This window comes from Sphingobacterium sp. UBA3549 (assembly GCF_002376635.1).
In the GTDB taxonomy this organism is placed as follows: Bacteria; Bacteroidota; Bacteroidia; order Sphingobacteriales; family Sphingobacteriaceae; genus Sphingobacterium.
This window is the reverse complement of sequence record NZ_DFOE01000003.1, coordinates 1-57,671: the sequence shown is the minus strand read 5'-3', so window position 1 is coordinate 57,671 and position 57,671 is coordinate 1. Positions and strand designations below refer to the sequence as shown.

Sequence of the window (57,671 nt, the reverse complement as noted above, 5' to 3'; positions counted from 1 at the left end):
TGGAAATGGGATGACGCTGACCATCTACATCTTCATAGTACCATGCTTCTTTGGTCACCGTAATCAGATACACATCGTATTTGTTGTGATCAAGTTGCGAATTGACGAAGGCTGAACTTTTAAAAGAAACTTCAGCTTCTCCTGTATAACCTCCAGTTATTAATGCTATTTTTGCTTTCATAAATTTTAGCGATTCGAATAGCAAATATAATTTGCTATACACGGAAAAACGAATAATTTTGTGACGAATAATTTTATTTAATCTTTCTGCAAACTTGGCTTTAATATTGCGGTTCTATGCAGAATTAATTTTTATTAACAAAGAAATGTCCAAAGTAGTACAATATCTTCAGACCCCCACGTTTAGGAAAAATCTTATTGCCGCTTTCATTGCGATAGTATGCCTATTCCTTTTCGTTTATATTGGTCTGAAAGTATATACCAAACATGATGAATCTATTGCGGTTCCTAAAGTCAAAGGACTTCATATCAGTGCGGCTATTCAGGCGCTGGAAAATGCTGGGCTCGAATATCAAATTGATTCCGTCTATCAGATGGACGCTAAGCCTGGTATGGTCATCGAACAAGATCCTGAACAAGGATTCCATGTAAAATCCGGTCGGACTATTTATTTGACCATTATCACACAGGTGGCACCTGAAGTTGCTTTTCCGAATATAAAAGATAAAACATTGATCGAAGCCACCGCCATCTTGAAAAACCATAACCTCAGAATAGGAGACACATCGTATGTAGCGGACATCGCAAGAGATATCGTTTTGGATGCTCAATTTGCAGGACAGTCCATTCGTAACGGACGTATGATACCTAAAGGTTCGCGTATAGATCTCGTTTTAGGAAATGGACTGGGAGCAAATGAAGTAGAGATACCTAACTTAATTGGACTTCCTTTAAACGAGGCGAAGTTTGCCTTATCTGGAGCTGGACTAGGTCTGGGCACTGTGACGTATGATCCAAATGTAACGGATACCGCTACCGCAGTCATCAGTGTGCAATCGCCAGGAATCGAAAAAGGCCTAACCAGCTTAGGCGCTAAAATTGACGTAACACTTTCAGTTACAGCACCAGCACCTATTACAGATGCTCCAACAGGTGGTACGACAACACCTAAACCACAAGCAAACCAAACACAAGCTAATCCGTCGATCGCTAAGCCTAGTGCCCAATCGAAGCCTGCTGCTCCATCGAAAAGTACGCCCGCAAATACACCAGCACCTAAGCCGGCAAATAACTCCGCGGGGCAGAAAAAAGATAAGGAAAATAAAGGAAATAGCCTGGGCTTCTAAAGCGATCAGCGTAAAATGAAACTGCATTGAATCATCGTTAAAAGATGCTAAAGCTTTAAAGTTTCAAAACTATAAAACATATGAAAAAACTGCGCTTTCATACGCGAGATTTTTCAAACATTGACCGCTAAAGGCTGCATGAATGCCATCAATAGCGAACAACAAATGATTAAAAAATTTTAGAATGGAAAATAAAAAAGGAATACCAAGTTGGTTAAAAATCATTGCTCTGATCGTTCTTGTTGTTGGAGCTTATTTTGCTTGGAAATTTTATAGCACGTTTTATGCTTCGAATGTATCGGGAGATAAAAAGTACCTGTTTATACACGAGGGTGAAAGGTATGAAGATGTGCTGAAATCAATCAGTGATTCAAATCTATTGGACGATATCGCTTCATTTCAGCGTGCAGCACAATATAAAAAATATGAACAGAGTGTAAAACCAGGACGTTACCTGCTGACACCTGGAATGAACAATAGACGTTTAATTGGCAATTTAATGGGTGGCTACCAAGAACCCGTAAAATTCCGATTCGCCAATGTCCGATTAAAAGAAAATATGGCGGCGCTTCTTGGAAAAAGTTTCGAAGCTGATTCTGCACAATTTATCGCTGTGCTGAATGATGAAGCTACGGCGCAGAAGTATGGATTTACAACGGAAAATCTAATCACGATGTTTATTCCTAACACGTACGAAATTTACTGGAACACCAGTCCCGAAAAAGTAATCGCTCGTTTTGATGATGAATGGAAAAAATTCTGGAATACGGATCGCACGGCGAAAGCAAAAGCGCTTAATTTGACACCACAGCAAGTCAGTACGTTAGCTTCTATTGTCAAAGGGGAAGCGCTACATCAAGATGAAATGCCCATGATTGCTGGACTTTATTTAAACCGCCTCAAAAAGGGGATGTTGTTACAGGCAGACCCAACAGTGATCTTTGCTAATAATGATTTTACAATCAGAAGGGTATTGAATAAGCACCTCAGAACAGACAATCCTTACAATACGTATATTTATAGAGGATTGCCTCCAGGCCCGATTTCTATTCCAAGCATCGCTGCTATTGATGCAGTGTTGAACTTCAAGCAGCACGATTACATCTATATGTGTGCGAAAGATGATTTCTCAGGTTACCATAATTTCGCAAAAACAGAAGCAGAGCATTTGATCAACGCACGCAAATTTCAACAGGCTTTGGACGCCAGAAATATTAAAAAATAATGTTTGTATTTGACCATCAGATTCGCGTTCGCTATGCAGAAACAGACCAAATGGGCTATGTCTATTATGGCAATTACGCTGCATTTTATGAAATAGCGCGAACTGAAATGCTGCGGAGCACAGGGATCTCGTACCGAGAACTGGAAGAAATGGGGGTCATGCTCCCTGTCACAGAGATGAAGACCAAATATCTAAAACCAGGCAAATATGATGACCTGATTACAATCCGTGTGACCATCCGAAAGAAACCTGCTGTTCGTATTGTTTTCGAATATGAGCTTTTCAATGAGAATGGAGAGCTACTCAACCAAGGAGAAACGACATTGGTCTTTGTCAATATGGAGAAAAATAGACCTTGTATGCCTCCGCAGGTTTTCTTGGATAAGATGAGTAAATATTTTAATTGAAATGGGGAAAATCCACCAATGGCTATTAAATTTTGAACCTTATTTTAAATTGATCGAATGGAGTAAACGGGTCGTACTACCTGGCTTTGGCTCGCTCCCTCTTTACACCGTCGCTGTATTTTTCTTTCAGGAAATTTCCAGAGACTCCATTATTAGCAAAGCTTCCTCCCTTTCCTACAGCTTTCTATTAGCTATTTTTCCGGGCATCATATTTTTATTTACATTAATCCCATACATTCCAATAAATAATTTTCAAGAGCAATTGTTGGATTTTCTTGCGGTAGTTATTCCTAAAAATGCTTTTCTCGTTGTTGAAACAACTTTGGAAGATATTATCAAAAATCAAAATGGCGGATTGCTATCCTTCGGTTTTGTGTTTGCAGCCTATTTTGCAACCAACGGCATGGCCTCCCTGATGAATGCATTCAATAAAGCATCATTAATGACGGAAAAAAGGCCTTGGATCAAAAAACGATTGCTTGCCTTAGCTTTGGCTTTCTTAATTATCTTTGCCTTGACTGTTGGAATGACGATCTTTACGATTGCTGGCATTACGATAGACTATCTTAAAGAAACGACGGGTATCAAATCAAGCTTCTGGGCGATATTGCTTAAGATAGCCCGATGGTTGATTATATTCGCGATCTATTTTTTTACGGTGAGCTGTATCTACAAATTTGGCCCTTCAACCTCCAATAAATGGAAACTCTTTAGTGCAGGAGCATCGATGGCCACTATACTAGCGATATTGACTTTTTCAATATTTACTTTTTATATCAATCACTTCGGCGCATACAACAAATTGTATGGTTCCATCGGAACATTAATTGTCATTATGCTCTGGATTTATTTAAATACGCTTATTTTATTATTGGGTTATGAACTCAATGCTGCCATTGCACTGTCCAAACAAACCATTGTTATTGCCAAACCACGTATTTTTAATTCGTTTAAGAGAGAAGATTAAGTCATTTTAAGCACGTTAATTTATCCTTTCCAAGAAAAGAATTTCAGCAAATAAAGTCGAGAAATAACAAAGTCAACCTTCAATTAACACCCTTGACAGCTTGACCTATAAAAACATCCCTATAACTGAAAGTATTTCAATAAAATAAGAAAAATAAAATTTTGCATTTAAAGTTTTTTTGTACCTTTGCAACTCCTACAAAGTAGGAAAAAGGAGAAAATTAATTAATGGCAAAAAAACAAGAAGCAGAAAAAGAATTAGCAGCGAAAAACGCAGAGCTACAAGGTGCTGACACTAAAGTAGTGAAAGACACTGAACAAATTGAATCAGAAGCTGATTCAAACTTAATCGACGAAATCAAATCAAACACGTGGATCACACCAGAAGGTGAATTTGACTGGGATGCAAATGATAAAGGTTTCGGAAATTATAGCGAAGCTGAACGCGCTAAACTTGAAGCACAATACGCAGATACTTTCAATCAAGTTAACCAAGGTGAAATTATCGAAGGTACTGTAGTTTCTATCAACAATAAAGACGTCGTCTTAAATGTTGGTTTCAAATCTGACGGTTTAGTTTCTTTATCAGAATTCCGTGACTTACCAGAATTAAAAGTTGGTGACAAAGTTGACGTATTCGTTGAATCTCAAGAAGATGCTAACGGTCAATTAGTACTTTCTCGCAAACGTGCTAAAACTCAAAAATCTTGGGAAGCTATCAATGAAGCATTAGAAAATGATGCAATCATTACTGGTTTCGTTAAGAGCCGTACTAAAGGTGGTCTTATCGTTGACATCAAAGGTGTTGAAGCATTCTTACCTGGATCTCAAATCGATATCAAACCTATCCGTGACTACGATGTATACGTAGGTAAAACAATGGAATTCAAAGTTGTAAAAATCAACCACGAATTCAAAAACGTTGTTGTATCGCACAAAGTGTTAATTGAAAACGACTTAGAAAATCAAAAATCTGAGATCGTAGCTAAATTAGAAAAAGGTCAAGTATTAGAAGGAACTGTTAAAAATATCACTGACTTCGGTGTGTTCATCGACTTAGGTGGTGTTGACGGTTTGTTGCATATCACAGATATCTCTTGGGGTCGTATCGAGCATCCAAAAGAAGTGTTATCTCTAGATCAAACAATCAACGTTGTTGTATTGGATTTTGATGATGAGAAAAAACGTATCGCTTTAGGCTTGAAACAATTATCTGAGCATCCTTGGGAATCTTTAGATACTGCATTAGAAGTTGGATCTAAAGTTAAAGGTAAAATCGTAACAGTTGCTGATTACGGAGCTTTCTTAGAAATTATCCCTGGTGTTGAAGGTTTGATTCACGTTTCTGAAATGTCTTGGTCACAAAACTTACGTTCTCCACAGGAGTTCTTAAAAGTTGGTGACGAGATCGAAGCACAAATCTTGACGCTTGACCGCGATGAGCGTAAAATGAGCTTAGGTATCAAACAATTGACTCCTGATCCTTGGAAAAATATTACTGACCGTTACCCTGTAGGTTCTAAACAAACAGCTGTCGTTAAAAACATGACTAACTTCGGTGTATTTGTTGAATTGGAAGAAGGTATCGACGGTTTGATCCACATCTCTGATTTGTCTTGGTCTAAAAAAATCAACCACCCTAACGAATTCACTAAAGTTGGTGAAACACTAGACGTAGTTGTTTTAGAATTAGATGAAGAAAACCGTAAATTGTCTTTAGGTCACAAACAATTGGAAGAAAATCCTTGGGATACTTTCGAAACGATCTTTACTGAAGGCTCTATCCACGAAGGTACTGTGATCAAAGTTGGTGATAAAGGTGATATCGTAGCTTTACAATATGGTGTTGAAGGTTTCTGTCCTTCTAAACACTCTGTGAAAGAAGACGGTTCTTCATTGAAAGTTGATGAAGTTACTTCATTCAAAATTATCGAGTTCAACAAAGAGAACAAACGTTTAGTAATCTCTCACTCTCGTATCTGGGAAGAAGAGAAAGAAGAAGCTCGCAAAGAAGAGTCTAGCAACCGTAAAAAAGACGCTAAAGCTGAGTCTTCAGCTGTTAAAAAAGTAAAAGATTCTGTTGAAAAATCTACTTTAGGCGATTTAGACGTGTTAGCTCAATTGAAAGAGCAAATGGAAAATGATAAGAACGCTAAGTAATTAGCAATCTACATCCATAAAAAGCGGCTGTTCCAAAAAGAACAGCCGCTTTGTTTTTATACGGATGCTTTGTACTTTTGTATTCAATAAACAGTATTTTATGTCATTCCAATCATCCTTAATTAGCCCTATACAACTTCAGGAATCATTAGGACAAAATGCAAACATCATCCTCCTGGATTGTACAATCGATAAAGTAGGTCAATCGATTAAAGAGGCGAAACTTGAGATACTTCCCCATTCGCAATTTTTTGACATCGAAGGAAAATTATCGGATCCTAATTCGAAATTACCACATACCCTCGTTTCGCCCGAAGTATTCGAGCGCGAAATGCGAAGGTTGGGAATTAATCAGGATAGTATACTTGTGTTGTATGATAGATGGGGTATTTATTCGAGTCCAAGAGCGTGGTGGATGCTTAAGGTTATGGGTTTTAAACAGGTCTTTATTTTAAATGGCGGTGTTCCCGCTTGGAAAAACAACAAGTTTCCCCTCGTAGAAGAGTATAAAACCGCTGTAAAACCCGGTAATTTTAAGGCGCAATTTCAAGAAAACCTGTATGCTGATAAAGAGTATATATTGACTCATTATCGCGATACTAAAGTCAATATTTTCGACGCTAGAAGTAAGGGGCGATTTAGTGGTTTGGTAGCTGAACCTCGTAAAGGCCTACATAGTGGACATATCCCCCATTCCAAAAATCTACCTTTTGAAGAATTACTTGATGGTATCGTTTATAAACCAATTGATGAATTGAAACGACAATTTAATCACTCTAATAAGACCGGAGATGAGTATATCTTCTCCTGTGGATCGGGTATCACAGCCTCTATATTAGCATTTGCTTGCCATCTTGTAGGCCACGGACAAATTCGGGTATACGACGGATCTTGGTCTGAATGGGGGCGCGAAGAACTCAATCTTCCAATCGAAAAATAAGTTAAAATAAAGTATTCCAAGAATAGAGATTATCCTCTAGGCGGATTTTTTCGGCATCCAGCAGATCACGAATGATCTCTATTCTTTTCTTCTCCGTACCTATTGTTAAACTACCTACCAAATCATGGATATTTTTCGCTCCAGCGAGTAAACTGCTTTTTATTTCGGCCTTTATATTTGTCCGCTGCTTTTCTCGGTGATTACGGATCAGGCACAAATCACACACTTCACAGAACCCCGCATTTTTCTCACCAAAATATAATAGCAGCGACTGACTGCGGCAATTGCTTTGTTCAATATAATTAATCATGCCATTGACTTCCTCTTCCTTCACCTGATGGCGATCACGAATAAAAACATGGTCGATATGCAAATGTTTGTAATCGACCCGATTCTGTAAGAATGTCAATTGCGGTGAATCTGTAGAAGGCAAATAAGTCGCTATTTCGAACGTTTCTAACGACTTCAATAGCTCCACGACACGACCGTATGGTATACCTAACTTACCTGCAAATTCGTATTCATTGATTAATATGAAGTTCTCAAATACGCCGCCATAGCTACGTAAAATAGCCTTGATGAGCTTATCATATTTTGCATACTGAACCTGAAATTTATATAACTCAGCACTGTCAATCTCAAATTTAAAACGTGAAGGGATTGTAACAGCCTCCGACAAGACCAGCCAGGTATCCCGCTCCAGAAATTTTAGTGCACTCATCACTGGTACCAAGGGTAGCTGATATTTTTTAGCAAATGTAACGACATCAAAATCTACTGTCACCCCTTCTCCAGAACCATAAGGAATCTGAAAATGATTACAAAGGTAGTGATAGGTTTGTTGAATAAAGGAAATATCTGGAAAACTAGCCTGCAGATTATCCAGTAGTTTCTGCTCATCTGCTTTTTGATAAAGAATAACAGGATAAGCTTTTTTTCCATCCCTACCGGCCCTACCGGCTTCTTGATAATAGGCCTCCAGTGAATCGGGCAGATCCAGATGAATCACAAAGCGCACATCAGGTTTATCGATCCCCATTCCAAAGGCATTTGTAGCAACAATAACACGAACAACATTTGTCATCCACCCATGCTGCTTCTGATCCCGCTCTTGCCCAGAAAGCCCTGCATGGTAATAATCCGCAGAAATCCCATTATTGACCAAAACACGGGCTACTTCTTGTGTTTCGCGCCGGTTTCTTACATAAACAATACCGCATCCGCCCAATTTATGGATGATGCGTACCATACGCCCCATCTTATCCTCCTCTTCAATAGCCATATAAGCCAGATTATCCCGAAGAAAGCTTTTGACAAATACATTTTCCTTCAAAAAACCGAGTTTCTCCTGAATATCGGTTATCACACGGGCCGTTGCGGTGGCTGTAAGAGCCAAAAATGGAACTTTAGGATGTAGTTCGCGTAATTTAGCTAATTCTAAATAAGGCGGTCTAAAATCATATCCCCATTGAGAAATGCAATGTGCTTCATCTATGGCAAATAGATTGACATTCATAAATCGTATACGTTCTCTTACGATATCATTGTACAACCTTTCGGGAGAGAGATAGAGAAATTTTATTTTCCCATAGACGCAATTATCCAGTGTGATATCCACCTCTCTCTTCTTCATACCAGCATAAATTGCGACCGCTTGAATTCCATTTCTTTTCAAATGTTCAACTTGGTCTTTCATCAACGCAATGAGCGGTGTAACCACGATACAAATTCCTTCTAGCATCAATGCAGGTACTTGAAAACAAATCGATTTCCCCCCACCTGTCGGCAATAAAGCCAAGGTATCTTTACCAGAAATGACAGATTGAATAATTTCTTCCTGCAGGGGTCTAAATGAGTCAAACCCCCAGTATTGCCTTAAGATTGATATACTATCTTGCGTCATAAGTTCTCCTTATTCCAAACATACGCAAAATTATCTTTCATGAGATAATTTTGTATCCCCAAACTATCCAACATGTGTTGCATAAGCAGACACTTCTCCATTGAGTTGGATCCATCCAGTACAACAAGTTTTGGTCTGATTTGCTTCAATACATCTGGTAAACCATATAAAAAGTTTTTTCTGATAATGACCAGATCAGCAGGTGACATCGTTCCTTTCGAATGGGACAAAATAGCGACTCTGCCTAAAGGAAGCGTCACAAAATAGTTCTTTCGATCCCGTCCATTTAATGGCACAAATTGAACTTCACCTGCCGATAACAATGCAATTTCCCTTCCACAAGCATATTGTAACCCTTTGGCCTGCAAGGAATCAAAAGTGCTATAAACAATTCCGCGACCAGCTTTGAAATACCCCATCGTCAATTCATGCTTCGTATTGTAAATACGAAACCGTTCTGAATCATTACTTACTAACCATTTTTTCCCATTGATTAGCAATATTCCAATTCCACAATATAGCCCGAGCCATACGTACCTCTTATCTTTCCACTGAAAAGCATATAAAAAAGAGAAAACTGAAAAATAGGCCAAAAATAGAATACTGGGTTCCATAGGGACTATTTTTATAGTCGAAAAAGGTAAATGATCAATAAATTTCAGACAGCATAGTATAAAATCAATGAGATGTTCTAGAAGAAAACCCAAAATCTCATTAAGCCAGTCGACAGGGTTAATGGTCATAATAAAACCAGCATACATCACTAGGGTGGAAGGAATATCGACAAGTAAGTTGGCAATCAGAAAATAAGTAGGAAACTGTCCAAAATAATAAAGACTCAGCGGTGTTGTCAGAATCTGTGCGGCAATAGAAACCGTTAATATATCTCTTAAAAATCGGAGTATAGAACTTTTGACCGGCAGAAGTGCATTCACCAGCGGGGCACATATTATCATACCCAAAACGGCTAAAAAAGACAATTGGAAACCAACGTCATTAATAGCCCGGGGCGCAAATAATAGAATCAATACAGCAGCAATAATAAGCGAATTCAAGCTTGAAAAGCTTCGTTTAAAATATTGTGCACATAGGACAAAACTAATCATGATAGCTGCGCGTGTAATCGGCGCATCAAGCCCTGCTATAAATGCATATATCCAGATCGTGCCCCATAATAAAATTAATGGTAGCCACTTCAGATAAAGTGGCCATGCAATTTGTCTGATAATAAGAGATAAAAAACCAAATAGAACGGCAACATGCATCCCCGATACACTTAAGATATGCACAGTTCCTGTATTGGTGAAGGCCTCCATATTATCATTACTGATCTCGCTTCGAAAACCGTATAACAACGCCGATGCAATCGCAAAATTTTCATCCCCTTTAAGATGGCTGCGGAGCTTAACTAAAAAATATCTCCGCGCTTGCAAAGCGAGTCCAAACACTGAAAAGCCACTTGTTTCTTGCCGACTGATCACCCTATAGTAGCCAGATTTCACAAAAACTTCATGATGTATTAAGTACTTGCTCAAATACTCCCTATAGTCAAACTCCATCGGATTACGCGGCGGAGCTATTCTTTTCACATCCCCTTTTAACCATAAGAAGTCACCGAACTGAAGAAAATTTTTCGCACTCAATTTTAGGGTTATCATCAACCGGCCGGAAGTTGGTACAAACTTACCTTGCCTATGAACACCGATCACTTCTGCAGAAAAACGGATAATATGTTGCTTTATCTTAGGTTCCTCCATTATTTTCACTACATAACTATCCGCTTCTAGATGAGAGAAGTGATTAATGACAACTTGTGGGTCATTGCGCCAAAATTGATAAATTCCAAATAATATAATAGATAGGTAATACCCGCAGGTATAACCGTATTTACGAATTTTACCCCTGAAAAAATAGCAACAAATGGTTAGCAGCGTCATTACTATCAATGCTTGCAGTACATGTTGAAATATCGGGCGAGAAATTGGCAGTGTAGGAGCCAAAAGAAGCGTCAAAATATATAGGGTGGCAATCTTAAGAATAGGAATGTGCTCTAGTCTTTGGAGAAAACTTAACTCTTTCATAATTGCCACCTCAATTGTAACCTAACGTCAGATTTCCTATTACCGTCGATCTGATCCAATCCTGTTCCGATAACCTCTCTCCCCGGATAATAGTATAATGCATATTTGGCCCATACCTGAAGATGGCGGCTTAAGCGATAGTTTAGATTAAGATAAGTTCTCCATCCCTTTGTATTGTACATGCCGAAACCGGCTGCGTACAGTACATCTTGCTCATAAGCATAGATTCTATTATCATAGCTCGCTGCGTCAAAATATGCGACCCGCATATTAGACTGGAACTTTCCGGCTGCCGACTTCCAGAATACATCCTGAAAAAGCATATATCCGAAACTGCTTTCCTGATACTCTTTTTGGAACATATTAGCTTCTGCGCGGGAACGAACAGTCCATCGTGAGTTAAGACGATAATGAAATTCTACCCTTAATTGCTGCTTAACTGTATTGACAAGCCCATGTTCGGTTTGTCCCTCTCCGGTGTAGTTAACTTGTTTTAATCGGTTGCGATAACGCAAGGAAAGTTGCCCCTTTTTATACCACATGTAACTTAGCTGACTGAAGAAATCAGCTCCTGTAGATAGTGTATCAGCCTGATACTTTGCTCCCGGAAAACGGAAGACATCAGCATAATTAGACCAGAGTAATTTTCTTCCAAGCTGGTACGTTAATCCCAAATATACTCCCTGCTCATTCGACGTATCCCCCGATTCACCAAACCCCTGTCCATAAAAAGTATGAAAATTCTTCTTGTAGTCGCGAAGTAAGAGGACCGAAGATAATCGTGGATGTAAACTTATTATGGACCCTGCTAATAAAGCCGAACCACCATCCATGCTGTTGGCATATTCACCGAACAAATAGATATTTCGAATGGTATAGTTTGTATACAAACTTATGTTTCGCAGAAAGTCACCTTCAAAATCAGCTTGTTGTCGTATTCCCTTTCCTTTGATTTTAAAGACATCCAACTGGGTCTGGTTAAAATGAATACCTGCTTTGAGCCGTTTATAGCGCCACAATAAATTCAATCCATAGGCCATTTGAGACGCGGCACCACGATATTTCTGTTCGGTTGGAGTACGATGTAAACCAGTACTTGCAATCGTTGAAATCGTTGCCGGAAAAGTTGTACGGTCAACATTTCCGTCAATCGATCGATAAGAAAAATAGGGTGTAATTTCGATATGTTTAATCTGTAAAGTTCCCGCAATACCACGCATAAAATTAATCTCATTTAACGAAGTGTAGGATTTTACACCAATCCCTTGTCTTGCGGCATTCTGTACCAATCCTCCTTTTCCAAAACTCAAACCATTCCACATACTGAGCCCCTGGCCAAATTGCAAAGCATAGTCGCCGATCACGATATTCCTGAACCGGCTAAAGTTCTTTATGGACAAACTCATACTATAGAAATCAAATCCCATTTTTTGCCCATCTCTAAAAAAGGGTTCCCCGGCATCTTTTTCCATATTAATGGCGAGTTGGATTCTATCGTTCAATTGGGCTCTGTACCTTAGCGCATAGCGATTAGCATCGCCGAGATACCTGGATCTCGTTGTATCAGTGATACGATAGCCCTTCGCTTTCTCGAGTGTCCGAGCATACCGAAACATAATTTCTTGCTTAAACTTTCTTAATTTAAGGACGTTTAATGGTGATTCAGAGCCTACTTTTACAAAAGGTAACAATAGATAGACTATTCGTTCATTAAATCCTTCGATAGCCTGTAATTCCAATACATGGATAAAATTTCCTGAAATAGCCCTATGCGCTAATAGATGCTCAATTAATAAAGGATTTAGAAATTGTAATTCAGCGAGTTCACTACCATCAGTTTTGTTGAGGTCGATGGGGTGTTTGAGATAATGATACCACTTTTCATTCAGTTCGCTCAAATCAGCATCCTCGGGAAGCTCTTCCGATAAGCTTTCAAATAAATCTTGGAGATCGATTTTTTCATTTGTCTGCGCCATACAGGTTCCAATAAAACAACCTATAAAGAGCAAAATTTTGCTACAATATGTCATAATAGGTTTTAATTAATATTGGCTAGATGTTAGGCGATGAACCTTTTATCCCGGCAGAAAAAAGACTCATTAGCATGAAAATAGGAAATATAAATGAATAAAAAAAGCCCGATGAGAAATTTCATCAGGCTTTTTTTATTCATTTATATACAATTCCTTTAGGCTAAACTCACATTAAATATCAATTTTAGCATAACGTGCATTTTTTTCAATAAATTCACGACGCGGAGCAACTTCGTCTCCCATTAACATGGAGAAAATACGGTCACATTCCGCTGCATTCTCAATAGTTACTTGTCTCAAGGTACGCGTTTCAGGATTCATGGTCGTATCCCACAGCTGTTCAGCATTCATCTCACCAAGACCTTTGTAACGCTGTACGTGCACACTATCCTCTTTACCAGTTCCCTTCAAACGCTGAATAGCATTGATACGTTGATCTTCATTCCAAGCATATTCGTGCTCTTTTCCTTTTTTGACCAGGTATAGCGGCGGCGTTGCAATATACACATATCCTCTTTCAATCAATTCTTTCATATATCTGAAATAGAATGTCAAGATTAATGTTGTAATGTGGGACCCATCCACATCGGCATCCGTCATGATGATGATACGGTGGTAACGTAATTTTTCGATATTCAATGCTTTAGCATCCTCGGCAGTACCTACACTCACGCCCAAAGCCGTAAACATATTTTTGATCTCTTCATTTTCGTAGATCTTATGTTCCATTGCTTTCTCAACGTTAAGGATCTTACCACGTAGCGGCATGATCGCCTGATGTTTTCTATCACGGCCAGACTTAGCTGTACCACCCGCAGAATCACCCTCGACAAAATAGATCTCACATTTCGTTGGATCGTTGTCTTGACAGTCGGCCAATTTACCCGGAAGTCCAGAGCCACCCATTACGGTTTTACGTTGTACCAAATCACGGGCTTTACGCGCAGCAGCACGCGCTTGAGCAGCTATGACTACCTTTTGAACGATAGCTTTCGCCTCACGTGGGTTCTCTTCCAGATAAACACCCAAGATCTCCCCAACAGCGACATCTACAGCCCCCATTACCTCGGAATTACCTAGTTTAGTTTTTGTCTGTCCTTCAAATTGAGGTTCTGCAACTTTCACTGAAATTACAGCCGTCAATCCTTCACGGAAGTCATCACCCGTAATTTCAACTTTCAAATTCTTAAGCAAACCTGACTTGTCCGCGTAAGCCTTCAATGTACGTGTCAAACCACGACGGAAACCAGCAACGTGTGAACCACCTTCAATGGTATTAATGTTATTCACATAAGAATGCACATTTTCAGAATACGTATCATTATATTGTAAAGCTAGTTCAACAGGGATACCTTGCTTGATACCTTCCACATAGATCGGATCAGGAATTAACGCCTGACGGTTTCCATCCAAAAACTTAACAAACTCCTTAAGTCCACCTTCAGAATGGAATGTTTCCTTTTTCTCAGAACCGTCCTCATTCGTCTCGCGTTCATCATTCAACGTCAAACTCACCCCTTTATTTAAAAATGCAAGTTCACGAAGACGATTTGCCAAAGTATCGTAATTATACACTGTAGTCTGCGTGAAAATAGTAGGGTCTGGATGAAATGTTACAATTGTACCAGTCTTATCTGATACACCAACTTCTTTTACATCATACAAAGGCTTACCAATTTGATATTCCTGCTGATAAATCTTCCCGTCACGATGAACCTCGGCCTTCAGAAGAGTAGATAATGCATTCACACAGGACACACCTACACCATGCAAACCACCAGAAACCTTATATGTATCTTTATCAAATTTACCACCAGCATGTAATACTGTCATCACAAGCTCCAAGGCCGATTTATTTTCCTTTTTGTTGATTCCTGTAGGAATACCACGACCGTTATCCCGAACAGAAATCGAATTATCTTTATGGATAGTTACAAAAATGTCTGTACAATACCCTGCAACAGCTTCATCGATTGAATTGTCAACTACCTCGTATACCAAATGGTGTAGTCCTTTTACACCGGTATCACCAATATACATGGATGGACGCTTACGAACCGCCTCTAAACCCTCTAATACCTGGATATTATCGGCGGAATAGGTGGATGCATTTTTATTTTCTTCGCTCATTGAAAACCTCTTAAATGTAATATTCAAAAATACGAAATTTTGCCCGATTTATCAAGCCCACAAACAAGTATCGAGCTGATATCTGGAATTGTCAGAACATGGGATAATTTTACTTTTTTATTCTAAAAACTAGAATTTCGATTTTTTTGTGGTAGGTTTGTTTTCAGTAATAATTGCAAAAAAACAAAAAAATGAATACTATATCTTCAATTGTATCGAAAGTATCCTTTGCCCTTTTGTTGGCTGGATCGATTGCATCGTGTAACCAAGGTACAAAAACAGCAAGCGAGCCTGCAAAAAATGATTCCAATACGGTAAACAAGGAAAATCAGGGAAGTAACAAAGATAAAATTGTCTATTTAAACTCCGATTCTCTTTCAGAAAAATACCAATATTTTAAGGATATTAAATCAAAGCTTGAAAATAAAGTAAAGAAAGCACAAACAGACCTACAATCCAAAAGTACTGCATTTCAACGTGAAGTTGCCGAATACCAAAAAAATGCAGCGACGATGTCAGCTGCTGATCGACAGGCTACAGAACAAAAATTAGCACGAAAACAAGATGAGCTTGCACGCTTGGACCAGACAGCTTCTTCCTCGATAGCAAAAGACGAGTCTGAAGAATTCAACAATGTTTATAACAAAATAACCGAATTCCTAAAAAAACATGCGGCAGAAAATGGATATAAGTTAGTATTGACCTATTCAAAAACTAATCCGACAGTCTTATATGCTGATCCTTCTTTGGAAATCACCAATGAAGTAATCAAACAATTAAACGAAGAATATAAATCTTCTAAAAAATAGAAGATTACACTAATTTAGGAAGCCATCAACTGAGTTGATGGCTTTTTTTTATTTTCTTTCTTATCTTGTCTTTCATAAAATTAGATGTATGATCAGAACGATTGTTGAAAAAGAAATCGCAAACTACGAATGGATAGATATAGCTGAGCCAACGTCAGAAGACTTCACTTTTATTAAACAGCGTTTTAATTTAAATGAAGCTTCGATTAAGGACTCCAAAGAACCAGAACATCTGCCTAAAATTGAAGAATTTGAGAATTATACCTTTGTGATCCTCCGCGTCATGTCAGACAATTTCAAAGAGAATTCAGACAGTATCGGAGAAATCACCGACCGCCTCACCATCTTCTACGGAAGTGATTTTGTCGTTACTGTACACAAACGTCGCATCGAATTTCTAGAAAAGCTCAAGAATATTGAATTCACATCCATCAAAACAAAAAACAGCCGTAAACTGGCTGTATTTATCACGACTGCGGCTGTATTTACCTTTAGCCAAACCCTGGAGCAACTTTCAACACGCATCGATGCATACGAAGAATTGATATTCCTGAAACGTATGAGACAACAGCCAGTACTGAAAAATCTTTATTTTATCAAAAGACAGATTGATGTCGCACGTAAAGTGATCTTTCTCTACAAAGAGGTTGTTGAGCATTTTCATTCATCTTCAAAAAAGGATGTATACACACGGGATCTTAAAGATCTACAGATTCGAACAGCGACATTATATGAAAACTTATCCGAAAATGTAGCTCAGCTACTGAATGTATACTTCAATATCTCGTCCAATCACACCAATGAAATCATGCGCATCCTCACAATTTTCTCGGTATTTTTTATGCCCATTACTTTTGTTGCAGGAATTTATGGCATGAATTTCAAGAATATGCCCGAACTCGAATGGTACTATGGATATCCGGTCGCCATAGCGATCATGATCGCCATATCCCTTGCGATTTATCTCTGGTTCAAAAGAAAAGGTTGGTTATGATAAGCCAACCTTTTTCTTTGCAGTAGTCACTACAAAATCTTTAAGATAGAATGGCTCAAAATAAGCAACATCCTCAAATAGCTTTCGTTCAAATTTTTCAAATGCCAATGGTGATAAAAAAGCCGCAGAATCTTTGAAACCACTCAAGATATTGACTCGCTCCGTTGAACTGAACAAAGTTTCGAATTTATCAGCTCCCGAACCAAACAATTGGACACGATCATAGTCTAACAACAATCCATTGAAATATTCTATATCTATAATCTCCGCTGAGGTCGCCCTTACCAAGGTAGCATCATGATTGTAAACAGCTGTATAGACTTCCATACGGCGTGCATCGAGCATCGGAAGATAGGCCTCACCTACTCTTAGACCAAATTGACTTTTATACCCGAGAAATAAAGCCTCCAATGTATTAATAGCAATTAACGGAATATCTAAGGCATAGCAGAGACCCTTGGCGGTAGACACTCCTATACGCAGTCCAGTATAAGAACCCGGCCCCATACTCACCGCCACCGCGCTCAAATCCTGCATCTTTCGACCTGTTTGTTTGAGAATTTCCTCGATCAAAATAGTTAGTTTGGCTGCGTGTGCATTCGGTTCATCGAGATTGATAACGTGTAATGTTTGACCGTTTTCACTCAGGCCAACCGAACATACAGTGGTTGATGTATCTATCTGTAAAATTAAATTATTCATCGTCTTTATAGAAATCAAGGTACAGGATCATGCCCGTGACCACCCCAAGGGTTGCAACGTGCTATTCGTTTCAAAGCCATCCAACCACCTTTAAAAGGACCGTATTTTATAATAGCTTCCTTACCGTACTGAGAACAGGTAGGCGTATATCGACAACTGGCGCCTAAAAATGGCGAAATAAAAACTTGGTAGAAACGAATAATAATTAAGAAAATAAAACTAAACAGGGGGCTAATCCCCTTTTTCCAAATAAGCTTCAGCACATTCATCCTGCAATTTTTTCAGCATTTTATTCATTGCGACACGAAACACATCATATGCTAAGATCTGCTTGCCCACATATTGAATAGCTAAACACAAAGTTACATTATGTTTCAACAAAAATGGAATCAAATCATTCGATTTTTGCAAACGGTAACTTTCACGCATCATCCGCTTAATTGAATTGCGGTCAACTGCTCTTTTAAACCTACGTTTGGATACAGAAATTATAGACTGACAAGAAGGGGTATGGTCAGCTATATTGTTTTTATCAAAAATAAAAACAACTCTAAAGGGATACAAAACAAAAGAAGAACCGCTTTTAAAAAGAGTATCAATACGCCTTTTCGCACATAACCGTTCTTCTTTTGTAAATGTATTTTTCATACGATGACTTAATCTTATTTGAAAAAGTTCTTATAAGTAGCCACCGATCTTGGTCAAAGATTAACCTTTGTGACGGTATTCGTCAGACACTGTAAGACGTTTTCTACCTTTGGCTCTACGTGAAGCTAATACTCTTCTACCGTTTGCAGAGCTCATACGCTCTCTAAAACCGTGTTTGTTTCTTCTTTTTCTTTGCGATGGCTGAAATGTTCTTTTCATGACGCTATTATGCTAATTTGTTCTTACTTCAATTAATACAAAACTCCCCAAGAGGAATGCAAAAGTAAAGTTTATTTTAGACAAAAACAAACAATATTCAGAACATTTAAAGTTAATATGCAGTAAGCAGGCTAATCTATTCAGCTACAGCTAAAAAAAACAACTTTCAATGTTCACAAAATAAAAAAACACCAAGGTCCGAATGCGCTGCTTTTTAGAATACCTGACACTATTTATTTTTTAGAATATCTCTGATCTCTGTCAACAGTGTTTCTTCCTTAGTTGGCGCCGCTGGTGCCGCAGGCTTTGCTTCTTCCTTACGTTTTAACGAATTTAAAGCCTTAACAACACAAAAAATACAGAATGCTACAATTAAAAATTGAATAACTACGTTGATAAAATTTCCGTAATTAATAGATACCTCTGCTTGTTTTGTAGCCTCATCAGCGGCCTTCAAAATCAATTTTTTAGATGAAAAATCAACACCACCTGTTAAGTACCCTATCGGTGGCATGATGATATCGTCGACCAATGAGGTAACGATCTTACCAAAAGCTCCACCTATAATAACACCGACAGCCAAATCGACTACACTGCCGCGCATTGCAAACTCTTTAAACTCTTTTAGAAATCCCATATTCAATTTTTTTAGTGTATAAATATTAACAAAACTAGTAATTGTCACATAAATCTAATTAAAATATGCTAATTTTTTATCGTTAAACTAACATTGACCCGTATTAATTGAGTTTATATCCATTTTTCATAAAAATGCGCTCAACTTGCCGCTACCTAATTTTTATTAACTTAATTTCTTATATTTGCACGTTAACTAGTAAAATATCAAGATATATTGTATATTGTTAGTACTTTATTTCATACGGTAATTAAAGCCCAGCATCAGATAGCAAATCTATGAAAAAGATTCTTATAGCAGACGACCATGGCATTGTACGGTTAGGAGCCTCCGTTATTATTAAAGAAACTCTTCAGAAAGCAGAAATATTCCAAGCCGAAACCTTTGACCAGGTTCTCGACAAGATAAAGGTAGAAGATTTCGACCTACTATTGCTGGATATTAATATGCCTGGAGGAAATAATATACGCGTTGTTGAGGAAATCCTTCAAATTCGTCCAAGCATCAAGATTTTAATTTTTTCGTCTTATGACGAATCGCTATATGCCTTACGCTATATCGAAGCAGGGGCAGTAGGCTATCTCAATAAAACAACAGCAATGGCTGAACTTTCGAATGCTATTTTGGCTATTCAGGATAGAGGAAAGTATATGTCGAGCAACGTACAGGATTTATATATTCAGAAACTGACACAAAGTAAATCTGAACTGACGAAATTAAACCCTTTGGCACGTTTGTCAAATAGAGAAGTAGATGTCGCTAAGCAATTGATCAAAGGGCTTGGTATCATTGAAGTATCTGGTTTATTGGAGTTAAGTCCATCAACCGTAAGTACTTATAAAAGCAGAATATTCGAAAAACTCAATGTCTCCAATATCCCAGAATTGATCGAACTTTTTAGAATACACTCCAACAATTAGTGATGTTGTTGGAGTGCTTTTTTAGTATATTAGCTCAATTTGTCCATCGTAACAACCGGAATATCTTTTACATTCAAATCTTTTAAAGGCTCACATTTCTTGAAAGAATACCCCACTTCCGCTTCTAAATCCCACAACATCGGTGCTAAGAAATTGAGGCAGGTAGTGAATCCTTGAACCGTAGCTGAGAAATCACCCGTATCTTTCGAATTCTTAGCTTCATTTTCTATCTCAAAAGGACCACTGAAACCACGTTCTTGCAATAGGTCGACAAATCCTCGCCAATCCATACTGTCAGAACCGCCAAAGCCAGGTAACATCGCTTCGTAGTGATGTCTATCCCAGTCATGCCCTGGAATACTTACATTGGCTTTTTTAGCCAATTCCATATCAACATGTTGCATTGGATACATACCGCCCCAATCAATACGTGCGGCTGTCTGTAAATTACGTGTGGTCTTCACATGGATACGCTGCAGACGCGCAATATCCGTATTACGGATTACCTCAATTGGATTTGTATTTTGCCAGACATCATGTGAAGGATCATAGATCTCGCCATGAGCCTTACTTGGTATCATCGCATACATTAATTTTCGTGCGGCCAACACAGCTGGCAGATTATTGTAGGTTGAGCTATAACGTGACGATCGCCATCCCTCCATGGGGCAATTCTCGTAAAGAATGGTTACGCCTAAACTCTCTGCATAGTCAACAATGGGAGCAAATACACGCTTGTATTCTTCAAGATTCTTTTGAAATCCATCAATTTGATTACCCAATTCATGATTGTAGCCCACAAATGTTCCCACTTTGATATTATTTTCGTCGCCGCCAAGCAGATGGGCAATACGAATTAATTTTAATAAATGATTTTGATTTTTCACCCGCTGCTCAGGATCCCCACCAATCATATTTTCAAAAGCACCAAGCGAAAGCTTTAAGTCAGCTTGATTGAACAGATCGATAACTTCCCTCGCTTTTGCGGGAGTAAAATCGTCATAATCCAAGTGAGTCGCTGTATGGTCTTCACGGGTACCATCTTTTCTAAAGACACAAAGGTCTATACCACCGGCTCCAATTCTCTTGGTTGTCTGAATCAACTCCGGTAAGGATAATTTATCAAATGCAGAACTCATCACCCATACAGGGTTATTTAATTTTGTCGTCATAGCTTATATAGTTGTCTTTCGATATTTAAAGATACTAAAAAAGCCGTCTTTGTGGACGGCTTTCTATTATTTAATAGCGAATAAATTAATCTACATTATCATGTAGAAAAGAATTATTCGGTCGAATTTCAGTATTTCCATCTTCAAAAGAAAGTGTGAAACGAGACACCTGAGACTGTGAAGAATGTGGTGTATCCTCCAGTGACATTTGCTTTCTTTTATAAGCCGGCTCATTTTCTAACTCATGAAGACCATTAGAAGATTTTAGCTTCATACTTAACTCCTTTAAACGTAGAATTCGTTCTTTAGTGCGCACCAATTGATCTTCAAATGAAACCTGCTCTTCTTCAACCTGAGGAACTTCAACCTGTTCATTTGTCGTACTTGATGAAAATGTCGGCTTCTCCTCATACGCTGACGCTGAAGGGGTAGTATAGGAATCAAAAACTGTTGGCATCTGGAATTGAAAGACAGATGGTGAAGTTTTCAATTGAAAATCCGTATCTCCAAATGACGTCTCTTCTTCATAATCATTATCAAATCCTAAGTCATGACGTATAACCTGTGGTTCTTCAACAGCAACATGCTGTTGTTGTGCCGCATTTCTTGGCGAAGTAAACAAGTCGGATTGCAAATTATTCGGAGTTGTAGTACTTGAAGAAGGCGCCGGTGTATCCACACGTTGAACTGGAGTTACAAAGCTATTCGTAGCTGGAACTTCTCTAGGTGCTACCTGAGAAACAGGCTTGATAAAAGAATTTGAAGGCTCAGATGTTAAAGGCAGAGACACTTTTGTATTTTCACGTTCTTTATCACGTTCCTCTGATGTCTGAAAACCTGTTGCAATAATTGTTACTGACAACTCATCCTCAAAATTTTCATCAATACAGTTACCCCAGATCAAATCAGCTGACAAACCAGCTTTTTCCTGAATATAATCCGTAATGATTGCAACCTCATCCATCGTTACCTCTTTGGTCCCAGAAGTAATATTCAACAAAATATAGCGAGCTCCCTCAATTTCATTATCTTTCAATAGCGGTGACGCCAAAGCACCCTCAACGGCGCGCAATGCACGGTCTTCACCTTCAGCAACAGCATTTCCCATAATGGCAACACCACTATCATTCATTACTGTGCGTACATCTTTAAAATCCACGTTTACATAACCAGGGATTGTGATAATTTCGGCAATACCTTTTGCAGCTGTTGTTAAGATATCATCGGCTTTCGCGAAAGCCGCAGTCATTGTTAAATTACCAAAAATCTCACGAAGGCGATCATTCGAGATGACAAGATAAGAATCGACATACTTACGTAACTCAGACAACCCTTCTTCAGCTTGTGAACGACGACGTTTACCTTCAAAAGTAAATGGTGTAGTGACAATAGCCACAGTTAAAATACCCAACTCTTTAGCTGCTTTGGCCAACACAGGACTAGCGCCTGTACCGGTACCACCACCCATACCAGCTGTAATAAATAACATCTTTGTATTGGTGCCAAGCATACGCTTGATATCCTCAATACTTTCGATCGCCGAATTTTCTCCAACATCAGGATCTGCCCCAGCTCCCATACCTTCGGTTAGACTTATCCCCAATTGAACTTTATTTGGAATCGGGCTCAATTCTAATGCTTGTGCATCAGTATTACACACGATAAAATCCACACCACTAATTCCTTGTTTATACATGTGGTTTACGGCATTGCCGCCACCGCCACCAACCCCAATAACCTTGATTATTGAAGATTGTTCTTTTAACATTTCAAACTGTATTGACATAACTTATCCCTATTTAACTTACAATGAAGATGATATCAAAATGAACCAAACCCACTATATGTAATGTAATAATAATATAATTTCAACAAAAGTTTTCCACATCTGTTAAATTGTGGAAAACTTCGCCTATTGTGGAAAACTTACTTTTTGTCTAAAAAAGTTGCATCATCGATTTCGTTACCATCTTTGATAAAACGTTTAAACCATGATAGCAATCCTTGCTCTTTTTGTTGTTGTTCTGAAACCTCTTTTGTCGTCATCGTAGCTGTCTGCACTTTTTTCGATGGGGCGTGCATTTCTCTACGGCTGTCTTCTTCATCCTCATGGAATTGGATTCCTTTAATCAACAAACCGATACTTGTCGCATATAGCGGGCTTTTCAATTCTTCAAATAGCGGTTTCGGTAAAACCTCATTCTTAGAAAGATATTCATTCGGAAAGCCAATACGACAATCTATTCCGGTAATATATTCAACAAGTTGTACTAAATGCTTTAATTGAGCACCACCACCGGTGATAACAATACCACCAATCAGTTTATTCTCGTATCCGGAAGATTTGATTTCATAGTATACATGTTCAATAATTTCCTCCATTCTAGCCTGAATAATATAAGCCAAATTTTTAACCGAAATCTCTTTGGGTTCACGACCTTTTAATCCTGGCACACAGATCACTTCGTTTTCTTTGTTTTCATCAGCCAAAGCCGATCCGAAACGAGTTTTCAATAATTCAGCCTGCGAGCGCAAAACAGAACATCCCTGACGAATATCTTCCGTCACAATATTACCGCCTAAAGGAATTACAGCAGTATGACGAATAATCCCCTCATGGAAGATGGCAACATCTGTGGTTCCACCACCGATATCTACTAATACAACACCAGCATTTTTTTCGTCTTCATCCAATACAGCTTCAGAAGACGCTAGAGGCTCGAGAATCAATTCTGCAACTTCCAGATTGGAATTATCAATACATTTTTTGATGTTTTTAATATCAGTTACCCGACCCGATATAATATGGAAATTCGCTTCAATACGACGACCAGCCATGCCAATTGGTTCGCGAATACCGGGTTCGTTATCTACCGTAAACTCTTGAGGTAAAACATGTATAATTTCTTCTCCTGGAGGCAGTACCAGTTTATACATATCCGAAATCAATCGTTCAATATCGCGTCGAACGATTTCATCATCACCATCAGTTTTGGTAAATATTCCACGGTGTTGAATACTTTTGATGTGTTGGCCAGCAATTCCCACATTCACTACTTTAATATCCACATTAGACTGTGCTTCGGCTATCTCGACAGCCTCTAAAATACTTCCCACAGTTTTCTGGATATTAGCCACCACTCCACGGCTTACACCAGCAGAATCAGCTTTCCCCACACCTAATAATTCAATTTTGTTTCCTGAGCTACGTCTCCCAACCGTAACACAAATTTTGGTAGTACCAATATCGAGTCCCACGATAATTGGGTTTTCTCTTTCAATTTCTGCTGCCTTTGAGTTCATAATTTCCTGTATTGTTGCTGTATTACTATAATGTATTATTTGCTATTTTTTTTGTTTGATCATCCGAAAAACTCCAGTTCCCACGCTTTTCACAGATAATCTGACCGCTATATTTTACGTTGACAACACCATAAGCGTTTATACCCACCTTTGGCATGATCTGCGTATAAAAGGTCTTTAATAATTCAAATTTTTGTGCTAAAGAATCTGCCGATCCAACAATCAACTGTTGCGTCCCTATGCGTGGTACAAGTTCAATATCTTTATCTCCATTAACATATATCTGCACCACTTGATTAGTCCATAACTCATCGCTTTTTATAAATTCAACAACCTTCACCAAATCCTTAACCAATGGGGTTGAGATGGTATCCAGTGCTTCATTATATCCTTCAGTGATGTTGCCGGTAGCAACCATAATGTGTGGGATATATTTCAATGTTGTCGGTATCTTTAAACCATTAGGATCGACATAAAACTCCTTTCCATTTTTATTGATGACCCGCATTACAGCCTCGCGCTGACTAATGTTAATTCTGATCGTACCATCCATATCAGCATGTATACTGGCATTGGAAACATAAGGTAGTTTACGCAAGGTTTTTTCAACCTTATGAAAAGGGATTCCATTTACTTTCTTTCCAACGAAACTACCGTAGTTCTGTTCGATCAATTTGGAGATATCTGCCTGATCTATAAAAGCCTCGGTTCCTTCAATAACAATTTTTATATCTTTGCAAAGCTGTTGTTCATCACGTTTACCCACAATATTCATAATCACGACGACGACTATTACACCGATAAAAAAAAGCGTAAAGTACAGTACACGATTCCATTGTATGTCACGTAATCTTTTAAGCATGCTCCAAAATTGTCTGTAACGGTTTAACCAATTTGTCAATATCACCCGCCCCCACTGTAACTATCAGCTCTGGCTTTTCATTCCGTGCAAATTCCAAGACCTCTTCGGGAGTCACAATGCGCTTTTTCTCAGCCGTAATTTTATCCAATAACCAACTGGAGTTTATGCCTTCAATCGGAAGCTCCCGTGCTGGATAGATTTCCATTAACAACAGATTGTCTGCCATGGATAACACCTCTGCAAAACCGTCGACAAAGTCGCGCGTACGCGTAAATAAGTGCGGCTGAAAGACCACATTTAACGTTTGAGTCGGATACAATTTTCGCATCGAAGTCAAAAATGCACGCAGTTCTTCTGGATGATGTGCATAGTCATCAATATACACAGCTCCAGGTCGACGAACAATATATTCAAACCTTCTTTTCACGCCTTTAAATGTCGTCAATGCTTTCTTAATAGCCCCGTCTGCAATCCCAAGTAAACGTGCTACTGCAATCGCAGCTACTGCATTTTCAACATTGTGGATACCAGGGATACCCAGATGAATATCATCTATCCGTCCATTGGTATCTTGGTAGTCAAAAAAGAACTCTCCATCGCGTACATGCACATTGGAAGCATATGCATCAGCGACTTCATGGCCTGAATAACTGATTTGCCCCGCAAACTCGAGGCCTTTTTTTATAATACATGTTCCCCCTTCAACGACTTTATTCAAGAACAATTGAAACGATTCAAGCAAATGACTCCGATCGCCATAAATGTCCAAATGATCAGCATCAGAAGAAGTTACGATTGCGATATTGGGGTGAAGTGTCAAAAATGAACGATCAAATTCATCAGCCTCAACCACAACTGTATTGTTATCACCGTAAAGCACATTGGTACCATAGTTAGAACTGATCCCGCCTAAAAATGCAGAACAATCGTAACCCGAATCCTTCAATACGTGTGCCACCATTGTAGAGGTAGTCGTCTTACCATGTGTACCGGCGACGGCTACCGTAAATCGACTTTCGCTGATGATCCCAAGCACCTGAGACCGCTTATAAAGAATGTGTCCCTGCGATTCCATAAAAGCCTTGATCTTCGAATCTTTCGGAATTGCCGGTGTAAAAATGACCAATGTCTCTGTTTTAGGAGCATGAAAAATAGTATCAATCGTATCGACATCATCTTGATATGATATCGCAATACCTTCATTGACCAATGTTTTAGTCAATTCGGTTTCTGTTCGATCATAGCCATTCACCTCACAGCCCAAATGCTTGAAATAGCGCGCAAGACCACTCATCCCTATCCCACCTATTCCAATCAAGTATACTTGTTTTATTGCATCTAGATTCATACGCTTCCTCTATTTTTTATTAATCAATTTATACACCTCCTCGGCAATCTGTACATCAGCATTCAACTTACCGAGTTTTTTTATATTTTCACTTAATCGCGCAACACGATCGGCTTCATTTAATAAATCTAAAGCAGCGGGTATCAAATCCTTTATTGCCTCACTGTCCTTAACCAAAAGTGCTGCTTCTTTATGGACCAATGCCATCGCATTCTTAGTCTGATGATCTTCAGCAACATTGGGAGACGGCACAAGAATAACAGGTTTTCCGACCACACAAAGTTCCGAGATAGTTCCTGCACCGGCCCGACTAATAATTAAATCAGCCGCAGCATAAGCATAATCCATGCGCTGGAGAAAAGCCATCATCCTAACATTTTCTGGAAGTCCCCCTGCAAGGTCCTCCGTTAACTTTTCTACATAGAAACTACCACATTGCCAGATCAGTTGAACTTCTTGTTTCTTTAACTCACTGAGATAGGCCAGCACACTTTCGTTTAATGTTTTAGCGCCCAGACTACCTCCGAGTACCAAAACTGTTTTCTTGTGCGGATCCAACTCAAAGAAGGCCAATGCCTCCTCCCTTTTACCCGCTATCTCAATAGACTCGCGTCTTATCGGATTTCCCGTGATCAATACTTTGTCAGCAGGAAAAAACTGCTCCATCCCTTCATAAGCGACACAGATCTTTGCGGCTTTTGCTCCAACTTTTTTATTTGTCACCCCTGCATAGGAATTTTGTTCCTGCACAACTGTTGGTATACCCAATTTATTAGCCATCATTAACAATGGACCCGAAGCAAAACCTCCTACGCCCACAGCTACATCAGGTCTAAATTCTTTAATTACACTTTTCGCCTTATTCAAACTTTTCATCAGCTTAAACGGCAAAAAAATATTCTTCCACAGTTGCTTTCTATTGATCCCTTGGATATCGAGTCCAACAATACGATATCCCGCAGCTGGTACTTTATCCATTTCCATCCGGCCATTAGCACCCACAAATAATATTTCATTTGAAGGATCCATTGCCTTCAAAGCATTTGCAATCGAAATCGCCGGAAAAATATGTCCGCCGGTCCCCCCTCCACTAATAATTACGCGAATCGCCATGCTCAATTTATTATAATGCTGGAATAGATCCTACCACCACCTTTTTGGGCTTAGGTCTTTCATCCAATTGTTCTTTACCTTTTAACTCTTCAATATTTCTACTCACGCTGAGAATGATTCCCAGCGCCACACTCGTAAATAAAATAGATGTTCCTCCCATACTAACCAATGGAAGCGGAACTCCTGTAACCGGACCTAAACCTACAGCAACAGCCATATTCGCTAAAGCTTGGATAGTCAAACTAAATCCTAAACCAGCAGCTAGAAAGGTACCAAACGCTTTAGGACTCATCGTTACAATACGGATACATCGATACATAAATGCCAAATACAGAAATAGCAGGATTACTCCTCCTACAGTCCCATACTCCTCAATAATGATCGCATAAATAAAATCGGAATAAGGATGTGGCAACACGTTGCGTTGTACACTATTTCCCGGCCCTTTTCCAAAAAGCCCCCCTGTCGCGATCGCAATTTTTGCATTATTTGCCTGATAGTTTTTATCATCCTGGAAGGATACCGTTTTATCAACCTTCTCGGTATGGAAAAATGACTTTACCCGGCTGATATACGTCGCCCTTCGGGGACCAAAGAAGATCACCATCATTAAAAGCACTCCCCCACCACAACACACAATGGCGATTTGCTTAAAACTAATCCGACCGATCAAGAGCAATAAAACACTCACGCCAAACAGCATCAATGCGGTGGATAAATTAGCCAGAGCGATCAGAATAAAAACGCCACATACAGATCCCATAATGGGTAAGAATGATTTTTTTACATCTTTGATCTCTTCCTGTTTCCGCGATAACATCCTTGCCAAAAAGACGATGAGTGACAGCTTCGCCAAATCCGAAGTTTGAAAGGTTAAACCTATACCCGGAATAGTCAACCAACGACTGGCCTCATTAACTTTACTACCAAATAAGAGCGTAAACAACAATAAAGGGATCGTAATACCCATCATTATTTTTGATATCCCGGCATAATACCTATAATCCAGCTTATGAGAAAGATACATTAGAATAAACCCAACAGCGATGATAGAAAAGTGCTTTAGCAAATACATTTCGGTACCCTTTCCCTCTTTGTAAGCCAAGGTACCCACCGAACTATATACAGCCAAAAGTGACCATCCCGATAAGATAATCACAATGATCCATATCCATCGATCACCCTTCAATTTAGACATTATAGTCTGTAGCATATACTTCCTCCTTTTATTGGGTTATACCTTTTATAATTCCATGACAGCAGCCTTAAATTTATCGCCACGGTCTTCATAGTTCTTGAACCAATCAAAACTAGCACATGCGGGAGATAGCAATACCGTATCCCCTTTTTGAGCTAAATGCGACGACAGCACAACCGCATCTTGCATGGATGTACTATTTACGATAATCTCCACATCATGTTCAAATGCCTTATGAATCGCAGCTGTATCTTTTCCCAAACAAACAATAGCGCGTACTTTGTCTTTAACCAAATCAGCGAGCATACCGTAATCATTTCCTTTATCTACCCCACCCAATAACAACACGATTGGTGTAGAGAAACTTTCCAGCGCATACCAGACTGAATTAACATTCGTTGCCTTTGAATCGTTAATGTAATTTATACCGCCGATACAGGCTACATGCTCAAGCCGATGTGGAATGTTCACATACGATCCCATACTCTCCTTCATCACTTGATTTCTCAATTCCTGCACTTTCGCGATTAGCCCGGAAGCCATGCTATTATAAATATTATGCTTCCCCTGCAATGACAATTCCTCAGCTCTCATAGTGAATGTATCGTTATTTGGTGTATTGATAATTATTGTCTTATTGGCATCCAAATAAGCGCCCAATTCGACAAGTTGCTCTTGCGTAAAAGGTAAGTAAGTCCCTTTACTATGATGTCTTTCCAATCCTTTAATAGTTTCCGAATCGTCCAGACAGTATATAAAATAATCTTTCTCTGTTTGATTTTGAATCATCCTGAATTTTGAATCCACATAATTCTCCATTTTATGATCGTATCGATCCAAATGATCGGGTGTAATATTCAGTATAACAGCAACATCAGCCCTAAAGTGGTACATATCGTCCAACATAAAGCTCGATATTTCCAGTACATAGCAATCAAACTGTTCTTTAGCTACTTGTAATGCAAAACTTTTCCCAATGTTACCCGCCAATCCAACATTTAAGCCGCCGCGTTTAAGGATCTCATAGGTTAACATGGTAGTCGTCGATTTCCCATTTGATCCTGTAATACAGATTAACTTTGCATCTGTATATTGTGCTGCAAACTCGATTTCAGCAATTACAGGGGTATTCTTTGCTTTCAATGCGACCACCAAAGGCACATGCTCCGGAATACCAGGACTCTTCACAACTAAAGCAGCTTTCAATATACGCCCCTCATCATGATTACCTTCTTCAAATGCTATTCCCTCAGCTTTCAATTGTTCCTTATAATGATCCGCTATAAGCCCTTTATCTGACACAAATACATCAAATCCCTTTTCTTTTCCGAGAATCGCCGTTCCAACGCCACTTTCGCCTGCGCCTAAAATGACCAAACTTCCAGATTGAGGATAATATGTTGTTGCAATATTTGACATCATTATCTAATTTTCAATGTTACGATAGTAAGAATAGCCAATATAATTCCTACAATGACAAAACGTGTTACTATTTTCGCTTCGTGATAGCCCTTCTTCTGAAAATGGTGATGCAATGGCGACATCAGGAAGATTCTTCTCCCCTCACCATATTTCTTCTTTGTGTATTTGAAATACGACACCTGAAGAATAACCGACACATTCTCTAAAAGAAATACACCGCATAAAATCGGAATCAACAATTCTTTCCGGATCAGGATAGCAAAAGCAGCAATAATACCACCGATCGCCAAACTGCCTGTATCCCCCATAAAAACCTGAGCTGGGTACGTATTATACCACAAGAATCCGACACAGGCCCCTACGAATGCCCCAGCAAAAATGACGAGCTCACCCGAATTGGGGATATACATAATATTGAGGTAATCTGAAAAAATCACATTACCAGACACATACGCTAGAATCGCTAGCGTGACACCAATTATAGCTGAAGTACTAGTGGCCAGACCATCAATGCCATCCGTGATATTTGCACCGTTTGATACTGCCGTTACGATGAAGATTACCACAACTAAAAAAACAAAAAAAGTTAAATAGTCACTTTGCAATCCAAACATCTTAAACACTTTGGCATAATCAAACTCGTTGTTTTTATAAAACGGAATATTTGTCTTCGAAGATTTAACGTTTTCTGCATAGGTCTTCTCCCCAGTGCCTTCGTTGATAACCACCTCAACGGGTTTGGTGGACGTAGGTTTATCTACCCCTTTTCGAACAACAATATCAGGATGAAAGTACATCGTACAAGCAATGATCGCTCCCAATCCAACTTGTCCAACCACCTTAAACTTACCAGCCAGACCTTCTTTATTATTTCTAAAAACCTTGATGTAATCATCCAAAAAACCAATTGCTCCCATCCATAATGTGGTTACTATCATGATAATCACATAGATATTCGTCAATTTTGCAAATAACAAAGTGGGAATAAGAATACCTGCGATAATGATAATTCCCCCCATAGTCGGTGTACCAGCTTTCTTTTTTTCTCCCTCCAGTCCCAAATCACGAATTGTCTCTCCAACTTGCTTATTGTGTAAGAATTGAATCAATTTCCCCCCAAAAACCGTGGTAATGATCAATGAAACAATGACAGCCATAGATGTCCGGAAGGAGATGTACTGAAACAAACCTCCTCCTGGTATATGAATGTATTCACTAAGCCACGTAAAAAGATGGTACAACATATTTCTATTTTTCGTTAAATGTATTCTCTAAAACTTCCTTATCATCGAAATGATACTTCACACCATTTATATCCTGATACTTTTCATGTCCTTTTCCCGCCACCAGGATAATATCGCCCGGGTTCGCCAGCTGATAAGCCACCCTTATCGCTTCCTTACGATCGGCTATGGAGAGCGTCTTCGACTTTTGATCCGCCAGCACGCCCGCTTCAATATCTTTAATAATTTGGTATGGATCCTCGGTGCGCGGATTATCGGATGTAATCAAAAAGCGATCACTGTAACGTAAGGCCGCCTCCGCCATTTCAGGCCTTTTGGTCTTATCCCGATCGCCCCCACACCCTAAGACTGTAATGATTTTTTGTTCTGGCCGTCTCAGAGCGCTGATCGTTTTGAGGACATTTTCCACAGCATCAGGCGTGTGTGCATAGTCTACAATTCCAAAAATGCCCGTAGCTGATTTCAGTGTTTCAAACCTTCCTTCTGCACCTTTCAACGTGCTGAGTGCAGTCAACACTTTCACAGTTTCCTGTTCAAGTAAGATCGCAGCAGTATATACCGCCAAAAGATTGTATGCATTAAAATCACCGGTCAATTTTACCCACACTTCCTGTCCGTCAACACTCATCAGCATACCATCGAAATGGCTTTCAATAACCTTTGCTTTAAAATCTGCCCCCGAACGTAAGCCATAGCTTTTCCGATGTGCCACCGTATTTTGAAGCATGACCTGACCGTTTCGATCGTCCGCATTGGTCAACGCAAAAGCATTTGCATCTAAATCGTCAAAGAACTTCTTTTTTGCCTTAATATAATTATCGAAGGTTCCATGAAAATCCAGGTGATCATGCGTAATATTCGTGAATATAGCTCCTGAAAACAATAAACCTGCGATACGTTCCTGAACTACAGCGTGTGAGCTAACTTCCATAAAGGCATAATCACAGCCATCATTAACCATATCATGCAGCAACTGATTCAGTTGAATAGGATCTGGGGTCGTATGCGTAGCCGGTATAATCTTCGTTCCGATCTGATTTTGCACGGTAGATAACAGCCCCACATGGTACCCCAATTCAGTAAACAACTGAAACAACAATGTAGCAACTGTCGTTTTACCATTCGTTCCTGTAACACCGACCAACTTAAGTTTTTCCGAAGGATTTCCGTAAAAATTAGCTGCGGCTACACCTAGTGCATAAGCAGAATCGGCGACTAAAATATACGCTACAGAGTCCAATATATCTTCTGGCAACTGCTCTACAATAACTGCTCTTGCTCCCGAAGTAATTGCCCTCTCTACAAATAGATGACCATCCGTTTGCACACCTCTCACAGCGATAAACAGACTTCCCAACGTTACTTTTCTGGAATCAAAGCACAAAGAGTGCACATCAACCTCTTCAAGGTTACCCACAACCTGCTGAACAGGGATGGCATGCAATACTTTTTTTAAATCCATCATTACTTAAGTTCTAAATTTATCGCCGTCCCAAAAGGCAGTTTCTGTCCAGCTACGAGTGACTGCATCCCCACTCTCCCTTTTCCAGTCACGCGCGCTTTAAAGCCTGCATTTTCTACCACATATAAGGCATCCATCAATCCCATTCCAACAACATTCGGAACAATTCCTTCTCTATATTTCAAATCTACAAATGGCACTCCCCGCGTAGACGTATCCACTTCTCCCCGTGCAATTGTATCCCAATTGACCGTATTAATCCCCAATCTATCGTACACTTTTTTACTCGCTTCTCTCGACCCCTGTAAAGTCAACGGCATTCTTCCACCTACATTGACCGCTTTAAACGTCTTTTTTCCTTTCATCTCCATATCGTTCGCGTACACCATATCGGCAAGCTCTTTAAAGACAGGCCCCGCAACTGATCCGCCATAATATCCATTTCTCGGGTTACGGATCACCACAATGATGGAATATTTCGGATCCTCAGCTGGAAAATATCCCGCAAAGGAAGATTGGTAGCGTCTCGCACCATATCCTCTCGAACCATCTGCCATCTGGGCCGTACCAGTTTTTCCACCAGAACTATACAGCGGGCTAGCTACGCTTTTACCCGTCCCTTCAATCATCACCCCTTCCATCATTCCCCTCACTTCTGATAAAGCATGGTCCGACGCTATCTTTTCGTTGAGGACTTTAGCCTTAAACGTTTGAATCGTATTCCCCAAATGCCTAATTTCCTTAACAAAGAGTGGCGCTATCAATTTACCGTTATTCGCAACAGCATTATAAAACGTCAACGTTTGCAACGGGGTAATCTTCATTTCATAGCCATAAGCCATCTGTACCAAAGACAATCCACTCCAGCTCTTACTCTTCGACGATTTTACCAGAGGCACCCCTTCTCCCGGAATCTGTAGACCTAATGTTTTCCCGAAACCGAAAGAATGCAGCTTCGAGGTAAATTGATCTGGATTATCTTTATAGGCTTGGTAAACAAATTTAGTAACGCCCACATTCGACGATTCCTCAAAAGCCCTTTTAGCCGAAATTATCGACTTCTTGGGCGCATGTGAATCCCGAATGGTATGTTTGTAAATTGGCCAATTACCATTACCAATATTCACAGTTGTGCTCGAATCTATTTTTTTATCATCAATCAAAGCTAAATAAGAAGCTAACTTAAATGTTGACCCCGGATCCGCACTCTGCGCAATGGCAAGATTGAACTTTTCACGATAGACTCCATCCTTATCACGCATAAAGTTGGCCACCGCTCGCACTTCCCCTGTTTTCACCTCCATCATCACAACACAGCCCTCATCCGCATTACTCGTAATCATCTGCTTCTCTAGCGCCCTTTGCGCCATATCCTGCATATTTACATCAATGGTAGAGATAATATCAGACCCATCAACTGGAGCAACCTCGATATCTTTGTTGACAGGAATCCATACACCTCCTGCGATGCGCTGCATCAATCTTTTCCCACTTTTTCCGTCGATATATTCTCCATATGCACCTTCCAGTCCAACATGAATATTTTCTTTCACATTTTTATAACCGATGGTTCTTGCAGCAAGATTGACAAAAGGCAAAATACGTTTGTTTTGGCGATCTGTAATCAAACAACTTGGAAAACGCTCCTTATTGACGCGAGCAGATTTAAGCAGAGGAAATTGCTTTACACGTTTCAAATCCTGATGCGACACATTACGTTTAAGCAACAAATAGCGCTGCTTTTTATTCCGTGCTTGCTTTAATAATGTCAAATACTGCCGAGATGATTTATCTTTAAAGAAATCAGCAAGCTTAATCGCCAAGGAGTCAACTTTTAAGTTGAAATACTCTTCATCCTCTTCCGGAATAGCCATAGCATCAAAACGAAGTTCATATTCAGGCACTGAAGTAGCCAGCAAACTCCCGTCATTCGAATAAATATTCCCACGAGCAGCTTCCACCTCCCGTTCCTGAATAGAAAGGCTATCCGCTAAAGCTTTCCAATGCTGTCCATCGACATACTGCAACTTTGCCATTTTTCCAAACACCAAAAACGCAAGCAACACGATAAGCCCAAAAGCAAAGTAGACACGAACAAGAATCGTATTTCTGATACTCATAACTCTTCCTATTTATCTTCTTTATTCTCTATAACTTCGATCTTGATTGGTGGTTCCACTCGCTCTTTCAAACCCAAAGAATCTACACGCTTAGCAATTTCCGTTTGTGTAGACATTTTCATCAGTTCAGCAGATAGAGACTTATGATCCCACCCCAATTCTTTTACCTCTTTACTCACTTTATCGATACTCCGAATAGTTCGCTCGGCAAAATGACGATTGGAAATATACAATAGCATCAGAAAGGCTATAAATGCTCCAAATGGCAAGTAATGCAATATTCTGTTTAACGAAAGGTCTCCAACGGTAAAAAGCGTTTTAATAAACGCTTCTGTTTGTTCGGCCTTTTCTTCGACAGTTTCTTGCAGTTCCTCTTGAACTTCTTCACTCAACTCTTTCTGTCTTATCGTATTTCTGCTCATCCTCTCGCTCCATTTTTAAGACACACCCAACTTTTCAGCAATGCGCAGTTTCGCACTGCGCGATCTATTATTTAAAGCCAGTTCCTCTGCAGAAGCCGTAATCGCTTTACGGCTAACCACAAGAAATGGCTTAATTTCATTTCCAAAAAAATCTTTCTCAACCTCTCCTTTGAACTTACCTTTTGCCATAAAATTTTTAACCAAACGATCTTCCAAAGAATGATAGGACATAACAACCAATCGCCCACCCACGTTGAGCACGTCCACCGTCTGCAACAAAAATTCCTGTAAAGCATCCAACTCACGATTCACCTCGATACGAAGCGCCTGAAACACCTGCGCATGATACTTATGTTCCTTACCCTTCGGAACCATCCGTTGAATCACCTCTTTTAATTCTGAAACAGTTTGAATCGGTTGAACCAAACGCGCCGTAACAATTGTTTTCGCAAGCGACTTAGCATTCATGATCTCTCCGTACATACCAAAAATGCGATGGAGATCTTCCTCTGCATAGGTGGCTAAGAGTGACTTCGCGTCTAGATCACCAACCTGATCCATACGCATATCCAGATCAGCATCAAAGCGAATAGAAAAACCACGGTCCGCAGCATCAAATTGATGTGAAGAAACTCCTAAATCTGCCAAAATCCCATCTACTGCACGCACACCTTCCAAACGAAGACTATTCTTTAAAAACCTAAAGTTCTGATGTATCAATGTAAAGCGAGGATCGTCGATCGCATTCTTCAATGCATCCGGATCCTGATCAAAAGCAAACAGCTTCCCTTCTGGCCCCAATCTCTTTAAAATCTCGCGAGAATGACCACCACCACCAAAAGTCACATCCACATAGACGCCATTCGGCTTAATCGCCAACGAATCCATGCATTCTTGTAACATGACCGGAACATGATAGACATTTTCCATACGCTTATAGTCCAAAATTAATATCTCCCATTACCTCTGCCGCCAAAGATGATATATCCTCCACACCACCGTCGCTCATCAACTCCTCATACCCTTCCTTAGACCAAACCTCAATCTTATTAAACTGACAGGCCAAAACCAATTCGGCCTGTATACCCGCAAACTCCAACAAGCTTTTCGGCAACAAAACACGACCTGCAGCATCCAAAGTTAATTCGGTTGCACCGCGTGTAAAAGCACGCACAAACGCACGAACCTTGGGATCGAATTGATTTAATTTCGCCAGTTTAGCTGTCATCAAATCCCATTCTTCCCGTGGATAAAAAACCAGATGTTTCTCAAAACCGCGATTCACAACAAGACCATCCCGCTCTACATGAGGCATTTGCCTCTTGAGCGCAGCTGGCAACACCATTCTTCCTTTGGCGTCTAACTTGCATTCAAATTCACCGATTAACTGAGTCATATCGTCAATTATCCTATTCTAATTTAAATGTAAAAGTATACACTTTCTCCCACTTTCCCCCACTTTATAACATAAAAAAGTTTTCCACATCGATAAATAGCTACAACAAACAAAATATCCTTTAAATAAAAAATCCTGCAAAACCTAATTTACAAGCAGTTAAACCCCTATCAACTTATAAAATCCCATGCGATAGAACAGTTTATTTTCCATACTTTTCGCCAAAAAATTAGAAATGAATTGTAAAAATTCTAGACCTATCAACTTAATTTCAACCACTTTTTTAGTAAAAAGGGGATAAAGTGGGAGCCATAAAAAAGACCATAGAGTATTGTGGAAGAAAGTGGGAGAAGGTCGTTCAAATAACCAAAGTAGAATTCGTTATTGTCGAGTAAAACCAATAATTTTGCGTCAAATATAATTTTCATAACGATATGCACAGAACACACACTTGTGGAGAATTAACACTAGCTGACTTAGGGAAGACGGTTACCCTAAGTGGATGGGTTCAAAAATCCCGCGATTTAGGCGGTATGACTTTCATCGATGTTAGAGACCGATATGGTATCACACAATTAACGTTCAATGCAGATGATGATGCGTCTTTACGCGCCAGTGCCCGTGAACTCGGAAGAGAATATGTCATCAAGGTAACTGGAGAGGTTATCGAACGCTCGAATAAAAATGCTAAAATCCCCACTGGAGATATTGAAATCAAGGTTTTAAATCTTGAAATACTAAATGCCGCTAAATTACCTCCTTTTACCATAGAAGATGAAACAGATGGTGGCGATGATATTCGAATGAAGTTCAGATACCTGGATTTACGCCGTAACCCAGTACGCGAAAACCTTATTTTACGCCATAAAACTTCACAAGAGATCCGCCGTTATCTTGACTCCCAAAATTTTCTGGAAGTTGAGACCCCTTATCTAATTAAATCAACTCCCGAGGGAGCACGTGACTTTGTCGTCCCTTCTCGGATGAATCCTGGAGAATTTTATGCCTTACCGCAATCACCTCAAACCTTCAAGCAACTCTTGATGGTCTCAGGTTTCGACCGCTATTTTCAAATTGTAAAATGTTTTCGTGATGAGGATTTGCGCGCAGATCGCCAACCCGAATTCACGCAAATAGACTGTGAAATGTCTTTTGTAGAACAGGAAGATGTCTTAAATATCTTTGAAGGTCTTGCAAAACACATCTTCAAAACAATCAAGGGGATTGATCTGGGTACCGTTCCACGTATGACTTACGCAGATGCGATGCGCCTTTACGGATCAGACAAACCAGATATTCGCTTTGGAATGCAGTTTTTTGAACTAAATGACGTTGCCAAAGGAAAAGGTTTCCCTGTATTTGATGCCGCAGAATTAGTGGTAGGGATAAATGCTGAAAACTGTGCCCATTACACCAGGAAACAATTGGATGCACTGACAGAATTCATCAAACGTCCACAGATCGGTGCAACGGGATTGGTCTATGCTCGTGTTAATGAAGATGGCTCAGTAAAGTCCTCTGTGGATAAATTTTTCACGCCAGAACAGCTGTCAGCAATTGCAGATGCGTTCCACGCGAAACCTGGCGACCTATTGTTAATTATGGCTGGGGGAACAGACAAAGTGCGCAAACAGCTCAATGAACTACGCCTTGAAGTTGCTGCACAATTGGGTTTCCGTAATAAAGAAACCTACGCACCGCTTTGGGTCGTTGACTTCCCGCTATTGGAATGGGACGAAGAAAACGGTCGTTATCACGCCATGCATCACCCGTTCACTTCACCCAAACCAGAAGATATTCCGCTTTTGGATACCAATCCTGGAGAAGTGAGAGCAAATGCCTATGACTTTGTATTAAATGGCGTAGAAGTCGGTGGGGGATCAATCCGTATCCATGACAGAGAACTTCAATCACTCATGTTCAAACATTTAGGGTTTAGCTCTGAAGAAGCAAAAAAACAGTTCGGCTTCCTGATGGAGGCCTTCACCTATGGCGCTCCCCCACACGGCGGACTCGCTTTTGGCTTTGACCGCCTGGTATCTTTATTGGCTGGCTTAGACACCATCCGCGATGTCATCGCCTTCCCAAAAAACAACTCGGGAAGAGATGTTATGATTGACGCACCGTCAACCATCCACCAAGAACAGTTGGACGAGCTCAGCTTAAATATTGCGATAAAAGCATAAATTTTTACCTCGATTTTCGAGAAACAATTTATTAACAGTATATTTAAAAGTTGGTAATTTTTACCAACTTTTTTTTGTGAAAAACCAGCAGATTAGATGGCAGAGAGTACCGCTAATGCATTTATAAAGGAAAGTGCGCAAAAAGCATTTGACACCAAACACCGCGATATTATCAATTACAATATCGACAAATACAGCATGGCTTTCGAAAAAGGCAAAAGTAAATTTGCGGATCTTGAAAATAGCAAGATAAAAGCCAATTTGATTAAGTGGAAGGTCATGGAAAATCTCGACCGCTACCTGTTGCAGTTTGAAGCCAATTTCACTGCCCGAGGTGGAAAAGTCATCTGGGCAAACGACGCCACAGAAGCGTTGGAAGAGATCTATGCGATCATTCAGCGTAAAAAGGCAAAGTCTGTAGTCAAGTCTAAATCGATGGCAACAGAAGAGATTGAGCTTAACCATTTTTTGGCTTCCAAAAATATTGATGCAATAGAAACCGATCTGGGCGAATATATTATACAGCTGCTCGATCAAAAACCCTATCACTTTGTTACCCCAGCCATGCACTTGAGCCTGGAAGATATTGCTAAGCTTTTCCATGAAAAATTTGACACTCCATTGGATGCTTCCGCAGAGCAACTGACAATGAAGGCGCGTGAACTACTTCGTGATCGCTACTTATCAGCAGAAGTCGGAATTACAGGAGCCAATTTTCTGATTGCTGAAACTGGTAGCCTAGCGATTACTGAAAATGAAGGAAATTCCCGATTGACATCGACGTTCCCGAAAACACATATCGCTGTAGTTGGAATAGAAAAAATAATTCCCAACCTACAAGATTTAGACATCTTTTGGCCGCTTTTATCTACACACGGTACTGGTCAGAATTTAACGGTTTACAATACACTACTTACCGGGCCTAAACAGGCTTACGAATCTGACGGTCCCGAAGAGATGTTTGTCATTCTGCTAGACAATGGCCGCAGCAAACTTCTCGCTCAGAAAGAACAGCGTCAGGGCTTATATTGCATCCGTTGCGGTGCCTGTCTGAATGTATGCCCAATCTATCAGAACATCGGTGGCCATACTTATGAAACAACTTATCAAGGCCCAATTGGATCACTCATATCACCTCATTTAAATGGGATGAAGGAATTTAAACACCTGAGCTACGCCTCTACACTCTGTGGAAAATGTACTGAGGTCTGTCCGGTAGGTATTGACATACAACGCATGCTTCTTGTGAACAGAAAAGATTCAGTTGATCAAGGTCTAGCTCCAAAAACGGAACAAAAAGCCTGGCAATGGTTCACTTATGGAATTATGCGAAGAAAATTGGTCGATTTTTTCGGTGGAAAATTCAAAAATTTTTTCATCCGAAAATTCTTTCAGAAAACATGGGGGCATCAGCGTGAATTACCTAAGTTGTCAGAAAAATCATTCTCCAAACAGTGGAAAGAACAACAAAAAAATAAAGAGTAAAAAATGAAAGAGGGAACCAACGGTTCCCTCCTCTACTAACACTCACCAATATTTAATATGAAAACTATCCTTGTTTAATGTTTATGATGCTTTTATGTCGGCGTCATTTGTTTTATTCAGTTCTCCTTTTTTAACGTCTTTTCTTTTGAGCTGTCTGTCTTTTTTCCAATGCTCTTTGTGCATTTTTCGATTTTCAGCGTAAGAATCTTTTAACGTTTTTTGTTGCTCTGGGGTTAACATTCCCATCATTTTTTCATGTTCCGCCACACGTTGCTTTTTCATTTTTGCACGATGTTCCTTTCGTTCAGCGGCCATTTTTTGATGATCCTGTGCTTGCTTCAAATGAAATGCATAGATATCCTTACGCTGTTTATCCGTAAATTTCAGCTTTTGATCCATGCGATCAGTTTTCATCTTAGCTACTTCCTCAGGAGTTTTATTTTTAAAACCATCTTGCATCCTTCCGCTTTTATGTTTATGCATGGAAGTTTGCATTTCTTTCAATTCTGGTTTAACATCTTTTTTTTCTTGAGCGAAACCGGCTAACATCAATCCAGATAAAGCCAAACTTAACATCAATTTTTTCATTTCTTTATTTTTTTAAAACCAACAATCATTTTTTTAATAAGTACTCTTTTTCAACTTATTTATTAGTAAGAGCCGTATCGGCTATCAAAAGTTTAATTGATGATTTGTTAAATAAAGTTAAGAAGAGCTTATTGGCTTACAGCACTTAAACGGATCGGTAACGTATATGCCACACGCACTTTAAGTCCATTCTGTACACCAGGTTTCCATTTTTTCGCTTTCTTCAATAAGTTTATAGCAGCCTCCCCGGTACCAAATTTCATATCACGTTTGACAGCAATATCTGTCAATGACCCATCTTTCTCAACGACAAAAGAAACCTCTATAACACCAGAAACCCCTTGATCTAAAGCCTGTTGCGGAAAGTTATAATTCTCGGCAATCCATTTCATAAACGCGGGCAGCCCTCCTACAGGTATTGGCATAATCTCCACCGATGTAAATGTATTGTTAGCATCACCATCAGTTCCACCGCCGGATACCGAACCAATCCCGGAGCCAGTAATATCACCATCTCTTTTCGAAGAACCAAATTCACCGCGCGCAATATATGTACCCGATGGACTTGCCTTCAATGTAATCCTTGAAGTCATCGTATTGGGATTCTTCAGTTCATCCTGACTCACAAGTTCTTCCGTAACTTGATTTGCTTTGGCCACTTTTATATCAGGCATTCTAACCAGATCAAATTTGGATACATCTTGGGCAACTTGCTGCGGGGCCTTCTCCTGCATCATGACAGGTTCTTCAGGAACCTCTTCTTTCTCCTCTACCTTCTTTTGAATTTCTTCCAGCATGTCGGGTCCCATATCTTGTACTTTATAAATCACGGCCGGAACAGTTTGCTTAAAATATGTATTATATGCATAGGATCCTGCGATCAGCAAAACTGCAAAAGAAACCACAATTCCCAAACCCACATTCGTTGCTTTATCAGAGAGATTTCGCAACTCGTAAGCGCCGTACATTTTGTTACGACCAGCAAAAATAACATCCAGCCATTCTTTGCGGTAAATATTCAATTTGGAGTTCATCATAATATTAAAGTTTAAATCTTTTCATTATGATGCACGAAAGCCTTATATTTCACAAAAAAAATATAGATGCTTATGAAGTCATTTTTTTCAGCTATTATTCTACTTACAGTATATGCTTGTGGCAACAATCAACATCAATCCAAGACTGCAATTAAGCATGAAAATACGGAAGAAACAATTTCACCATACTTTGGCTTTTTGAACCAGCAAATGGACTCACTTATCGCTCTTCCGATGGATCAGGCAATGGAAAGTCCCGAAAAATATAATTATGTTATCGTAGAAGACCAAGTCAGCCCCCTTGAGTTTGTTGAGAATAAAACAGATAGTAAGGGGAGCAACGGTAGACAGACCGCACAGAACTTTGCAAATAGTGAAGGTTCATTATTTAAAATTAGCGCTGCAATTAAATCCGGTGAATTTGGTATGCTGGTCAACAAGGCTTTTATAGATCAGTATAAAATCGAGAAGTTTACACAAGTTCAAAGAGAAACTTCCACAAATATTAGGGAGCAACTTGAAAAAAAATACAACAGAAAGATTAACAAAAGTACAACCATAGCGATACTCAGCGATGAGTCGGAGTTTAATCTTACGGTTTTTGAAAATCAACAAGACTCTGCCTTAGCCGTATTTTCGTACGCCAAGGACGAAGAGTTGATCAATTTGGATTTTCCAGCCTTGTATGATGACATCAGTACCTGGCGTGTTGATGACGGCGGCCAATTTGACAACGATGCTTTTCACATACTAACAGTATTACGATCAGCACAAGGGATCAGTTTTATCAGTATCTTTTGGGGAGCTGAAGGTTATGAACTGAATTTCTACCAGCCTAAGAAAAACGTATTTACCTCGGCAGCACAAGCCTATGGATATAGTTCGCCATTATAAGATAGTAACTATACTAAGTTTCCCATGACCAATGAAATTGCCGTGGGAAACTTGAAACACCCTACTTGATTATAGATGCATTCTAGCCATAGGAGCCACATCCTGACCCACAAAATCTTTCTTTAAAAATTTATGGTAACCCGCAATCGCAATCATCGCTGCATTATCCGTACAATATTCAAATTTTGGTATGAATACCCTCCAATTGTATTTTTCACCCATTTCAATCAAGCTCTGTCGGAGACCAGAATTAGCCGAAACACCCCCTGCGATAGCGATATCCATTACACCAGTTTCCTTTGCCGCTTTCTTTAATTTATTCAACAGAATAGATACAATACGCGATTGCACACTGGCACACAGGTCGGCCATATTGTCTGTCAGAAAATCTGGATTCAGCTTCAATTGGTCTTGAACCAAATAGAGTATTGCGGTTTTCAATCCTGAAAAACTGAAATTTAAACCTGGGATTTGTGGCTCAGGAAGCTTATAAGCGGTCGGATTTCCATCTTTGGAATATTTATCTATAAGCGGTCCACCCGGATAAGGAAGATTTAAGATTTTAGCGGTCTTATCAAAAGCCTCCCCCGCTGCGTCATCCAATGTCTCCCCAAAAAGTTCCATTTCAAAATAATCTTTCACCAATACAATTTGTGTATGACCACCGGAAACTGTAAGACATAAAAAAGGAAAGTTTGGCTTCGGATCTTCAATAAAATGAGCTAAAATATGCGCCTGCATATGGTTTATATCAATTAAAGGAATATTTTGCGCTAGTGCAAATGACTTAGCAAAAGACGTTCCTACCAAAAGTGCACCTAATAATCCCGGCCCCCGTGTAAAACTCACTGCATCTATTTGATTTTTGCTTACTTTTGCTTGGCGAATGGCTTCGTCCACTGTTGGAATAATATTTTGTTGATGAGCGCGAGAAGCCAACTCGGGAACTACTCCACCATATTTCGCGTGGATTGCCTGAGTGGCGATAACATTTGAGCGAATTTCACCGTTTATACAGATAGAAGCGGAGGTTTCATCACAAGAGGATTCGATCCCTAAAATAATAGCCATAGCTGGAGGTAATAAATTTTAATACAAAAGTATCAAAAAAATAATTAAAATAGTGTCAATAGTCCTGGGTAGTATAGTCATTATACTGCTTGCATTGGCATTGTCGCTGCAGTTGAAGCCCGTACAAAACTATGTTGCACAAAAAGCTGTAGACTATTTATCAAAGGAACTAAATACCAAAATAAGTCTCAAGAGCATCTATTTTAAGCCCTTCAAATCTATTGTAGTAGAAGATTTTCAACTCTATAGTCCGCAAGGAAAAAAAATAGTACATTCAGGCAAGCTAGAAGCTAATGTCAACCTCTCTGAGTTCATTGAGTCGAACAAGATTGTAATCAATAAATTAACAATTGAAGATACTGAAGCTTCCTTTGAACAATTTCAGGATAGCAGTAATATTTCATTCTTAATTCGGTATTTCAACCCACCAAAAAAAGAAAAAAAGAAAAGTTCAAAAAAACTCATCTTTGCGATCAAAGAAGTTATCATCAAAAACAATGCGTTCAACTACACTGACCACAAACGCAAGCATTACAATAAAGTGGTCGATTTTGGAGATTTAGGAATCTCCAAATTAAACGCTCATCTTGATAATATTAAAATGGATTCCAATCAATTTTCAGCAGATATTAAGACCTTTAATCTGCATGAAAAGAAAGGATTGGTTATTAAAGGTCTTCTTGCACGTACGACGATAAGCAATACGGCTATTGAACTCAGTGAACTGATGTTGGCAACCAACCGTTCTACATTTAAGAATTATATTAAACTTAGTTATAAAAGCTTTGACGACTTTTCAGACTTCATCAATAAGGTTCACATACAACTTCGAGCGCGAGATTCACGTATTCATTCCGAAGACATTGCTTTCTTCTCCTCCCCCATGCACCAGGTCCAGTTTGATGTCCATATTAAAAAAGCAAATTTGGAAGGTACGGTATCGGCAATCAACGCCAGTCAGGTCGATTTAACAATCGGTAAGAAGACAAGCTTAGCAGGTGATCTACAAATTATTGGACTACCTGACATCGATAAAACAGATTTCATCATTCCACAGGTAGCAATTTCATCCGAATATCAAGACTTAAATCGGGTTATTGCCGATTTAGGAAATCTAAAAAACTTTAAACTCCCGGAAATTGTTCAGCTTTTCAATAGATTTTCTTTCAAAGGAAGTCTACATGGACTGTACAATAAATTTAAAACAAAGGGAATTTTCACGACCGATATTGGTGATGTTACAGCGGATGGATTGCTGGATATCCAGAAAGAAACCAAATATGCAGGTAGCTTCCAATCGAAAAAATTCGATGTAGGAGCGATTACAAAAGTAAAAGATTTAGGAACAACAGGGTTCAATCTACAAGTAGACGGAGCAGGTACTGATCCCAAAATGCTAGCTTTGATGATAAAAGGTAATTTGACAAATTTCAACTTTAAGAATTACAGCTATCAAGATGTACAGATTGAGGGAAAAACAGAAAAGAAACTTTTCGTCGGATCCGGAAGTATATCCGATCCAAATTTAAAATTACAGTTTACAACAGATATTGATTGGTCCGCCAAACCCAATTATCATCTAGATGCTGATATTCAGCAAGCTAATCTAAAAAAAATCAACTTCTTTCAAGGGGATTCCATCAACATTAAGAACACAAAATTCCATACCAGCTTAATTGGGGACAATATCAATAATATTACCGGTGAGTTTAAATCAGACAGTGTAAGCTTCAGTTCTTCGAAAGGGCAATTTGTTATACGAAACATCAATTTTCTAGCAGAAGGAGATGAAAATGCACGCTCGTTAACCTTGCAGTCGGCTATCGGACATATTGATCTCAAAGGAAGAATAGACCTCAATACGATAGTTCCTTATTTTAAAGCTTTAGCGATGCGCTATGCCCCCGCTATTGGTTTTGAGAAGGACATGTTTAACCGCCAAGACTTTGACCTCAATATTAATATTACTTATTTCAAGCCTATCGCAACGTTCTTTAAAAAAGATATTGCGCTGGACAGTGGTGCAACATTGAACGCCAAATTTGAAAGTGAAAAACAAACGGCTAATTTTAATTTTTACGCGCCTGAATTGAAGTACAATGGTATCCGACTCACTCACCTGATTATCGATCAAAATGCCAATTTGAAAAATATGGAACTGCAAACCTCCATTGATCGAATTAACTTTACCGACAGTACCTATATTAAAAACGTCAATATTTCAAACACGCTGGCAAACGATAGTTTACAATTCAACATCAAAATGTCGGAACTAGAGGCAAGCAACAGTCTAGATCTGAATGGAGTCATCCGTTTTGCTCATGCCAAACCTGCCTATATCAATTTCTATCCGTCGAATATCTTGATCAATAGAGAGAGCTGGCTAGTCAATAATGATGCACAGCTGAAAATATCGAAAGGCAAATGGTACTTTGAAAAACTAACGCTAAGTCATGATAACCAAAAGGTCCACATTGACGGTATACTTTCCAATGAAGAAAGTGATCAGATCAATCTTAAATTTCAGGACTTTAACCTCACCTCCTTAAATGGTATAACCAAGCCTTACGGCATCAATCTCTCCGGAAATATGAACGGAAATATTGAAGTTAACGCTGTGTTTAAATCTCCCTTTGTTGTAGCCAATATAAAGACTTCTCCTATCCTCTATAACAATATTCCCATCGGTTCACTGGCGCTTAGTGCTAATTACGACCCCGAAAATCAACACGTAAAACTAGAGAGCAAAATCGAAGAAGGTAATAAATTGATTCAGCTACAAGGTTCTTATAATCACTTAAATGAAAATAATAAGCTTAATCTTAAAGCCAAACTCGCAAATACAGATGTATTCATTTTTCAGCCATTTTTAAGAAGCTTAGTATCCAATATTCAGGGAAAAGTGAACGCAGATCTTACGATTGAAGGTGACATTCTAAATCCCAAAATTACAGGCGACGGCAAATTAGAAAATGCTTCGATGGTTATCAATTATCTAAAAACCCCCTATCGGCTTTCTGATAAAATTGAGCTTACCAACAATCGAATCTTTCTAAAAGGATTAAAAGTATATGATCCAAAAAACAATGTAGCGACCATTGATGGGGTTGTCGACCTCAACAAATTAAGTGACCCTGATATAGATATTACTGCAGAAGCCAAGAATTTTTTAGTATTAAATACCACAATTAAGGACAATGACATATATTACGGAACGGCTTACGCCTCGGGCAATTTCAAGTTTAAGGGACTTACCTCAGCAATGAATATCAACATCCGTGCTAAATCCGAAGAAAATACTGTTATCAATATCCCTTTCAACAACGCGAGCACCATATCAGATACCGACTTTATTTACTTTATCGAGAAAGACTCCACAAAAATCAAGAAAAACACAAAAAAACGAGATTTCAACGGTCTGACTATGAATATGGATCTCCTAATCAACCCCAATGCAGAGATCAATTTATTCTCCAGTATGGGCGAATTATCGGGACGGGGAAATAGCAATCTTAATATGCGAATATCCTCTTTGGGCGATTTTGAAATGTTTGGGGATTTTATCATCAACAGTGGAAAATTTAATTTCACCGCCCAAGATTATATCAATAAAATCTTTGATCTTAAAGAAGGTGGAACAGTGCGATGGGCTGGAAATCCCACAGAAGCCAATATCAATATCAACGCCATCTATCAACAAAGAACGAGCTTAGCACCGCTTTATAATGCTGCCGGACGTGAAGAAAATCCCGAACGCGTATTGGCACAGGCCGACATGATCTTAAAAGGTCAATTAAGTCAGCCTGAGATCACCTTCGACATCAATTTCCCACAGAACCCCGGCGTTAAGGATGAGTTGCAAGGTTATTTTTCAGATGCCAACAATGTCAATCAACAAGCACTTAGTCTGATCGTTCGAAGGAGTTTTACCCCTGGCACACAAACTGACTTCGGTAAAGAAGTGAACAATACTTTGTTATCTGCGGGAACTGAGATAGCATTCAACCAAATCAACAACATTATAGCCCAATCGCTCAACATCAATTTCTTTGATATTAATATTAAGTCTTTAAATGATGCTTCCGCCTCGCTACGCTTATTTAATGACAGACTTGTCTTGACCGGAGGGATCTCGGATCGCAGAAGTCAAGCCCTTACGGATTTAAATGTTTTTTCAGATCGGGTCTCTACAGATGCTGAAGCGATGTTTTATTTAAGAAAAGATGGCCGTTTAGTCCTCAGGGCCTCAAACAGATTAAACACCCGAAATTTTCTTCTTAGCCCCAACGATGGCGAGTATATAAGCGCTTTCGGATTACTGTATCGACAGGAATTCAACAGCTTCTCCGAGTTCTTAAAACGGCTATTTCCATTTGGCAAGAAAACGATTACGACAACTCCTGCTGAAACAAATAAAGGCAAGGTCAATTAACCCTTTCCGTCTAATTCTTTGGGTAGTTCAACCGGTCTCTTCAAACTCAAGAAAACCTCTTTCAATTCCGGAATACCTCTTTAAGCTAAGACAGACCTCGTCCATCTCAATCGGATTCTTTTCGTCTCCAACAGCCCAACTTCCATTCCAACCGCATTGTCCCTATTCCATGAATCCATCTCGATTTCAACAGCAGCGCTTTTGTATTTCAGCTCCATATAACTGCCGACTCAAGCGATTTGTGGAAGATCTGAACAACAAAAAAATAGTGTAAAAGCTGCGGCCACGCTGCGATGAAAATAAAAAAAGTCCCTTCAGTAGATTGAAGGGACTTCCTTTTTATTTAAAAATCGATTAGGATAATTTCTCGAATTCTTTGTATTCGATTTCTTCCGAATTCAATTTAACTAAACCCTTCAAGTGATCAAATACCTTCAAAGCTTTAGCTTCTTCAAACAAACGATTACCTTGTTCGCGGTCTTGCAATAATTGAATTGCAAATTGGTTCAACTGCTCATCAGAAGGCTCTTCATTGATGTTATACATCTTGATCTGCGCATAGATGCGTTCCTTCGCTAAATTGATCACTTCATCATATTTAACTTCAAGACCGTTTTCTGTAACCACACGATTTTCAATGATCGTCCATTTCAAGTTGTTTAAGAAATCGGCAAATCCTTCGTTTAATTCTTCTTCAGAAATACTTGGATTAGTTGCTTTCAACCATCTTTTTAAGAACTCTTCAGGGAAAGCTACATCAACCTTTTCCATACCAAAAGTATACATGTCATTACGTAACTTTTGATCAGAATTTTGTTTGAATAAGTTTTCAACTTCTTCTCTCACTTTTTCTGTGAATTGAGCTTCTTCCGTCACTTCACCTTCAGTGAATAACTTATCGAAAAATTCCTGATTAAGATCAGCTTCCTCTAAACGGTTGATATTCTTAACAGTCAATTCAAATTTAGTTACGTCTAAAGCAGTTGCTTCCTCTTCGGTAATACCTAATATCCGTGCTAAATCTTCCGTTTTAAATGCTTTTTTAACGTCAATCTTAACAACATCGTCCTTCTTAAGACCAACCAATGATTTTTTGACCTTAGCATCTTCTACGATATCAGTACGTATAGAAGTTGTTTTCTCTAAACCATCCTCTTTATCTTGCTTCAATGTTGCATACAATACATCACCTTCTTCAGAAACTTCTGGATTAGTCATTTTTCCATAGCTACGACGCAAGTTCTTGATACGATCTGCCAATGTTTCTTCATCAGCTTTGATTTCGTAAGAAGTAAATTCAGTCTCAGCAGTGAAAGGCAATTCAAACGCCGGAGCAAGACCAATTTCATATTTAAAGTTGAAATTGTCTTTATAATCCCAGCTGTACTGCGCGTCATCTTCCAAAGGAAGTGGCTGACCTAAAACTTCTAATTTATTTTCAGTAATGTAATTGGTGATTTTTTCATTCACTAATTTATTGACCTCATCAAATAAAATAGACTTACCATAAGTACGTCTGATATGTCCAACAGGAACTTGACCTGGACGGAACCCTGGCAATTTTGCTTTTTTAGCTTGCGCTTTAATCTCTTTGTCGACTTGAGGATTATAATCTTCAGGTGCTAATGCGACGTTGACTACCGCATTGATTGCATCTACATTCTCGTGTGAAATATTCATACTCTTTTTAGCTATATCGCATTCATAAAAAAATCCTCCCGAGGTTTTAAGTTCGGGAGGACATCAAGTGCGGAAGAAGGGACTCGAACCCCCACGCCTTGCGGCGCCAGATCCTAAGTCTGGTGCGGCTACCAATTACGCCACTTCCGCATTAGGATTTCTTTTGATGCCACAAAGATAGAAACCAAACATATATCCTGCAAGTATTTTCTACTCTTTTTTTTATTTTTTTTCAATACTCGCCTAGGCCCTTGCATAATTCATTATTATTCATTTACTTTGAATATCAAAGTACTTTTATGGAACAGAAAGATTTATATAAAGAGCTTGGGCAGATCAGATCATTAATGGAAAAATCGTCCAAATTTGTTTCAATTAGCGGATTATCGGGCGTCCTTATGGGTTGCTATGCGCTCGTGGGAACACTATTAGGATACTATATTATATATCAACCTCAAAGTGCCGTGCTATTAGGGGGCAATAATTTGGAAAGATCCCAAGTGCTTTTGATCATTGCGCTGACCATTTTATTCTTATCCTTAGTGACTGGTTTTGTCATGGCGCGTAGAAAGGCGAGAAAAAATAAACAGTCCATTTGGAACATGAAAAGCAAATCACTTTTATTTGCAGTTTCAATTCCATTGCTTGCAGGTGGCTTCGTATCGGCGCTGTTTTTTATCCAAGGATACTACCAGCTGGTTGCCGCTATGCTGCTCATATTTTATGGACTAGCACTGACCGCAGGGAGTATTTATACATTTGCCGAAGTAAAAGCACTAGGCATAATAGAAATCTGCCTAGGCCTGATCGTGCTAGCTTTTCCGGATAAAGGATTACTTTTGTGGGGATTGGGATTTGGTGTGTTACACATCATCTATGGTTTTATCGTTTACAAAAAATACGAATCGTGAAATTAGATCTTTCTCTATATGACAAAATATTTGAAAACAGAGTACGACTCCAGATAATGAGTGTTCTCGCGGCAAATGAGGAGTACGATTTCAATTCTTTGAAAGAATTGTTGGAGGTAACGGATGGTAACCTTGCCTCCAATCTGAAAACGTTGGAAAAAGAAGAATATATTGTTGTCGAGAAAAGCTTTGTCGAACGAAAGCCAAATACCCGATATAAAAGAACTGCTAAAGGACTAAAAGCATTTGAAAATCACCTTGCTGCACTAGAAAATTTAATAAAACAACAATATAAATAATTTTTTTATCCATATACTTTGAAAACCAAAGTACTTTTAAAAAAAATAAATATGAAAAAAATCCGATTAAAGCTCATGTTGTACCTCTACGACTGGTCCTCCAAAATCTATACGATAGTCTTTAAATGGAATAAAAAGGCTTGGGGAATTCGCAAGGAAGAATTTCTAAATTATCCTGTCGGAAGCATTGGTCACTCGCTTGGCCTTTTTTACGAAAGTAAGGGCTTCGAAGTGATGCCTAAATTAGAAAATCATGACGTTTTTCACATTCTGACCGAAACTGGAACAGAAATCCAAGACGAAATTGCGATGCAGTATATGTTGTTGGGTAATGGAAAGATCAGCTTATACCTTTTTGGGATGGTCCTCGTTGGCGGAATACTGTTCCCAGAATACTTCAGTTATTACAAAAAGAACTTTCAAAAAGGCCGAACACTTCAGCGATTTCATCATTTAGAATTTAAGGACATGTTACAGTTACAGCTCACCGAACTTCAAATCGCACTGTATAGCAAAAACATTCAAATAAACCTAAACAGCTAAAACCATGGACAACAACAATTCATCTCCAATGGAGCCCTCTTCATTGTTTGAGAAAATCAGCAATTCCACTTTACTAAAACTATTCGTCATCTTATTTCTTTCTTTAATCTTGCTTATCCCTCTTGCATTAATTCGTGATTTAATTGAAGAAAGAAAATCAAGGGAACAGGAAGTGTCCGGAGGCATCGCTCTCAATTGGGGAAAAGACCAAGTAGTGTCCAGTCCAGTACTTGCTATCCCCTATCGCGAAACGGTCCCTTTATCGGCCGAAAAAACTGAAAAATCTAACCTGAGAGAAGAGACTAAATGGATATTTGTCTTACCCAAAACTTCCAATATCGTTACAGCTATTTCTCCCCAACATCTTTCAAGAGGAATTTATACTTCTGTAGTTTATAGCAGCAACATCACCGTGGAAGGAAATTTTGGCAAATTAAACCAAGAAAAACTGGAGATTCCAGTCGAAAATATTGACTGGAAAGGCAGCAAGCTTATTTTTGGTATCCAAGATTTTAAAGGACTCGGAAAGCGACCAACATTGAACTGGGATGGTCAGGATATAGTTTTCGATCCAGATTTCAATAATCTCAATCTTTTTAATCAAAATTTGGTTTGTGCTGTACCATTAACCCCTCAGGACGATAATAATCATTTCAAGATCAAACTGGATTTAAAAGGATCGAAGTCCCTCAACTTTTTGCCCCTTAGCGACCAAACAAATATCCAAGCAAAAGGAAACTGGGCTAATCCAAGTTTTACAGGTGCGTTTCTACCAAGCAAGCGAAATACGGAAGCTTCAAATTTTTCCGCATCCTGGGAAATTCCATCTTTCAGCCGCAAACTTCCACAACAATGGGTCGGTGACGCACACAACATCTATCGCTTTGACGCCAACATAGAGAACGCCAACGATACCAACGAAACAACAACGCCACAAACTATCACGCCGCCGGGCACTTCCGCAAACAATCTATTGGACAATACAGATATGATTACCATTCATTTTTTACCCGACATCAACAACTATCAAAAGACAACCAGAGTTGCCAAATACGGTATTTTGATCATCATCCTTACCTTTACTTCACTCCTATTTACGGAAGTAATCAAGAAAAAAAGAGTTCATATCATTCAATACATACTAATCGGTGCAGCCATGGTGCTTTTCTACACCTTGCTGTTGGCCTTATCAGAACATATCGGCTTTAATTTGGCTTATGTGACAGCAACAATGGCGACAGTCTTACTTATTGGCAGTTTTATCAAAGCTATTACCAAGGATGCGAAGACCGCAGCGCTTCTCAGTTCGATATTAGGCATATTTTATCTCTTTATTTATGTATTGATGCAGCTCAGAGATTATTCGTTAATCGCCGGAACTATTGGAATCTTTATTATTCTGGCCATTCTCATGCGTGTTTCGACAAAAATAAATTGGTATCAATTTGACAATGACCATGCAGATCAATAGACAACATGTTAAAATATACTGGGTACTTATCGAAGTATTCCTAAAAAAATAAAAATTTCCCTTTATAGCCATTAACATACAGATTAATGGCTATTTTTTGCTTTCCTTAAGTTTTATTGGCAAAATCTGTAACTTGCAAAGATATTTTTCAGCATAACAATATGAAAAAACTTACAATATTTGCATTAGCAATAATAACATGCAATTTAAGCAACGCCCAAACCTCCAAACAACCCATGAATCCAACTACACTTTGGGAACTTGGACGTGTATCAGCAGAGGGACTTTCAGCAGACGGCAAAACACTGGTGTATGGTGTTTCCAATTATAACCTGGAAAGTAATTCAAGTGAAAAAAATCTATATACGGTTTCACTTACAAATGGAGCCGTTAATCAGTTCACCGATCAGAAAGGTGGCGAGTCCGTGGTTCAAATCGAAAAAAATGGCGATGTTATCTACTTGTCCAAAGGTCAACTCTGGAAAAAAAATCTGTCAAAAGGAGAAGCTGTACAATTGACGTCTGGTGACATGGAATTGGAAAATGTTAAGTTTTCACCCGACGGAAAACAAATACTCTTCAGCCAGTCCGTTCTTGTAAAAAAATACCACAGCACAGACAAATATCCCGAATTACCAAAATCAGACGCTTATATCTATGACAACTTAGACTATAGACATTGGGACACCTTCAATGATGGCAAGTTCAGTCATCCTTTTGTAGCGAGTTTTGTTGATGGTAAAGTTGGTGAGCCGGTAGACCTGTTGAAGGACCAACCCTTCTATAGCCCGCAAGCACCATTTGGTGGCGCCGAGGATTTTGCCTGGTCTCCAGATAGCAAGGCCGTGCTGTATGTCTGTAAAAAGAAATTCGGAACAGACTATGCCGTCAGTACCAATACCGATATTTATCGCTATGATATCGCCAGCGGAACGACTTCCAACCTGACAGAAGGAATGAATGGGTATGATACAGCCCCAACCTATTCTCCCGATGGAAAGAGCCTAACTTGGCTCAGCATGAAGACCGATGGTTATGAATCGGACAAAAATGACATCATCTTATTCGATAAAAACAGTTCGATCCGTCTTAACTTAACGGCGCATTGGGATGGTACAGTCAATAGCTTTATTTGGAGCAACGACAATCGAAAAATCTATTTCACCGCTGCTACGAAAGGCACCGTACAATTATTTGAACTTGAAGTCCCTACAAATATCAAAACAAAAGGCTTACCTAAGATCCATCAAATTTCGGAAGGCGACTTTGATATCACTGGTATTGTGGGGCAGGTAGCGGATAAATTGATCGTCAGCTCCACAAAATTCACGCGCGCAACCGAAATCTTTAGTTTTGATCTGAAAAGCAAGTCCTTAACTCCGGTCACCAAAGTCAATGATGCTAAGTATGCAAATATTAGCGAAAACAAAATTGAGAAACGTACCACCAAGGCATCCGATGGAGCAGATCTATTTTCATGGGTCATCTATCCCCCAAACTTTAACCCCGCAAAAAAATATCCAACTATACTTTACTGTGAAGGTGGCCCTCAGTCTGCCCTTACTCAATTTTATTCATTCCGCTGGAACCTACAGTTAATTGCATCGCAAGGTTATATTGTGATCGCGCCAAACCGTAGAGGGATGCCTGGTTGGGGTGTAAAATGGAATGAGGCTATTTCTCAAGACTGGGGCGGTCAGCCTATCCGGGATTACTTAGCAGCCATAGACGATATCTCCAAAGAATTTTACGTAGATACCGCACGTCGTGCGGCTATTGGAGCCAGTTATGGTGGCTATTCTGTTTACCAATTAGCGGGCGTACACCAAAACCGTTTCAAGACCTTCATTGCCCACAATGGTTTGTTCGATATGAGAAGTTGGTATGGAACCACAGAAGAACTATTTTTTGCTAACCATGAATTAGGGGGGGGATACTGGGATAGCAAAAATGAAAAATCCTACACAGCGTTCAATCCGATTGAAAAAGCAAATAATTGGCACACCCCGATTTTAATCTTTCAAGGTGGAAGAGATTACCGTGTTCCAATCGGACAGGGGCTGGCGGCATTCCAATTAGCTCAGCTCAAAAAGATTAAGAGCCGTCTAGTCTACCTTCCTGATGAAAATCACTGGGTACTGTCCGGGCAAAATGCACAGGTCTGGCAAAACGAATTTTTTAACTGGCTGAAAGAAACGCTATAGGTAGGAAAGTGAAATCGTCAATCAACTTCTGGTTTTGTTACCAAAAATGCCACGCATGGCGTGGCATTTTTGTTTCGATTCCTAATTGACCGTATCTAGTCCTATTAACCATGGATTAATGCCACCTTGCACCTTAGCTAGGGGTTAACAGGGGGTCTACAGGGGTTTACCCCTATTAACCCAGTGTTAACCCTCTGTAAAAATGGAGTTAAAACGGTCTTAATGGAGAACGTGGTGAAAGCTTATTAACAAGAAAGTGTGGATCAGCAAGCACACAATGCAAGGGAGCAAATTTAGGGCATTGAGTCGGCCGACGGATTAACATGCCAAAAGTCAACCTCCTGAAAACAAAAAAGGTACTGTTTTAAATTCCAAATATTTAGACAAAAAAGTATTTTTGTATTCTAAAGAAGTTCAACTTCTGAACTATCTAGTGTAGTCTCGGTTTTCGAATCGGGACTACTTACTTTATAATTTTCTATAAATACCGTATCATTTTTCCAAATCGTATACATTAAGATTAATAATTTTCTCTGTATGGCAACCTGCCCTACCATTTTTGATGACTTCTTCTGGATGATTCTCAGGTAGGTTTCCTTTAGCGATGGATTGTATCTACAAGCTACCATAGCCGGAAAATACAGTGCATTTCTAATATATCTATTCCCTTTCTTGGATATTCTGGTTTTTCCTTTGACCGATGTTCCAGACTCCCGCTGAACCACATCGTATCCGGCATAACTGACAAGCTGTTTAGCGCTACCAAATTGTTCAAACGCCATTGTTTCACCAAGAATGGTCACCATGGTAATCATACCAATCCCCTTTATTGTTGAGAGTTTCTCAACTTTTTTATCCAGCTCAGGATCTGACGTTACTAGCATGGTGATCTCTTTGGTACATCTACCAATCTCCTTTTCTATCTCTGCAATCAGCTTTTTATTGCTCTTCAGGATAAAGCGTTGGATATCGTGCGAACAGTCCTTACTATGTTTGATGTTCCCCAATGCAATTTTCTGCTCTTGAAGCTGGACATAGTATCTGGTCAAATTTCTCAGCTGCAATAATATCAATGGAGGTGGGGTCCATGCTTTATGAATCCGTTCAACACCGAACTGACTCAAGATTCTTGCATCAACAGCATCTGTCTTGGTCTTAATATTGAGACTCGAAAAATAGTGCTTTGAGGTATTGGGAAGGACAACATGAACTTTTTTCTTAATCTTGTGCAGATGGTGGGCAAGGTTCTCATAATAGACCCCCGTAGCTTCCATCAAAAAAACAAGTTCCGTATTCGGTGCAATAAATCCTTTAGCCCAGCGCAGAAACTGGTTGAAACCTTTGGTTTCGTTAATAAAATCCACCGTCTTTGAGAACGTTAATTCTCCATCCCCTAAACGCTGACACACACATGCTGTAAATGTCGCTTTTGAGATATCTATCCCAATACACTGTTTGCTAATAGCCATAGTCAAGAATTTAAATCATATTGACTTAATCCTCCTTCGTCTATCCTTTTGTTTTATCCAGGCTCGAAATAACGGCCTTAAGTACTGTTCAGACTCCTGAGAATAAAATCGTGTGGAAAATTCCTTTTTTACGGTATAACAAGAGGTTTACCTAGCCTGCATTCGTCTCACAAGAAAAGCCAATACATTTTGTATAACAACAATATAATGACCTTTTTCTAATTCTCAGTAAATATAAGAAGCTGTCCGACAAGGGCA

48 protein-coding genes and 1 tRNA gene (1 of these 49 running past the window's edge) are annotated in these 57,671 nt (G+C 39.2%); 18 read left to right on the top strand and 31 right to left on the bottom strand.

Features of this window, described 5'->3' with window-relative positions:
* On the bottom strand, nt 1–181 hold the 5' end (the start) of the coding sequence (locus tag B2W36_RS02525; protein WP_293886363.1) for a D-alanine--D-alanine ligase family protein. The gene continues 827 nt to the left of window position 1, outside the view; only the first 181 of its 1,008 coding nucleotides appear in the window; its start codon is at nt 179–181; the stop codon falls past the left edge of the window.
* A 145-nt stretch (nt 182–326) separates the two neighbouring features.
* Between B2W36_RS02525 and B2W36_RS02520 the strand changes: the two genes are divergently transcribed.
* From B2W36_RS02520 to B2W36_RS02495, 6 genes are all read left to right on the top strand, one after another.
* Nucleotides 327–1,307, top strand: a complete 981-nt coding sequence (locus B2W36_RS02520; protein WP_293886362.1) for a PASTA domain-containing protein — start codon at nt 327–329, stop codon at nt 1,305–1,307.
* 184 nt (nt 1,308–1,491) lie between these two features.
* Nucleotides 1,492–2,532: an endolytic transglycosylase MltG gene (gene mltG, locus B2W36_RS02515; RefSeq protein ID WP_293886361.1), complete on the top strand. Its 1,041-nt coding sequence runs from the start codon at nt 1,492–1,494 to the stop codon at nt 2,530–2,532.
* The gene (locus B2W36_RS02510) at nt 2,532–2,939 is read left to right on the top strand and encodes an acyl-CoA thioesterase (RefSeq protein ID WP_209576611.1); all 408 of its coding nucleotides are present in this window, start codon (nt 2,532–2,534) and stop codon (nt 2,937–2,939) included. The genes mltG and B2W36_RS02510 overlap by 1 nt, the downstream gene beginning before the upstream one ends.
* Nucleotide 2,940: 1 nt before the next feature.
* A complete protein-coding gene (locus tag B2W36_RS02505) occupies nt 2,941–3,906 on the top strand; it encodes a YihY/virulence factor BrkB family protein (protein ID WP_293885132.1) in 966 nt (321 codons plus the stop codon).
* A 227-nt stretch (nt 3,907–4,133) separates the two neighbouring features.
* Complete coding sequence (gene rpsA / locus B2W36_RS02500; protein WP_293885131.1) at nt 4,134–6,065, top strand: 30S ribosomal protein S1; 1,932 nt, start codon at nt 4,134–4,136, stop codon at nt 6,063–6,065.
* Between the two features lie 100 nt (nt 6,066–6,165).
* The gene (locus B2W36_RS02495) at nt 6,166–7,005 is read left to right on the top strand and encodes a sulfurtransferase (protein ID WP_293886360.1); all 840 of its coding nucleotides are present in this window, start codon (nt 6,166–6,168) and stop codon (nt 7,003–7,005) included.
* A gap of 1 nt (nt 7,006) precedes the next feature.
* On the opposite strand, the gene B2W36_RS02490 is transcribed toward B2W36_RS02495, so the two are convergent.
* The 4 genes from B2W36_RS02490 to gyrB all read right to left on the bottom strand — a co-directional run bounded on the left by B2W36_RS02490 (nt 7,007) and on the right by gyrB (nt 15,152).
* Complete coding sequence (locus B2W36_RS02490; protein ID WP_293885129.1) at nt 7,007–8,908, bottom strand: RecQ family ATP-dependent DNA helicase; 1,902 nt, start codon at nt 8,906–8,908, stop codon at nt 7,007–7,009.
* On the bottom strand, nt 8,905–10,989 hold the full coding sequence (locus B2W36_RS02485) for a ComEC/Rec2 family competence protein (protein ID WP_293886359.1): 2,085 nt from the start codon (nt 10,987–10,989) through the stop codon (nt 8,905–8,907). The genes B2W36_RS02490 and B2W36_RS02485 overlap by 4 nt, the downstream gene beginning before the upstream one ends.
* Nucleotides 10,986–12,965, bottom strand: a complete 1,980-nt coding sequence (locus tag B2W36_RS02480) for a helix-hairpin-helix domain-containing protein (RefSeq protein ID WP_293886358.1) — start codon at nt 12,963–12,965, stop codon at nt 10,986–10,988. Before B2W36_RS02480 ends, B2W36_RS02485 begins: the two co-directional genes overlap by 4 nt.
* A gap of 228 nt (nt 12,966–13,193) precedes the next feature.
* On the bottom strand, nt 13,194–15,152 hold the full coding sequence (gyrB, locus tag B2W36_RS02475; RefSeq protein WP_209576626.1) for a DNA topoisomerase (ATP-hydrolyzing) subunit B: 1,959 nt from the start codon (nt 15,150–15,152) through the stop codon (nt 13,194–13,196).
* Between the two features lie 191 nt (nt 15,153–15,343).
* Between gyrB and B2W36_RS02470 the strand changes: the two genes are divergently transcribed.
* Together B2W36_RS02470 and B2W36_RS02465 are read left to right on the top strand one after the other, a co-directional pair.
* Complete coding sequence (locus tag B2W36_RS02470; RefSeq protein ID WP_293886357.1) at nt 15,344–15,961, top strand: OmpH family outer membrane protein; 618 nt, start codon at nt 15,344–15,346, stop codon at nt 15,959–15,961.
* 88 nt (nt 15,962–16,049) lie between these two features.
* Nucleotides 16,050–16,955, top strand: a complete 906-nt coding sequence (locus B2W36_RS02465; RefSeq protein ID WP_293884315.1) for a CorA family divalent cation transporter — start codon at nt 16,050–16,052, stop codon at nt 16,953–16,955.
* Here B2W36_RS02465 and tsaB read toward each other — a convergent pair.
* The 5 genes from tsaB to mscL form a co-directional block, all read right to left on the bottom strand.
* Nucleotides 16,950–17,657, bottom strand: a complete 708-nt coding sequence (gene tsaB, locus B2W36_RS02460) for a tRNA (adenosine(37)-N6)-threonylcarbamoyltransferase complex dimerization subunit type 1 TsaB (protein ID WP_293886356.1) — start codon at nt 17,655–17,657, stop codon at nt 16,950–16,952. The genes B2W36_RS02465 and tsaB overlap by 6 nt on opposite strands.
* A gap of 14 nt (nt 17,658–17,671) precedes the next feature.
* Nucleotides 17,672–17,926, bottom strand: a complete 255-nt coding sequence (gene yidD, locus B2W36_RS02455; RefSeq protein ID WP_209576635.1) for a membrane protein insertion efficiency factor YidD — start codon at nt 17,924–17,926, stop codon at nt 17,672–17,674.
* Entirely contained in the window at nt 17,889–18,305 is a 417-nt protein-coding gene (locus B2W36_RS02450) for a ribonuclease P protein component (RefSeq protein WP_293886355.1), read from the bottom strand. Before B2W36_RS02450 ends, yidD begins: the two co-directional genes overlap by 38 nt.
* 60 nt (nt 18,306–18,365) lie before the next feature.
* Complete coding sequence (gene rpmH / locus B2W36_RS02445; protein WP_075991291.1) at nt 18,366–18,524, bottom strand: 50S ribosomal protein L34; 159 nt, start codon at nt 18,522–18,524, stop codon at nt 18,366–18,368.
* Nucleotides 18,525–18,753: 229 nt separating this feature from the next.
* The gene (mscL, locus tag B2W36_RS02440; RefSeq protein WP_293886354.1) at nt 18,754–19,161 is read right to left on the bottom strand and encodes a large-conductance mechanosensitive channel protein MscL; all 408 of its coding nucleotides are present in this window, start codon (nt 19,159–19,161) and stop codon (nt 18,754–18,756) included.
* Between the two features lie 278 nt (nt 19,162–19,439).
* Here mscL and B2W36_RS02435 point away from each other — a divergent pair, with 278 nt between their 5' ends.
* Nucleotides 19,440–20,081 carry a response regulator transcription factor gene (locus tag B2W36_RS02435; RefSeq protein ID WP_293886353.1) on the top strand — a complete coding sequence of 214 codons (642 nt, stop codon included), beginning with the start codon at nt 19,440–19,442 and terminating at the stop codon, nt 20,079–20,081.
* A 29-nt stretch (nt 20,082–20,110) separates the two neighbouring features.
* Here B2W36_RS02435 and B2W36_RS02430 read toward each other — a convergent pair whose 3' ends face one another.
* The 14 genes from B2W36_RS02430 to mraZ form a co-directional block, all read right to left on the bottom strand.
* Nucleotides 20,111–21,253: a sugar phosphate isomerase/epimerase family protein gene (locus tag B2W36_RS02430; protein WP_293886352.1), complete on the bottom strand. Its 1,143-nt coding sequence runs from the start codon at nt 21,251–21,253 to the stop codon at nt 20,111–20,113.
* A gap of 85 nt (nt 21,254–21,338) precedes the next feature.
* Entirely contained in the window at nt 21,339–23,039 is a 1,701-nt protein-coding gene (ftsZ, locus tag B2W36_RS02425; protein ID WP_293886351.1) for a cell division protein FtsZ, read from the bottom strand.
* Between the two features lie 140 nt (nt 23,040–23,179).
* A complete protein-coding gene (ftsA, locus tag B2W36_RS02420) occupies nt 23,180–24,556 on the bottom strand; it encodes a cell division protein FtsA (protein ID WP_293886350.1) in 1,377 nt (458 codons plus the stop codon).
* 25 nt (nt 24,557–24,581) lie between these two features.
* The gene (locus B2W36_RS02415) at nt 24,582–25,418 is read right to left on the bottom strand and encodes a cell division protein FtsQ/DivIB (protein ID WP_293886349.1); all 837 of its coding nucleotides are present in this window, start codon (nt 25,416–25,418) and stop codon (nt 24,582–24,584) included.
* Nucleotides 25,411–26,766: a UDP-N-acetylmuramate--L-alanine ligase gene (gene murC, locus B2W36_RS02410; RefSeq protein ID WP_293886348.1), complete on the bottom strand. Its 1,356-nt coding sequence runs from the start codon at nt 26,764–26,766 to the stop codon at nt 25,411–25,413. The genes B2W36_RS02415 and murC overlap by 8 nt, the downstream gene beginning before the upstream one ends.
* Nucleotides 26,767–26,775: 9 nt before the next feature.
* Nucleotides 26,776–27,879 (bottom strand): undecaprenyldiphospho-muramoylpentapeptide beta-N-acetylglucosaminyltransferase, encoded by a 1,104-nt coding sequence (gene murG, locus B2W36_RS02405; protein ID WP_293886347.1) that lies wholly within the window; start codon nt 27,877–27,879, stop codon nt 26,776–26,778.
* A 10-nt stretch (nt 27,880–27,889) separates the two neighbouring features.
* Nucleotides 27,890–29,092, bottom strand: coding sequence for an FtsW/RodA/SpoVE family cell cycle protein (locus B2W36_RS02400; RefSeq protein ID WP_209576655.1), 1,203 nt, complete (start codon nt 29,090–29,092; stop codon nt 27,890–27,892).
* 30 nt (nt 29,093–29,122) lie between these two features.
* Complete coding sequence (gene murD, locus B2W36_RS02395) at nt 29,123–30,496, bottom strand: UDP-N-acetylmuramoyl-L-alanine--D-glutamate ligase (protein WP_293886364.1); 1,374 nt, start codon at nt 30,494–30,496, stop codon at nt 29,123–29,125.
* Between the two features lie 2 nt (nt 30,497–30,498).
* Nucleotides 30,499–31,743 (bottom strand): phospho-N-acetylmuramoyl-pentapeptide-transferase, encoded by a 1,245-nt coding sequence (gene mraY / locus B2W36_RS02390; RefSeq protein WP_209576658.1) that lies wholly within the window; start codon nt 31,741–31,743, stop codon nt 30,499–30,501.
* A 4-nt stretch (nt 31,744–31,747) separates the two neighbouring features.
* The gene (locus tag B2W36_RS02385; protein WP_293886346.1) at nt 31,748–33,208 is read right to left on the bottom strand and encodes a UDP-N-acetylmuramoyl-L-alanyl-D-glutamate--2,6-diaminopimelate ligase; all 1,461 of its coding nucleotides are present in this window, start codon (nt 33,206–33,208) and stop codon (nt 31,748–31,750) included.
* Nucleotides 33,208–35,325 (bottom strand): penicillin-binding protein, encoded by a 2,118-nt coding sequence (locus tag B2W36_RS02380; RefSeq protein ID WP_293886345.1) that lies wholly within the window; start codon nt 35,323–35,325, stop codon nt 33,208–33,210. Before B2W36_RS02380 ends, B2W36_RS02385 begins: the two co-directional genes overlap by 1 nt.
* Nucleotides 35,326–35,333: 8 nt before the next feature.
* Entirely contained in the window at nt 35,334–35,747 is a 414-nt protein-coding gene (locus tag B2W36_RS02375) for an FtsL-like putative cell division protein (protein ID WP_209576664.1), read from the bottom strand.
* A 15-nt stretch (nt 35,748–35,762) separates the two neighbouring features.
* On the bottom strand, nt 35,763–36,677 hold the full coding sequence (rsmH, locus tag B2W36_RS02370; protein ID WP_293886344.1) for a 16S rRNA (cytosine(1402)-N(4))-methyltransferase RsmH: 915 nt from the start codon (nt 36,675–36,677) through the stop codon (nt 35,763–35,765).
* A 4-nt stretch (nt 36,678–36,681) separates the two neighbouring features.
* Nucleotides 36,682–37,143: a division/cell wall cluster transcriptional repressor MraZ gene (gene mraZ, locus B2W36_RS02365; protein WP_293886343.1), complete on the bottom strand. Its 462-nt coding sequence runs from the start codon at nt 37,141–37,143 to the stop codon at nt 36,682–36,684.
* A gap of 434 nt (nt 37,144–37,577) precedes the next feature.
* Here mraZ and aspS point away from each other — a divergent pair, with 434 nt between their 5' ends.
* A complete protein-coding gene (gene aspS / locus B2W36_RS02360; protein WP_293886342.1) occupies nt 37,578–39,329 on the top strand; it encodes an aspartate--tRNA ligase in 1,752 nt (583 codons plus the stop codon).
* A gap of 96 nt (nt 39,330–39,425) precedes the next feature.
* Complete coding sequence (locus tag B2W36_RS02355) at nt 39,426–40,814, top strand: LutB/LldF family L-lactate oxidation iron-sulfur protein (RefSeq protein WP_293886341.1); 1,389 nt, start codon at nt 39,426–39,428, stop codon at nt 40,812–40,814.
* Nucleotides 40,815–40,895: 81 nt separating this feature from the next.
* Here the strand turns inward: B2W36_RS02355 and B2W36_RS02350 are convergent, their stop codons facing one another.
* Entirely contained in the window at nt 40,896–41,402 is a 507-nt protein-coding gene (locus B2W36_RS02350) for a hypothetical protein (RefSeq protein WP_293886340.1), read from the bottom strand.
* A gap of 128 nt (nt 41,403–41,530) precedes the next feature.
* Nucleotides 41,531–42,439, bottom strand: coding sequence for an energy transducer TonB (locus B2W36_RS02345; RefSeq protein WP_293886339.1), 909 nt, complete (start codon nt 42,437–42,439; stop codon nt 41,531–41,533).
* A 72-nt stretch (nt 42,440–42,511) separates the two neighbouring features.
* Here B2W36_RS02345 and B2W36_RS02340 point away from each other — a divergent pair, with 72 nt between their 5' ends.
* Nucleotides 42,512–43,333, top strand: a complete 822-nt coding sequence (locus tag B2W36_RS02340; protein WP_293886338.1) for a hypothetical protein — start codon at nt 42,512–42,514, stop codon at nt 43,331–43,333.
* A 69-nt stretch (nt 43,334–43,402) separates the two neighbouring features.
* Here B2W36_RS02340 and tsaD read toward each other — a convergent pair whose 3' ends face one another.
* The gene (gene tsaD / locus B2W36_RS02335; protein WP_293886337.1) at nt 43,403–44,404 is read right to left on the bottom strand and encodes a tRNA (adenosine(37)-N6)-threonylcarbamoyltransferase complex transferase subunit TsaD; all 1,002 of its coding nucleotides are present in this window, start codon (nt 44,402–44,404) and stop codon (nt 43,403–43,405) included.
* 52 nt (nt 44,405–44,456) lie between these two features.
* Between tsaD and B2W36_RS02330 the strand changes: the two genes are divergently transcribed.
* A complete protein-coding gene (locus tag B2W36_RS02330; protein WP_293886336.1) occupies nt 44,457–48,836 on the top strand; it encodes a translocation/assembly module TamB domain-containing protein in 4,380 nt (1,459 codons plus the stop codon).
* 80 nt (nt 48,837–48,916) lie between these two features.
* Here B2W36_RS02330 and B2W36_RS02325 read toward each other — a convergent pair whose 3' ends face one another.
* The 3 genes from B2W36_RS02325 to B2W36_RS02315 form a co-directional block, all read right to left on the bottom strand.
* A complete protein-coding gene (locus B2W36_RS02325; protein WP_293886335.1) occupies nt 48,917–49,054 on the bottom strand; it encodes a hypothetical protein in 138 nt (45 codons plus the stop codon).
* Nucleotides 49,055–49,190: 136 nt separating this feature from the next.
* Entirely contained in the window at nt 49,191–50,516 is a 1,326-nt protein-coding gene (locus tag B2W36_RS02320) for a trigger factor (RefSeq protein ID WP_209576687.1), read from the bottom strand.
* Between the two features lie 68 nt (nt 50,517–50,584).
* A tRNA-Leu gene (locus B2W36_RS02315) sits at nt 50,585–50,666 on the bottom strand.
* A 149-nt stretch (nt 50,667–50,815) separates the two neighbouring features.
* Here B2W36_RS02315 and B2W36_RS02310 point away from each other — a divergent pair.
* From B2W36_RS02310 to B2W36_RS02290, 5 genes are all read left to right on the top strand, one after another.
* A complete protein-coding gene (locus B2W36_RS02310; protein WP_293886334.1) occupies nt 50,816–51,427 on the top strand; it encodes a hypothetical protein in 612 nt (203 codons plus the stop codon).
* Nucleotides 51,424–51,726 carry a winged helix-turn-helix domain-containing protein gene (locus tag B2W36_RS02305; RefSeq protein WP_293886333.1) on the top strand — a complete coding sequence of 101 codons (303 nt, stop codon included), beginning with the start codon at nt 51,424–51,426 and terminating at the stop codon, nt 51,724–51,726. The genes B2W36_RS02310 and B2W36_RS02305 overlap by 4 nt, the downstream gene beginning before the upstream one ends.
* Nucleotides 51,727–51,777: 51 nt before the next feature.
* The gene (locus tag B2W36_RS02300) at nt 51,778–52,269 is read left to right on the top strand and encodes a hypothetical protein (protein ID WP_293886332.1); all 492 of its coding nucleotides are present in this window, start codon (nt 51,778–51,780) and stop codon (nt 52,267–52,269) included.
* A gap of 4 nt (nt 52,270–52,273) precedes the next feature.
* The gene (gene creD / locus B2W36_RS02295) at nt 52,274–53,740 is read left to right on the top strand and encodes a cell envelope integrity protein CreD (RefSeq protein ID WP_293886331.1); all 1,467 of its coding nucleotides are present in this window, start codon (nt 52,274–52,276) and stop codon (nt 53,738–53,740) included.
* A gap of 161 nt (nt 53,741–53,901) precedes the next feature.
* Nucleotides 53,902–55,944: a S9 family peptidase gene (locus tag B2W36_RS02290; RefSeq protein ID WP_293886330.1), complete on the top strand. Its 2,043-nt coding sequence runs from the start codon at nt 53,902–53,904 to the stop codon at nt 55,942–55,944.
* A 404-nt stretch (nt 55,945–56,348) separates the two neighbouring features.
* Here B2W36_RS02290 and B2W36_RS02285 read toward each other — a convergent pair whose 3' ends face one another.
* Nucleotides 56,349–57,413, bottom strand: coding sequence for an IS110 family transposase (locus B2W36_RS02285; protein WP_293886329.1), 1,065 nt, complete (start codon nt 57,411–57,413; stop codon nt 56,349–56,351).
* Nucleotides 57,414–57,671 lie beyond the last annotated feature (258 nt).

Bases quoted from the DNA above. Each gene is read 5' to 3' on its own strand.
- B2W36_RS02520 (WP_293886362.1), top strand. From the start codon at position 327: ATGTCCAAAGTAGTACAATATCTTCAGACCCCCACGTTTAGGAAAAAT.
- mltG (WP_293886361.1), top strand. From the start codon at position 1,492: ATGGAAAATAAAAAAGGAATACCAAGTTGGTTAAAAATCATTGCTCTG.
- B2W36_RS02510 (WP_209576611.1), top strand. From the start codon at position 2,532: ATGTTTGTATTTGACCATCAGATTCGCGTTCGCTATGCAGAAACAGAC.
- B2W36_RS02505 (WP_293885132.1), top strand. From the start codon at position 2,941: ATGGGGAAAATCCACCAATGGCTATTAAATTTTGAACCTTATTTTAAA.
- rpsA (WP_293885131.1), top strand. From the start codon at position 4,134: ATGGCAAAAAAACAAGAAGCAGAAAAAGAATTAGCAGCGAAAAACGCA.
- B2W36_RS02495 (WP_293886360.1), top strand. From the start codon at position 6,166: ATGTCATTCCAATCATCCTTAATTAGCCCTATACAACTTCAGGAATCA.
- B2W36_RS02490 (WP_293885129.1), bottom strand. From the start codon at position 8,908: ATGACGCAAGATAGTATATCAATCTTAAGGCAATACTGGGGGTTTGAC.
- B2W36_RS02485 (WP_293886359.1), bottom strand. From the start codon at position 10,989: ATGAAAGAGTTAAGTTTTCTCCAAAGACTAGAGCACATTCCTATTCTT.
- B2W36_RS02480 (WP_293886358.1), bottom strand. From the start codon at position 12,965: ATGGCGCAGACAAATGAAAAAATCGATCTCCAAGATTTATTTGAAAGC.
- gyrB (WP_209576626.1), bottom strand. From the start codon at position 15,152: ATGAGCGAAGAAAATAAAAATGCATCCACCTATTCCGCCGATAATATC.
- B2W36_RS02470 (WP_293886357.1), top strand. From the start codon at position 15,344: ATGAATACTATATCTTCAATTGTATCGAAAGTATCCTTTGCCCTTTTG.
- B2W36_RS02465 (WP_293884315.1), top strand. From the start codon at position 16,050: ATGATCAGAACGATTGTTGAAAAAGAAATCGCAAACTACGAATGGATA.
- tsaB (WP_293886356.1), bottom strand. From the start codon at position 17,657: ATGAATAATTTAATTTTACAGATAGATACATCAACCACTGTATGTTCG.
- yidD (WP_209576635.1), bottom strand. From the start codon at position 17,926: ATGAATGTGCTGAAGCTTATTTGGAAAAAGGGGATTAGCCCCCTGTTT.
- B2W36_RS02450 (WP_293886355.1), bottom strand. From the start codon at position 18,305: ATGAAAAATACATTTACAAAAGAAGAACGGTTATGTGCGAAAAGGCGT.
- rpmH (WP_075991291.1), bottom strand. From the start codon at position 18,524: ATGAAAAGAACATTTCAGCCATCGCAAAGAAAAAGAAGAAACAAACAC.
- mscL (WP_293886354.1), bottom strand. From the start codon at position 19,161: ATGGGATTTCTAAAAGAGTTTAAAGAGTTTGCAATGCGCGGCAGTGTA.
- B2W36_RS02435 (WP_293886353.1), top strand. From the start codon at position 19,440: ATGAAAAAGATTCTTATAGCAGACGACCATGGCATTGTACGGTTAGGA.
- B2W36_RS02430 (WP_293886352.1), bottom strand. From the start codon at position 21,253: ATGACGACAAAATTAAATAACCCTGTATGGGTGATGAGTTCTGCATTT.
- ftsZ (WP_293886351.1), bottom strand. From the start codon at position 23,039: ATGTCAATACAGTTTGAAATGTTAAAAGAACAATCTTCAATAATCAAG.
- ftsA (WP_293886350.1), bottom strand. From the start codon at position 24,556: ATGAACTCAAAGGCAGCAGAAATTGAAAGAGAAAACCCAATTATCGTG.
- B2W36_RS02415 (WP_293886349.1), bottom strand. From the start codon at position 25,418: ATGCTTAAAAGATTACGTGACATACAATGGAATCGTGTACTGTACTTT.
- murC (WP_293886348.1), bottom strand. From the start codon at position 26,766: ATGAATCTAGATGCAATAAAACAAGTATACTTGATTGGAATAGGTGGG.
- murG (WP_293886347.1), bottom strand. From the start codon at position 27,879: ATGGCGATTCGCGTAATTATTAGTGGAGGGGGGACCGGCGGACATATT.
- B2W36_RS02400 (WP_209576655.1), bottom strand. From the start codon at position 29,092: ATGCTACAGACTATAATGTCTAAATTGAAGGGTGATCGATGGATATGG.
- murD (WP_293886364.1), bottom strand. From the start codon at position 30,496: ATGTCAAATATTGCAACAACATATTATCCTCAATCTGGAAGTTTGGTC.
- mraY (WP_209576658.1), bottom strand. From the start codon at position 31,743: ATGTTGTACCATCTTTTTACGTGGCTTAGTGAATACATTCATATACCA.
- B2W36_RS02385 (WP_293886346.1), bottom strand. From the start codon at position 33,208: ATGATGGATTTAAAAAAAGTATTGCATGCCATCCCTGTTCAGCAGGTT.
- B2W36_RS02380 (WP_293886345.1), bottom strand. From the start codon at position 35,325: ATGAGTATCAGAAATACGATTCTTGTTCGTGTCTACTTTGCTTTTGGG.
- B2W36_RS02375 (WP_209576664.1), bottom strand. From the start codon at position 35,747: ATGAGCAGAAATACGATAAGACAGAAAGAGTTGAGTGAAGAAGTTCAA.
- rsmH (WP_293886344.1), bottom strand. From the start codon at position 36,677: ATGGAAAATGTCTATCATGTTCCGGTCATGTTACAAGAATGCATGGAT.
- mraZ (WP_293886343.1), bottom strand. From the start codon at position 37,143: ATGACTCAGTTAATCGGTGAATTTGAATGCAAGTTAGACGCCAAAGGA.
- aspS (WP_293886342.1), top strand. From the start codon at position 37,578: ATGCACAGAACACACACTTGTGGAGAATTAACACTAGCTGACTTAGGG.
- B2W36_RS02355 (WP_293886341.1), top strand. From the start codon at position 39,426: ATGGCAGAGAGTACCGCTAATGCATTTATAAAGGAAAGTGCGCAAAAA.
- B2W36_RS02350 (WP_293886340.1), bottom strand. From the start codon at position 41,402: ATGAAAAAATTGATGTTAAGTTTGGCTTTATCTGGATTGATGTTAGCC.
- B2W36_RS02345 (WP_293886339.1), bottom strand. From the start codon at position 42,439: ATGATGAACTCCAAATTGAATATTTACCGCAAAGAATGGCTGGATGTT.
- B2W36_RS02340 (WP_293886338.1), top strand. From the start codon at position 42,512: ATGAAGTCATTTTTTTCAGCTATTATTCTACTTACAGTATATGCTTGT.
- tsaD (WP_293886337.1), bottom strand. From the start codon at position 44,404: ATGGCTATTATTTTAGGGATCGAATCCTCTTGTGATGAAACCTCCGCT.
- B2W36_RS02325 (WP_293886335.1), bottom strand. From the start codon at position 49,054: ATGGAGCTGAAATACAAAAGCGCTGCTGTTGAAATCGAGATGGATTCA.
- B2W36_RS02320 (WP_209576687.1), bottom strand. From the start codon at position 50,516: ATGAATATTTCACACGAGAATGTAGATGCAATCAATGCGGTAGTCAAC.
- B2W36_RS02310 (WP_293886334.1), top strand. From the start codon at position 50,816: ATGGAACAGAAAGATTTATATAAAGAGCTTGGGCAGATCAGATCATTA.
- B2W36_RS02300 (WP_293886332.1), top strand. From the start codon at position 51,778: ATGAAAAAAATCCGATTAAAGCTCATGTTGTACCTCTACGACTGGTCC.
- creD (WP_293886331.1), top strand. From the start codon at position 52,274: ATGGACAACAACAATTCATCTCCAATGGAGCCCTCTTCATTGTTTGAG.
- B2W36_RS02290 (WP_293886330.1), top strand. From the start codon at position 53,902: ATGAAAAAACTTACAATATTTGCATTAGCAATAATAACATGCAATTTA.
- B2W36_RS02285 (WP_293886329.1), bottom strand. From the start codon at position 57,413: ATGGCTATTAGCAAACAGTGTATTGGGATAGATATCTCAAAAGCGACA.